Source organism: Sphingomonas sp. PWP1-2 (assembly GCF_049898305.1).
GTDB lineage: Bacteria > Pseudomonadota > Alphaproteobacteria > Sphingomonadales > Sphingomonadaceae > Sphingomonas > Sphingomonas glacialis.
Map to the genome: position 1 here is coordinate 1 of NZ_JAFCXM010000003.1, position 55037 is coordinate 55037.

A 55037-nucleotide genomic window follows, 5' to 3' on the forward strand; every position below is an offset into this window, starting at 1 on the left:
GGGCGGTCCCTCCCCCGCCCCCCGCCCGGCGGGGGGGGGGGGGGGGGGGGGGGGGGGGGGGCGCCCCCCCCGTGACTGCGGCCGTTGGTCTCGGTGAGACCCGGCCCCACCCCCAACCCCTCCCCTGAAGGGGAGGGGAGCAGCATCACTTAGTGCACGAACCGCGCGACCACGTCGCGATAGCTGCGCGACACCTTCACTTGCGCGTTCGACTGCAACACCAGGAAGCACTCCCCATTGGTGTGCGGCTTCACTTCCTTGACCAGGTCGAGGTTGACGATCGTCGAGCGATGCACCCGCTGGAACCGCCGCGGATCGAGCCGCTTCTCCAGATCCTTCATCGTCTCGCGCAGGATCAGCGTGTTGTCGCCGGTATAGATGCACATGTAATCGCCCGCGGCATCGATCCGCTCGATCGTGTCGACATCGACGCGGAAGATCTGCCCGCGATCCTTGATGTTGATCAGCTTCTCGAAGCGGTTGGCCGAAACCTGCTCGCCGCCCTCGGCAAGGTTCTCGACCGAATCGGGCGCGATCTCGGCGATCACTTCCTTCAAGCGGTCGACTTCCTCGACCCCGCGCTTCTCGGTCAGCCGCTGGCGCACCCGGTCGAGCGTGTCGGCGAGGCGCGATTCCTCGACCGGCTTCATCAAATAATCGACCGCGTCGGTCTCGAACGCCTTCAGCGCATGGTCGGAATAGGCGGTGACGAACACGAACAGCGGCGGCTCGACCTCCATCAGCCCCTGAACGACCGAGAAGCCGTCGAACCCCGGCATCTGGATGTCGAGGAAGACCAGATCTGGCTTGTGCGTCTTGATCGCACGGATCGCCTCGCGACCGTTCATGCAGGTGTCGACGATTTCCACGTCTTCGTGCGCGGCAAGGCGCAGCGCGAGCCCCTGGGTAGCTAGTTTTTCGTCATCGACGAGGATGGTGCGGATCGTCATGCAAACTCTTTCTTCGGTTCCTCGAGCTGGAACGGGATTTCAATCTCGACCCCGAAACCGCCCCCCGGGATCGATCGCGTCTCGAATTTGTGGTCCGGCCCGTAAGCCTGGGCCAGCCTCTCCCTGATATTGGCAAGGCCAACCCCGGTTGAAAGAGCCTGGCTTGGAGAAACGCTCTGCCGCGCCTTTGTTTCGTTCAAGCCGGGGCCGGTGTCGGATACGACGATCTGCACCCGATCCCCGGTGAGCCGCGCGGTAACCGCGATTTCGGCGCCATCTTCCTGCGGGGTCACCGCGTATTTGATCGCGTTTTCGACGAGCGGCTGGAGCAGCAGCGACGGCAGTCGCGCCTTGGCGACGCGCACATCGACGTCGAAGGTCGGTCGCAACCGCTCCTCGAAGCGCATCTTCTCGATCTCGAGATACAGTTTCAGCGTCTCGAACTCCTGCTGCACCGTGACGTGCGCGGTCGGCTCGTTGGCGAGCGTGTAGCGCAGGAACGACGACAGCCGCCCGAGCATCGCATTGGCGCGCTCGGTTTCCTTGAGCAGCACCAGCGTCGAGATCGAATTGAGCGTGTTGAACAGGAAATGCGGGTTGAGCTGATAGCGCAGCATCGCGAGCTGCGCCGCCGACGCGGTGTTCTCGAGCGTGGCGAGCTGGTCGATCTGATCCTCGACGATCAGGTAGAAATTGATCCCGAAATAGAGCGCGGTCCACCCCGCGAGCACGGTGAAGTTGAGGAAGATCGTGCCGAGCACCAGGCTGATGTTGAGCCCCGGGCTCTGCAGCTTGATGAACGAGAAGGAGAAGGCGTCGAGCACCGCGTAGAGCAAGGTCGCGGCGGCGAGCGTGATGATCGTCAGGATCGCCATCGCGAAGCGCGGCTGGCGGCGGTAATAATGGTACACCGTCGCGAGCAGCAGCGTGATGCTGTAGCCGACGATCGACTCGATCACGACAGGCACCACCACCGACACGTCGGCGGCATTCGACACGCTCGAGACGCCGCGGAGGATGAGGTAGCCGGTCCAGCCGGCCGCTTGCAGCGTCCAGAAGGCGCGGCCCTTATCCTCGAAGAAGGGCCGCGAGAAGATCGCGGGTCGGGTGAAAAGCGGCATCCGGCCGTCTTAGCCCGGCTGGGCGCGTTGCGCAAAGCACCCGTCACCCCGGGCTTGTCCCGGGGTCCACCGCGCCGCATATTCCGCGGGCTGTGTCCACGAGGCACGGTGGACCCCGGGACAAGCCCGGGGTGACGATAACACCGTGGAGAGCATCATGAACGACCAGCCCGACCGCGCGCAGTTCACCGCGATGGAGCACGGCACCCAGGCCGACTGGAGCCTGATCGCCGGCCATTTCGGCCAATTCGCCAGGACGCTCCCCAATCGCGTGCTGACACACCTCAAGCTGCTCGACGGCGACTATGGCGGCTTCCCGGTCGACCGGCTCGAACATTCGCTCCAGACCGCGACGCGCGCGCACCGCGACGGGCGTGACGAGGCCTATGTCGTGATGGCGTTGCTCCACGACATCGGCGACACGCTCGGCACCTACAACCATCCCGAGATCGGCGCTGCCATGCTGCGCCCGTTCGTGTCGGAGGAAGTCCACTGGATCGCCAACACCCACGGCGTGTTCCAGGGCTATTACTTCTTCCACTATATCGGCGGCGACCGCGACTTGCGCGAGCAATATCGCGGGCACCCGCATTTCGAGGCGTGCGCCGAATTCTGCGAGAAATACGATCAGGCGGCGTTCGACCCGACCTATGACAGCGCGCCTTTGTCGTTCTTCGAGCCGATGGTCGGCCGCGTCTTCGCGCGCCCGATCCAGTCGCTCTACGCCAAGGCCGCAGCGGAAGCGTGAGGCCCAAACGAAAACCGCCGCCCCCTTGCGGGGACGGCGGCCGTCGTGACGAACTGTAAGAAGGCTTAGAGCCCGATCACCAGCGAGCCGGTGATCGACCGCGGCGTGCCGATGACGGCATTGCCGATCGAGTAGCGGTTCGGCAGGCCGACAAAGCCGCCCGAGCCGCTCAGGCCGCCGATATAGACCTTGTCGAACAGGTTGCTGACGTTGACCTGGAAGAAGGTCTTGCGGTTGTTGCCGAGCAGCTGGCCGATGTTGATGCGAACGTCGAGGTCGACGATCGTGTAGCTCGGGATCTTCGCACCGTAGATCTGGTTCTGCGATGCCACTGGGCACAGCCCGCCCGAAACGGTGCCGGTGCAGGTGTAGACCGGCAGGTTCTCGTCGTTGACGAAGCGCGAACCGGTGTACTTGGCCTGCGCGCCGAGATCGAAGATCCCGACGGTGCCCTGCAGACGACCGCCGCCCATCCAGGTCGGCGCGCCGCCCTCGCGCTTGCCCGCCGTCTGGAAGTAGTTGATCGTCGTGCCGGTACGACCCGCTTCGAAATTGTCGCGGATCTTCGAGTGCAGGTACGAACCGAACAGATACGCGGTCAGGTTGCGGACCGGCGTGTACGACACCGAGCCGTCGAAGCCGTATTTGTCGACCGTGCCGAGGTTGCGCGACACGCTGGCGTCGCTCTCGACGTCATAGATGGTGACGGTACGGTTCTTGAACTTGGTGTACCAGCCAGCGATCTGCGCCTGGACCTTGCCCGTCGTGTAGCGTGCACCGAGTTCGTAGCTGTCGGTCGTCTCGGGCTTGGGCTTCGACTGCGGCGAACCGTCGGCATAATAGAACGAGCTGTAGAGGTTGTCCGTGCTCGGCACCGACAGACCCTGCGAGAAGCTCGCATACATGCTGATCGCGTTGGTGAAGTTGTAGGTCAGGCCGACATTGGGCAGCGCGCGGTTGTAGTTGCGGATGCGGTTCTGCGGCGGCGCGAAGCCGACGACGCACGCCGAGGTCAACACCGCGCACGACGTACCCGCGACGACCGGACGGTTGACGCCGTTCACCGTCGTCACGCCCGGCGCGAAGTAGGTGTATGGGTTCGCCGCGGCATAGGCCGCCGTCTGCGTCGGCGAGACGCACGACACGTTGGTGTTGGCAGCGACCGTGAAGCAGTTCTGCGTCAAGTCGCGGCGGAAGAACGTGCCACGCACGCCGAGCGTCGCGACGAGCTTGTCGTCGAAGAACTTGCCGCGATATTCGGCCGAGACCTGGTTGAGGATCGCGAGCGACTTGCGGTTGCGCTTCTCGATCAGCGCGCCGTTCGCGTCCTTGACGCCGTTATTGACCGGGAACACGTCGAGCGGGGTGCCGTCGGTGTTGAGGAAGCCGGCTTCGCCCGTCTGGCGATGGCGGCCATAGTCGCCGGTATAGGCGATGCGGACGCGGTTGTTCTCGTCGAACTCATAGGCGAGACCGGCGACGCCGACGAAGCGACGCGTCTGCGTCTGGCTCGGCGCGATTGCGAGAACGCTCGTGGTCGGGCTGATCACGCCGTCGCCGTTGAGATCGCGACCGGTGTAATAGCCAAAGCCGCCGGGCGCGCCGTTACCCGTGTTGCCCGTGGTGTTGATCACGCCGAGGACGCTGTTGGGGCCGCACGTGCGGACCGTCGCGCTGCCGAGATTGCCGCAACCTTCGAGCAGCGACACCGTGCCGCCGCCATTGGCCTTGACGTACTGGTAGCTGGCATCGAGCGTGAGCACGAGCTTCGGCGTGAGCGTGAAGCGCGAACCGAAGCGGACGTTGCCGGTGTTCGACGGGTTGAAGCGACGGTCGAACTCGGTGCCGCAGGCCGCGCCGGCGGTCGCGCCGGTCGGCGTCGGGCCACCGATGACGCACGGATAGTTGATGTTGTAGAAACGCTCTGCCCCGGTGAGGGGGGCGCGGTTCGAGGAGTTCGGACCGACGACGCGTGCGAAGGCGCCGTTGGTCAGATCGTTGCGCAGCGGCACCGAACCGAGGAAGTTGTTGCGGTTCTCGTTCCACTGGCCGGCGAGCGACAGGAAGTCGCCATTGTCGCCGAGATCCTTGAAGATGCGCGCGTTATACTGCTGCTTCTTCAGGCGCGAATAGTTGCTGAAGGGGTTGTCGGCGCTGATGCTCGACCCCGTGAAGAACGCGCGGACGCCGGTGTGCGCGATTTCGCCGGTGTCGACCGAGCCGTAGACGCGGAAGATCGAGCGGTTGAGCGGGTCGCCCTGGCCGAGATACGTGCCGTAGGTGCCGCTCATCATCGCGCTGAAGTCTTGCGTCGGCTTGCGCGTGCGGATGTTGACGGTGCCGCCGACGGCCGAAGCGGTCGGGCTGTCGACGTCGGTCGAGCCGAGGTTGACGCTGATCGAGTCGAGCGTCTCGGGATCCTGCTGCTGGTTCGAATAGATCGCGTAGTTGCCGGTGTCGTTGAGCGGGATACCGTCGAGCGTCTGCGAGATGCGCGAGCTGTCGAAGCCGCGGATCGTGAAGGTGCCGCCGGCGGCGCCGGTCGCGTCGTTGTTCTGGAAGCTGACGCCGGGGACCAGATTGATGATCTCGTTGACGGTCTGGCCCGGACGCTGGCGGCTGATCGTGTCGGCGCCGACGGTGATGCGCGTCTTGGGGACGTCGGGAACGGTGATGCCGCCCTTGCCGGTCTTCGTGCCGGTGACGACGATGTCGGTGCCCGCGTCAAAGTCGGTCGAACCCGACGACTGCGCGAAGGCTACGCCCGGAATCAGGAGCGCGGCAAACGCCACGCCAGTGAATAGCTTCGTGTTCATGCTCGTTCCCCACAGAATATCGTGATCGTCGGCGTTCGGCCTCTAGCCGTCACGCTCCGTCGACCGGAGCCCCTGCACGCGTTATATTTCTGTTCAATGACAAGTCATGCAGACTGTTCATCTTCGGTTAAAAACGGTTGGGAACCGTTGCATATTAGCATCACAGGGTAACCGACGGGGCGTCCGGGACTTAGCGGGCAGCGGCGACGATCTCGGCCCAACCTGCTTCGTCGATCACCGTAACTTTCAGATCCGCCGCCTTTTTCAGTTTCGATCCTGCGCCAGGCCCCGCGACGACGAGATCGGTCTTGGCCGAAACCGATCCTGCCACGCGCGCACCGAGCAGTTCGGCCTGCGCCTTGGCCTCGTCGCGACTCATCGTCTCGAGGCTGCCGGTGAACACCACGGTCTTGCCGCTGACCGGCGACTCGCGGGTCTGATGGACGACGTCGGTCGGCGTCACTTCGCGCAGCAGCGCCGCGACGACGTCGCGATTGTGCGGCTCGGCGAAGAACTCGATCAGCGCGTCGGCGACTTCGGGGCCGATCCCCGCGGTCTCGATCGCATCGGCGAGCACGCGCCCGCGACGCACGACGAACTTCGCCTCGGTCTCGCCGAGCGCGGGCACCGTCGCTTCGCGCACCGCAAGCACGCGCGCGATCATCTCGGCGAACGCCGCATAGCTGACATAGCGACGCGCGAGGTCACGCGCGGTGATCTCGCCGACATGGCGGATGCCGAGCGCGAACAGGAAGCGGTCGAGCCCGATCTGGCGCCGCAGATCGATCGCCGCGAGCAATTTGTCGACGACGAGCTCGGACATCCGCTCGCGCGTCACCAGCTGGGCGCGGTGTTCGTGGAGCCGGAAGATATCGGCGGGCGAGGCGATCAGCCCGTCGCGGAAGAATTCCTCGATCCGCACCAGCCCCAGCCCGCTAATGTCATAGGCGTGGCGCGAGACGAAATGGATCAGCCGCTCGACGCGCTGCGCCGGGCAGATCAGCCCGCCGGTGCAGCGCACGACGACCTCGCCTTCGCCGCGCTCGGCGAGCGAGCCGCATTCGGGGCAGGTCGTCGGGAAGGCGAAGGCGGGGCGGTCCTCATCGCACGTCAGCACCTCGACGATCTGCGGGATGACGTCGCCCGCGCGCTGAAGCACGACGCGGTCGCCGACGCGCGCGCCGAGCCGCTCGATCTCGTCGGCATTGTGCAGCGTGGCATTGGTGACGACGACGCCGCCGACCGTCACGGGCGCGAGCCGCGCGACCGGGGTCAGCGCGCCGGTGCGACCGACCTGGATGTCGATGGCTGTCAGGGTGGTCTCGGCGCGCTCGGCGGGGAATTTGTGCGCGATCGCCCAGCGCGGGGTGCGCCCGACGGTGCCGAGCCGCGCCTGCCAGTCGAGCCGGTCGAGCTTGTAGACGACGCCGTCGATGTCGAACGGAAGGTCGGCGCGCTGGTGCTCGATCGCGCGGTAGACGGCGAGCGCGGCGTCGGTCGTTGGTGCGTGCGCGAAACCGCTCGCGACCTGGAAGCCCCAGTCGCGCAAGGCGGCAACGTTGGCGCTTTGCGTCTCGCCGGGGAGCGCGCTGGTTTCGCCCCAGCCCCAGGCGAAGAAGCGCAGCGGTCGCGTCGCGGTGACCGCGGCGTCCTTCTGGCGGAGCGACCCGGCGGCGGCGTTGCGCGGGTTGGCGAACTGGCGCGCGTCCTTGCCGGCGGCTTCGGCCTCGGCGAGCAGCCGGGCGTTGAGGCCGGCGAAATCGGCCTTTGCCATATAGACCTCGCCGCGCACCTCGAAGATGTCGGGCGCGTCGGCGGGGAGGCTCTGCGGGATGTCGGGGATGTGCGCGACATTGGCGGTGACGTCCTCGCCGACCTGCCCGTCGCCGCGGGTCAATGCCTGGACGAGCCGACGCTGTTCGTAGCGCAGCGAGCAGGACAGGCCGTCGATCTTGGGCTCGGCGGTGAGCTCTATGGGCGCGTCGTCGGGCAGCGCGAGGAAGCGCCGCACGCGCGCGACGAATTCGGCGACGTCCTCGTCGGTAAAGGCATTGTCGAGGCTCGTCATCGCCCGCGCATGCGCGACCTTGGCGAGATGCGCGGCGGGCGCGGCGCCGACCTGGAGCGCGGGCGAATCGGCGCGGATGAGCTGCGGGAAGGCCGCCTCGAGCGCGGTGTTGCGCGCACGCAGCGCGTCGAAGTCGGCGTCGCTGATCTCGGGCGCGTCCTCGGTGTGATAGCGCGCGTTATGATAGGCGATCTGCTCCGCCAGCCGCGCGAGTTCGGCGGCGGCTTCGGTTTCGGTGGCGGGGAGGGGAGCGCTCATGCGCTTGGCGTTACCGGAGAGCGGGGGGCGGCATCAAGGCGTGGCGCGACGTAGAGAGAGCGAATGGCGGGAATTGGTGGGAACCTGCCGCTAGCGGCTTCGGAATATTCCGTTGATGACAAGGTTGATCATCCAACCGAAAGCCACGGCCGTCGCAGCGATGACAGCGAGGCCAGAGACGAGGGGCCAAAGTACGCCGGCGCAGTGAGCAGCTTCATCTGCACAAACAAGACTGCCACCCACGACGCTGATAGCAACCCACGCAAGCGCTAGCGGCCCCGCAATGAAGCAAGCGACTGCCACGCCCCAGCTCCTGCCTCTCTCATTGCGATAGCTCATGGTCAAAGAATGCAGCGGACGCTTAATGTCCGCAATTGGGCGAAAGCGGACAAGGCGCTGTCCTACACGTCGCGTTCATGATATGTACCGGAACGCTCTTTGAAATCGTCGGATCTGCCCAATTGCATTCATGCAAAAACGGAAACGATCGCCGCTGTATATACCGCGTCTTGGGGTCAATCGAGTCAAGCACGCGACACGCGCTTCCGCGGGTCGCGATGGCCGGACGGGGTCGCTAACGGCGGTCCGCCGCTAGGGGGTCACGACCTCGTCGTCATCCTCGGTCATCTCGGCGGCGAGCTTGGCTTCCTCGTTGGTCGATTTGCGCTCGGCGGTCTTTTCGGCGCGGGTCGCCATTTCGTCCCACGCCTTGGCGGCGCGCAGATGGCGCGTGCGGACGTTGTCGAGCGTGGCGGTGGCAGCTTCGGACTCGGCCTGGCGGGCGCGGTCGCGATAGAAGATGGCGGTGGTGTTCGTCGGAGGTCTCCTGAGCGAGGGAGGGGCCACATAAAAAGGGGTGCCGCCGGCTGGCGACACCCCCAAACGCGTCAGGCCTGGGCGAGACGGACGGCCGAGACCTTGCCGCGGCGATCCTCTTCCAGCTCGTACGAAACGCGCTGGTCGCGATCGAGCGTCGCCATGCCGGCGGCTTCGACCGCGCTGATATGGACGAACGCATCGCCGCCGCCGCCCTCAGGCGCAATGAAACCGTAACCCTTGTCGGCGTTGAAGAACTTAACGGTGCCGATAGCCATAGTGTATTCCTTAGTGCCGGATCGCCGCGCAGATCATGCGAAAGCGCCGGAGTGGGGCCGAGATCAAAGACGGATGCGACGTCCGGCCCCGGCCGGCGCATCCGATGACGGTGTCACCCGCGCGCGGTGGGTCCGCAGCGGGCTGAGTGACGAAAGGGGATGAACAGAGAAGCCAAAATGCGCGTCCGGTGCCAATCAAGCGGGAGCGCAGGGGGTCTCTCAGTCGCGAAAAAGCTTGTACGGACTCGCGCGATGCAAGGGCTATAGCAGGTCGTTACGCAAAAGTCGCGCGCTATACAGCACCGGACGGGCGCGCTAGCCTTTGCGCATCCGGGATGGGGTTTGCCGACATGATCTTGCCGCTGCTCGTTGCATTGCAGACCGCCGATTCCCCCGAGCCGCAACGCACGGCGCGCGCGAGCGTCGATCTCCCGGCGGCCTGGCATCCCGGCGGCTGTTCGAGCACCGAGCCGTCGCGCGACATCGTCGTCTGCGGCAAGCGCGACGCGGGCGAACAGTATCGCGTCCGGCCTCTGCCCGAGAAATATGCCGAGGTCGGCGGGCCCGGGATCGGGGTCGATCTCGGCAAGGGCGCGCGGGGGAACCTCCATACCGAGCCTGGCGCGACGATCGACGGCAAGCTCGCAAAGCGGATCCTGTTCACGGTGACGATGCCGTTTTGAGGGGAGCGTCCTCCTCGATAGCCGTCACCCCGGCCCTGTGCCGGGGTCCACCGTGCCGCGCATCCTGCCCACGCAGCACGCGTGGGACGGTGCGCCCCGGCACAAGGCCGGGGTGACGACGGGGGAGGGCTTCGAGGAGTTCCTCAGGCGGTCTCGATCAACCGCTCGGCCTGCGCGCGCGCCTCGGGCGTGATCGTCGCGCCAGACAGCATCCGCGCAATCTCCTCGCGGCGCTGCGCGATGTCGAGCGCGGTCACGCCGGTCCGCGTGACCGCGCCGTCGTGGCGCTTGGCGATCAGCAGATGATGCCCGCCGCGCGCCGCGACCTGCGGGCTGTGCGTGACGACGAGCAATTGCGTGGCATCGGCAAGCCGCGCGAGCCGCTCGCCGATCGCGCTCGCCACGGCACCGCCGACGCCGCGGTCGATCTCGTCGAAGATCATCGTCGCAGCGCCGCCCTGCTCGGCGAGCGCGACCTTCAGCGCGAGGATGAAGCGCGACAATTCGCCACCCGAGGCGATCTTGACGAGCGGTGCGAACGGCGCGCCGGGGTTGGTCGAGATCTCGAACTCGACACGGTCCTTGCCTGCCGCCGACCATGCTTCGGGCGGAGCGGGCGCAACAACGGTGCGGAAGCGCGCGGCATCGAGCTTGAGCGGGACGAGTTCGCCCTTCACCGCAGCATCGAGCTGGAGCGCGGCGGCGGTGCGCGCCTTGGTCAGCGCGGCGGCGGCGGTGTCATAGGCGGCGCGCGCCTTGGCCAGTTTCGCCTCGAGCGCGGCAAGCCCCTCTTCGCCGGCCTCGAGCGCCGCGAGCTTGGCTTCGAGCTCGCTCGCCAGACCCGCCAGCTCGTCGGGCTGGACGCGGTGCTTGCGCGCCATTGCGCGCAGCTCGAACAGCCGCGTCTCGTCATCCTCGAGGCTGGCGGGATCGAACCACAGATCGGTCTTCGCCTCGCGCAGCTTCTCCTCTGCGACCGCGCCCTCGATCACCGCGCGGTCGACCGCAGCGAGCGCGTCGGCAAGCGCGGCATGGTCCTCGGCGATGCGTTCGAGCACGCGCGCCGCCTGGCGGAGTTGGGCGAGCCCGCCATCCGATCCCTCGAGCCAATTCTCGATCGCAAGCAGATCCTCGGCGATCTTTTCCGAGCGCTGCATCGTCCGGCGGCGATCGGCGAGCGCTTCCTCCTCCCCCGGCTCGGGCGCGAGCGCGCGCAGTTCGCCGACGGCATGTTCGAGCCACTCGCGGTCGCGCGCCGCGGTGTCGATCGTCGCGCGCGCTTCGGCGAGCGCCGCCTCGGCATCGCGCAGCGCCTTGTAGCTGGCGGCGGTCGATCCCGCCGCAACGCGCCCGAACGCGTCGAGCAGCGCACGATGACCGCGCGCGTTGAGCAGCCCGCGATCGTCATGCTGCCCGTGGATCTCGACGAGATACGGCGCGAGTTCGCGCAGCAGCCCGGCAGACGCAGGCTGATCGTTGACGAAGGCGCGGCTGCCGCCATCGGCCTTGACGATGCGGCGGATCATCAGCGGCTCGCCGGGATCGAGCTCGAGCCCGTTTTCGGTAAGCAGCGCCACGACCGGGCCATCCGGCGCGGGGGTGTCGAAGGTCGCGGTGACGATCGCCTGCGCGGCACCTTGGCGAACGAGGCCGGCTTCGCCGCGCGCACCGAGCGCAAGCCCGAGCGCGTCGAGCAGGATCGACTTGCCCGCGCCCGTCTCGCCGGTCAGCACGCCGAGGCCCTGCCCGAACTGCAGGTCCAGCGCTTCGATCAGCACGACGTCGCGAATGGCCAGGGAGATCAGCATGGGGTCGCCTTGCCCTTTAGCCGAGTTGACCGCGTTCCGGTAACGTTCTTTTCAATCGAACCGGCGCCGGTGCGACTCAGTTGCCCGGATTGGGGTTGCCCGGGTTGGTCCCCGAGCCGCCGCCGATCGGGGCGGCTGCGCTGGTGTCGCGCTTGATGTCATTGCTCTTGCCCGGAATCGAATCGGCGACGCTGGTCCGGTCGGCAACGATCTGCTGCCCCGGCGCGAGCGCGGCGACGTTCACCGGGGGATGCTCGTTGCTGAGCTTGTAGGCGCGCTCGTACCACTGCGTGCCGGGATAATTGGCACCGAGCACGGCGGCGGACTTGCGCGCCTCGTCGGGAACGCCGAGCGCGAGATAGGTCTCGGTCAGCCGCATCAGCGCCTCGGGCGTGTGCGTCGTCGTCTGGTACTCCTCGACGACCTTGCGGAAGCGGCCGTTGGCAGCGAGCCACTGCCCACGCACTTCGTAGAAGCGCCCGATCTCCATTTCCTTGCCGGCGAGATGGTCGCGGACCAGATCGACCTTGAGCCGCGCATCGGCGGCGTAGCGCGTGTTGGGATAGCGGCGCATCAGCTCGCCGAGCGAATCGAGCGCCTGCTGCGTGATCTTCTGGTCGCGCGTGACGTCGCTGATCTGCTCGTAATAGCCGAGCGAGACGAGGTAATAGGCATAGGCGGCGTCGCGGTTGCCCGGATGCACCGTCAAAAAGCGCTGCGCCGACTGGATCGAGGCGGTGTAGTCATGCGCGAGATAGTAACTGAACGCGCTCATCAACTGCGCGCGGCGCGCCCATACCGAATAGGGGTGCTGGCGCTCGACTTCGTCGAACAGCGCGGCGGCGATCTTGTAATTGCGCTGGTCGAGCTGCTTGCGCGCTGCCGTGTAGAGCGTGCCGACGTCGCGCGCGACGTAGGGGATGTCGCCCTTGGTCCTGTTGCGCGCGCACCCCGTGGTGGTGAGCGCGGTCGCGGCGATCAGACCGATCGCGAGGCTGCGGAGAAAGGGCGAGCGGGGCAGGGGGGTGCGCATTGGTGCCAGCCTTAGCGCAACCGCCGACGCGCGAACAATCCTTTTAACACGCACGGATCGCTTGGACGCGACGATGCGTTGGCATATGAGGCACCGACAGGAGAATCATCACCGTGACTGCCACTTTGCTCGCCACCAAACGCGTCGAAAAGCCCTGGGGGCGTCATACCTTGTGGCCCGGTTTTGCCGATCCTGCGCCCGGTGGTGAAAAGGTCGGCGAAGTGTGGTTCCAGACGCCGCATGCGGGCGAGCCAGAATTGCTGATCAAATATCTGTTCACCAGCGAGAAATTGTCGGTGCAGGTGCATCCGGATGACGCTGCCGCGCAGGCCGCGGGCTATCCGCGCGGCAAGGACGAAGCGTGGCTGATCCTCGCCGCCGAACCCGATTCGACCATCGCGATCGGGACGCTCGAGCCGATGACGCACGAGCAGTTGCGCGCCGCCTCGCTCGACGGCTCGATCGAGCATCTGCTCGATTGGAAGCCGGTCAAGGCGGGCGACTTTTACTATAACGAGGCCGGCACGATCCACGCGATCGGCGCAGGGATCACCACGATCGAAGTCCAGCAGAACGTCGATCTGACCTATCGCCTGTACGATTATGGCAGCGACCGCGAACTGCATCTCGATGCCGGGGTCAAGGTGTCCGACCCGGTGCCGTTCGTGCCCCTGCCGACCCCGCCCTCCGACGGCAAGGACCACCAGATCCTGTCCGAAGGCCCCAAGTTCGTCACCGAGCGCTTTGCCGGCGGCCACCGCGTGATCGATCTGCCCGCTGGCGTTCCGGGCTGGTTCGTTCCCGTCGCGGGTTCCGGCACGGTCGACGGTGTCGCGTTCAAGGCGGGCGAGTGCCTGTTGCTCGAGGGCCGCTGCGAGATTTCGTCCGACGCCGAGAGCGATTTGCTGCTCGCCTATCCGGGCGATAAGCGCATCTGATCGATCGCGTCTCCCCTCGCGGACACGCGAGGGGAGAAGACCTTTACACTCTCGTGCTAGCGATGCGGCCATGCTCCGTGTCCTCACCCTCTCCACGCTGTTCCCCGATGCGTCGCGGCCGAACTTCGGCATTTTCGTCGAGCGGCAGACGTTGGGACTGGCGGCCCATCCGGACATCGATCTCAGGCTGGTCGCGCCGGTCGGGCTGCCGCCGTGGCCGCTGTCGCGCCATGCTCATTATGCTGCGCTATCCGCGCTTCCCGAGCGCGAGACGTGGAAGGGTCTCGCGACCTATCGCCCACGCTTTACGACGCTACCGGGGACGGCGGGGCGATTCCATGCACGCGCGCTGACCAAGCGGCTGATCCCTCTGCTCACCCAGATCCGCCGCGACTTCGCCTTCGACGTGATCGACGCCGAGTTCTTCTTTCCCGACGGTCCCGCCGCGGTGGCGCTCGGCCAGCATTTCGGTGTGCCGGTGTCGATCAAGGCACGCGGCGCCGATATCCACCATTGGGGCACCACACCCGCCACCAACGCGCAGGTCGTGACGGCCGGGCAAACGGCGAACGGCGTGCTGGCGGTATCGCAGGCGATGCGCGCCGACATGATCGCGCTTGGTATCCCGGCGGAGCGGATCCGCGTCCATCATACTGGCGTCGATCTCGACCGCTTCGCGCCGCACGACCGCAGCGTGGGCAAGGCAAGGTACGGCGTGACGGGACCATTGGTCGTCTCGGTCGGCGCCCTCATCCCGCGCAAGGGCCATGACGTCGTGATCGACGCGGTCGCGTCGCTTCCTGGCACCACGTTGCTGATCGCTGGCGAAGGTCCTGCGCGCGCCGCGCTCGAGTCGCAGATCGCTACGCGCGGCGTCGGCGACCGCGTGCGCCTGCTCGGCGCGATCCCGCATGGCGACTTGCCGGGGCTGTTGGCGGCGGCCGACCTGATGGCGCTTGCATCAGCGTCCGAGGGGCTGGCGAACGCTTGGGTCGAGGCGCTCGCATGCGGCACGCCAATCGTCATCACCGGCGCAGGCGGGGCGATGGAGGTGGTGACCGACGCCGCTTATGGCCGAATAGCCGACCGCACACCGCAGGCCTTTGCTGCAGCGATCGCAGCGCTGCTCGCCGATCCGCCGCCGCCCGCGGCAGTGCGAACCGGCGCAGCGCGCTTCACCTGGGCGGCGAACACCGCCGCCTTGGTCGATCACCTCAGCCAGTTGGTTTCACTGCGCCGCTGAAATCGCCTGCTTGCCCGCCCAGACCTTCGCCTGTGCATCGCTCAGTTCGACCAGATTGCCCATCACGACGGGCATGTCGACCAAGTGCAGTCCCCAATCCTTCAGCATGCGCGTGCCAACCACGACATCGCCGACGATCGTCTGCGTGCGTTTGTCGGTCGGCTTGGCGTTTACCGACACCGCCAGATAGGTGAACTTGCCGGTGCTGGTGCAGGCGGTGCTGATCAGCCCGGGAACCTTGACGAAGGGCGTGGTCACCGCCGCGGCGTCAGTCGTCCATGGGCCCATCGGCGCGCTCGCCATTCCTGCGCCACGCGCGCCGAGATAGGCGTCGCTCACCGCCGCGCCGCCGCCGAGTGCGGCCGGATTGACGCAGGCTGCGATCATCCCGGGCTGCGGCACGACGCCGAAGCGGCTGTTCTCGGGTGGGGGCGAATCGGCGCGGAAGCTGACATAGCTGACGACGCAGCCGACATCCTTGGCGGTATGGCAAAGCGGCGTCGCTTTGAGATCGCCGCCGACATCCTTGCCCGCGGGCACCGCGACATTGGTGCCCGGGATGAGCACCGAAATGATGAGCTTCTGCGTCGGCGTCCCCTCGATCGCATCGGCGACGAGCTGCTTGAGGATTCCCGAACCCTGGCTGTGGCCAATCAGCACGACACCGCGCCCATGATTGTCATAGGCGAGATATTCGTCCCACGCCGCCTTCACGTCGCGATACGCCATCGCGCGGTCGGCAACGACGGGCTTGCCCAGCAGCAGTGCCTGGAGGGCGGTGAGCGTGACCTGGCGGTAGAGCGGCGCGAAGACGCGGCAGTGCGCGGCGAAGCGTCCGGCTTGTGCTGCGGCGACGGTGTTCTCCTCGGGCCCGGCGATCATGTCGCTGTTCGGAGTGCGATCGAGCGAGACGGTCGGATAGACGTAGAAGCAGTCGAACTTGGGGTTGCTGGTCGGCGAAAACTTCTCGGTGCTACGCGAACCATCGGCCTTGATGATCGTCGCATCCTGGTTCGCATCGCACGGATCAACCTTGCCCGGCCGACATAGCCAGTTCTCGGGCTTGCCATAGTCCGGCGAAGCGGCGGAGGCGGCGGCGGGCTGCGTCTGCGCGGCAACGGCGCCCGGCGCGACAAACAGGCTCAAGCCCAGCACGATCGATTTCATGAAACGTCTCCCCCCAACATCTTTGGGCAGGAGGATAGCGCTGCAGCGCCAGCCTTCAAAGCGGATACAGCGCGCCCACGACCCAACGCGTCTCACCGCGCAATACTGCCCAGGCGCGCGCGGCGGCGCGGCTGTCCATCGCCTCGACGCCGATGCCGAGCGCTTCGCACCCCCGCACGAAGCTCGGGGGCGGGCGCTGCATCGTCGCGCCGGTTCCGAGCAGCAGGAATTCCGGGCGCGGATCGAGCGCAAGCAGCGCGCCGAGCGCTTCGACCGTCAATGCTTCGATCGGCGGCGGCGCCCATTCCTCCGACCCGTCGGGCCAGATCCGCAGCGCGCGGTACACGCCGATGAATTCGCCCGCCTCGACCTTGAAGCCACCGCGCGAAAAGGCGGTGATCACCGGCCCGACGCCGCGCTCGCGCTCGACTCGCATCAGCGTGCCTTGGGCGTTCCGGCAGTTACGGCGGGGACGTCGTCGACCCGCGGATCGGGACGCAGGCCGAGCGTGATCAGCAGCGACGACGACACGTAGATCGACGAATAGGTGCCGACGAAGATGCCGAGGATCATCGCCGCGGTGAAGCCGCGCAGCACGTGACCGCCGAAGATCAGCAGCGCGAACAGCGCCAGCAGGATCGTTAGCGAGGTCATCACGGTGCGGGGCAGCGTCTCGTTGACCGAGAGATCGACGATGCTCGACATGTCCATCTTGCGATAGCGGCGCATGTTCTCGCGGATGCGGTCGTCGATCACGATCTTGTCGTTGATCGAATAGCCGATGATCGTGAGCACTGCGGCGACGATGTTGAGGTCGAATTCGTACCAGGTCAGCGCGAAGAAGCCCAAGGTCATCAGCACGTCGTGAACGATTGCGACGACGGTCGAGACGCCGAACTGCCATTCGAAACGGAAGATGGCGAATAGGCCGATCCCGACGACGGCGAGAACGACCGCGAGGATGCCCTTCCAAATCAGTTCGCCGGAGACCTTGCCGCTCACCGCATCCTGTTTGGAGAATTTGGCGTCGGGGAAATCCTTGACGATTGCGGCCTGCACCGTCGCGACGACGCGATCGGTCGCGTCCTTGGCCTGGCTCTTGACCGGCGGGAGCTTGATCGAAATCGTCTTTCCGTCAGTGCCCACGACCTGCAAGCGGGCATCGCCGAGGTTGAGCCGATCGATGGTGGTGCGCAACTTGTCGACCGACGGCGGAGTGGTGAACTTCTCCTCGATCATCAGACCGCCGACGAAATCGACGCCGAGGTTGAGCCCGCGCGCGAAGACGAGGCCGATCGCGGCGAGCGACAGCAGGATGGTCAGCCCGAACGCCCATTTGCGGAGCGAGACGAACGGCAGGTTGGTGTTGTCGGGAACGAGTTTCAGCAGGCGCATGTCACATCCTCGTCATGCCGGCGAACGCTGGCATCTTTTTGGGCGAGGGCGATGCCTGCCGCAGGGAGACCCCAGCTTTCGCTGGGGTGACGGAAAAGGGGGGTCATATGTGGATCTCGGTCGGGCGGTTCTTGCGAATCCACAGCACGACCAGCATCCGCGTGAAGGTCACCGAGGTGAACACCGAGGTGATGATGCCGATCAGCAGCACGACCGCGAAACCCTTCACCGGGCCCGAGCCGAGCATCAGCATGATCAGCCCCGAAATCGCGTGCGTCGCGTTCGCCTCGAAGATCGTCCGGCTCGCTTCCTTGTAGCCCAGTTCGACCGACTGGATCACGCTGCGACCGCGGCGGCGTTCCTCGCGGATACGCTCGTTGATCAGCACGTTGGCGTCGACCGCGGTGCCGATCGTCAGCACGAACCCCGCGATCCCCGGCAGCGTCAGCGTACCGTTGAGCAGCGCGAGCACGCCCATGATGACGACGACGTTGATGACCACGGCATAGTCGGCATAGAAACCGAAGCGGCCATAGGTCGCGATCATGAACAGCACGACGAGGGCGACTGCGATGCCAGACGCAAGCAGGCCCGCATGGATCGAATCCGCGCCGAGATCGGGACCGACGGTGCGTTCCTCGACGACCTTGAGCGAGATCGGCAGCTTGCCCGAGCTCAGCGCGATCGAAAGGTTGTTCGCCGATTCGACCGTGAACGAGCCCTCGATATAGCCCGACCCGCCAAGAATTGGCGTGTTGATGCGCGGCGCCGAAATGACCTTGTCATCGACGATCACCGCGAAGCGCTTGCCAGTCTGGTCCTGCGTGATCCGCGCGAACTTCTTGCCGCCTTCGCTGTTGAAGCCGAAATTGACGATCGGTTCGTTGGTGTCCTGCTTGAAGCCCTGGCTTGCGGTCAGCAACTGGTCGCCGGTGAGGATCGCCTGGCGCTTGACCAGAATCTGCGCGCCGGGGCCGGCCTCGGAATAGGGGAGTGCCTGGCTGCCCGCGGGCACGATGCCGCCGGGCACATACGGCGTGTCGTCGACCATCTTGAATTCGAGCTTGGCGGTCTTGCCGAGCAGTTCGCGCAGCGCCTTGGGGTCCTTCAGACCCGGCACCTGGACGACGATACGGTCGTTGCCCTGGCGGACGATCGTCGGCTCCTTGGTGCCGAGTTTGTCGATGCGCGTGCGTACGACGTCAGTCGCGGTCGCCATCGCGGTGTTGATCGCCGCGGCGATGCCCGCCTGTGTCGGCGTCATCACGACGCGCGACGAGTCGACCACCTGCAAGTCCCAGTCGCGCTGGCCGGTGTATCCGACGCCGCCGGTGAGCTTGTTGAGCCGCTCGCGCGCGGCATCGAGCTGCGTCACGTCGCGCAGCAGGAAGCTGAGCTTGCCGCCGTCGGTCGCGATGTCGCCGATCGAGATCGGCGGGCCCTTCGCCATTTCGGTGACGATCTGCTCGCGCATCGCCTCGAGCCGGTTCTTGACCAGCTCGTCGGTGTCGGCCTCGATCAGCATGTAGCTGCCGCCGGCGAGATCGAGCCCGAGATTGACCTTGGGGTGCGGAAAGGCGCCCCATTTCGACGTGACCGAATCAGGCAGGAAACTCGGGATCGCCAGCGCCATCAGGCAGGCGAGGAACCCGAGGATCGAGACGACCTTCCAGCGCGGGAAATCGAGCATCGGATCAGTCGTTCGCGGGCTTGGAGCCGAGCGGCGTCACGTCGGCGAGCGTCGACTTGACGACCCGGATCTTGATCGAAGGGGCGATCTCGACCTCGACGAACGCGTCCTCGACCTTGGTCACTTTGCCGAGCACGCCACCGGCCGTGACGACCGAATCGCCCTTCTTGACCGCGCCGATCGTCGCTGCCTGGTCACGCGCGCGCTTTTGCTGCGGGCGCAGGATCAGGAAGTAGAAGACGACGAAGACGAGCAGCAACGGCGCGAACTGGATGATCATCGCGAGGAAACCATCGGGGCCTGCGGCAGTGGCGCCGGCGGTCTGGGCAAAGGCTGGGGTGGCGAACATGGGCTACCTTGGTAAGACTGGACCCGCCTGCGTTTCGACACGCGGGATCGCGCACCCTTTCGGGCACGCCACAAGCCCGCCGCGCTATCAGGTACGCTCCGCCCGCGCAACGCTAACTCGCCGACACCGCGTGCTCCGGCGGGCAGGAAAGGGCGACGTCAGGCCCGCGCGCCGATCCCACGCGACGGGTTGATCGCGCGGCGAAAGATCGTACCATTTCGGCTCTTCTTGTTGAGTAGCGAAGCCCGCGATGAAATCTCTCCTGACCTTAGCGCTCTTTCTGCTGGCGGTACCGAGCGTGGCCGCCGCCGAAAGCGGGCGCGAGACGCTGATCCAGACCGCCTTTGTCGTGCGCGACCGCGGCGCGGCGCTGTCGCAGCTCGCCAGCGTCGAGGCGGCGGCCGCGTCGGCGCTGGCCAAGACGCCGGGCGACAGCGAAGCGTTGCTGTCGCGCGCAATGGCGACGAGCTATCGCGCCAAGCTGACGCACAGCCGGACCGAAGCGCTCTCCGCCAAAACGCAATTCGAAGCGCTGGTGGCCAAGAACCCGCGCGATCCCGAAGCGCTCGCGGCGCTCGGCGCGTGGCATCTGAGCGCGGTCAAGGCGCTCGGTGCGATGGTCGCGCGCGGCGGGCTCGGCGCGCGCAAGGCGGTGGGGCTCGCGGTGATCGACCGCGCGCTCGCGGTGGGCGGCGACCGGGCGCTGTTCCCCGGGATCGCCGGGATGCTGCGGCTTGCGATCGATCCCGGCGATGCGCGCGGCATGGCGCTGATCGGGCAGGCGGTGCATGCCTCTGCCGCCACGACGATCGACCGCCTGATGCAACGCCGCGCGGCGCAGCTCGAACTGGTGCTCAAGGGCGGCGATGCCAAGCTGATCCAGGCGCTCGCCAATCGCTTGCTCCCGCTTGGCCAATTTGGTTGAGCCGTCCCGCCAATTTTGCGAAGTGGCTTGCATCCAGACGCAGGTCAGCCTAGACGCGCCTCCCTCGGTCGGGGCGTAGCGCAGCCTGGTAGCGCATCACACTGGGGGTGTGGGGGTCGCAGGTTCGAATCCTGTCGCCCCGACCAGAGATACATTGCCTTACGGGTCTGTAAGGCTGTGCCGCGATGAGAGTTTCCATCTCGGCAAGCTCCGTCTTTATCGCGGTCGCTCTGGCGCTGTGGCAGCTTGGCTCCCGCGGTCGGGCTATTGCGATTCGTCCATGCGCAGGACGACAAAGCTCCAACGAAGTCTTAATCATTGCGCGCGTAGCATAGCGTGTCTCTAGGTTGGGAAAGCTTGAATGCGCCGGAAACTTCAATTGTTCGCAACCGGGATCGCGCTCACGGTCGCTTTCCCCGTCGGAGCCGAACCGATCTCGAGCGAGCTTCGAATTACCGGTGTGGTTCCGACCATTTGCAACGTGAGTTTTCGCGCGGGCATGGCCACGTCTACCGGGTCCGCGATCGATCTGGGGACTATGTCCCGCTTCTGCAACGATTCGGCGGGCTACCGGGTGGTGCTACAGACGCCACATGGCTTGTCCAATGCGACCTTCGTCTATGGCTCGGTCCGCGTACCGCTATCGGCCGACGGCGAGACCGTCATCATCGACAGCAGCCAGCCTGAGCTCGGCGCCGAACCGGCGCGGATCGAAATCGACGGAAAGGCGGCCTTGCCCGACAATTTCAATCTCAGCGTCCGCGCGGAGCCGAAGGGCACCATCTACTAAGCGACGCGGATTACGGCGCCGTCGCTGTCGTCGCGGTGCAGGTCGATCCGGCATAGCCGTCGCTCGGGCGGAAGGTCAGCGTGATCGTGTCGCTATAGTCACCGGCCGGCTGGCTGGCGACCGCGGCCGGATCGAGCGCGACTTCGACGAGTTTGACGTCGCCCACTGGCATTTGCGTGACGGGGCAGGCGATCGTCGTTGCGCCGGCCACGGTGATCCCCGCATATTTGAGGCGATAGCCGATCGCGCCGGTCTGATCGCGGCCGCGGCGTAGACGCTGGCCGTTGTCCGTCGCGATGTCGACCGCATAGGGCAGCGTGCTGAGCGCGGTGACCGATGCGTTACGGACGAGCGCTGCACCGTTGCCCAATTCGCCAAACGCGATCTCGCCGCGCTGCTGGCCGGTCCCGCCGACATAGGCCGATACGATCCGCGGCACGGTGACCGCAAGTTCGGTCTGGCCATTATACTGTTCCTGCTGCGTGCCGAACAGGTCGCTGCCGGCATAGCATTGGTAGCGGACCACCAGCCGCTCGGCATAGCGACCGGCATAGGCCTGCTGCCCGCGCCCGATGCTGAGCCGGAAGACCGTCTCGCTCATATCGCGCGCGCGTGCGAAGCCGACGCGCGCCGAATTGAGATCGGTCACCGACTCGGCGGTCGTCACGAACACGCGCCGCCCGCGATCCTCGAGCCAGTCGATCGTGTAGAGATCGGGCCCGTCGGTTCCGAACTTCGGCGCGCCGTTGCGCCCGGTCGAATCGACCAGGAGGAAGCGAACCGAGCTGACATTCGGATCGGTGCGCAGCACGCGCAGCGTGAACACATCGACATATTCGGACGGGCTGAACGGGTTGTACGTCCGCTGGATCCCCTGGTTGAGGATCTCGAACTGCGCGCAATTGGTCGGGCCGGCCCAGGCCGCTACCGGGGTCGCCAGCATCGCCGCGGCGATAAGGATAGAAGCGCGCATCATTTCGTCTCCAGCTTCACATCGTTCAGGCGCACCACGCCGCTTGCATCCTTGGCGATCTCGATGATCGCGCTGCTCTTGGGCTCGGTCGGCATTTCGATCCGCCACTTGCCGGGGCGCAAGCCCGACAGGCCGAAGCGGCCTTCGCGATTGGTGAACACCGTCACCGGCTTGGCGCCGGGCTTGGCGAGCTCGAACGCTTCGCCCGCGAGCAGGCTGACCGGCGACCCGTCCTCGAGCTTGAAGGTGCCGATCGCGGTGATCGAATAATCGGATCCGACCGTGACGAGATACCCGGCCTTGTACGGCGGATAGACGCGAATGTTGCCTGCGCCCAGATCATAGCCCGCGGGCGCCTTGGGCGCGTCGAAGGTGACGACGCGGTCGGCAAAGGCCGACAGATCGTTTGCGACCGCGCCGCCGAGCAAGCCCGAGCGCGCGGTATAATGCCCGTCGGACGGATTGACGACGACTTGCGTGCCCTTCAGCGAGCGATGCGGCGTGACCAGCGCGAACCCGTCATAGACCGGCCGCGAGATCGCGAAATGGCCATCGGCGAACACCAGCGCGGTGCCGAGCCGTGCCGAGGTGCGCTGATCGGTGACCTTGAACCCGCCAGAATCGAAAGCCGTGGTGTGCGAGACCGCGAGCTCGGCGCGATTGGCGGTATAGCTGACGCCGCCGTCAAGGCCGAACGCGCCCTGGCCGTAATCGGCGTTGACCGCGAGCGAGGTGGCGCCGACGCCGGTGCCCGACGAGGTCTGATAGCCGATCCGGCCGCGTCCGCCGCGCGATTCATATTCGGCAGTGGCGCTGCTGCGCCCGCCCAGCCGCAAGGCGAGGCCGAGGCGCCCGCCATAGGACGAACCGCCGACGTTGCGATTGTCGTAAAGGCCCTGCGCCTGCAGGTTGAGTCGTTGCGACAGGCGGAAACCGTAGGTCAGCCGCGCCGATTGCTGGTCCGAAAAGCCGCTGCGCCCCTTCGAATAACGGCCGTCGACCGAAACGAACTGGAACTCGCCGATCGCCTGCGAATAGGTCGCGCCGGCCTCGAAGGCATAGCGATTGTCGGCCGCGATATCGTTCGGGGTCGCGAATTTGGGGCTGCGCGTCTCGAACGTCAGTGCAAACGCCTTGCCGCGCGACCCAGTGCCGCCGAACGTCCGCTGGATCGAGGCATTGAGCGCATAGCCCGTGCCGACGCCGCTGACACGCGAGGCGGCAAGATCGAATCCCACCGTCCCGAGCGGGCTCGCCCAGACGACCTCGACCCCCGCCGTCGCGCCGCGCTTCTGTGCCTGGAAATTGGCGCCGGCGGTGAGCGTGTCGGAGATGCCGCGCCGGATGAACCCGCTCGCGACGGGCTGATTGAAGCGGTAGTTGCGCCCGGTATTGGTCGTCGGCGCGAGCACACCGCCATAGACGCCGAACTCGGTGAGGCCCTTGGCGAGCAGCGTGCGGTCGAAGAACAGCGAGAATTCGAGCGTTTCCTGCCGCCCGCTGTCGTCGGTGATCTGCAACCGGACGTCGTTGAGGCCCTGCACGAACGGGAAATCGCGGACGTTGTAGGTGCCGGGCTCGAGCCGGATCTGCCGGATCTGCTGGCCGTTGATGAAGGCGACGACGTTCGACGGGCGCACGACGGTGAAGGTCTGGCTGCCCGTCGGCTGGACGTTGCGCTGCGGCTGCAGCACCGAGTAGGTGCGCGCGAACGACACGCCCGCCATTTGTGGCGCACCCGAGAAACCGCGCGTCACTGGCAGCAGATCGCCGACGGTTACCCGCGCGAGCAACCGATCATTGTCATAGACGAAGCGCGTGGCCTCGCGCTGGAAGAGCGTCGGTGAACCACGCTGGCCGATCTGCAGCGTGCCTTCGCCCTCGAGCACGACGCCGTGCGCGCGCAGCGCCCAATCGGTCGAGACGATCGGGCTCTGCAGGCCGCGGTTCGAACCCTGCCATTCATAATCGGCGCTCGTCCGCAAATTGACGTAGCCCGCGACTCCGGCGGGGCGGTCGACGTCGCCGACGACGTCCTGGCTCAACTGCGCGAGGCGGACGTCGCGCCGCGTCCGCGCAGTCGGCGGAATGACGATGACCAGCCCGATCGTCTGGGGATCGTAACTGATCAGATAGCCGAACGCCGAAAATTGCTCGACCGGCGTATCGCCCAACCCGCCGAGCCCGCTGGCCAATTTGTCATAGGCGAGTGGATCGATGACGGGCTTGACCGCCTTGAGCACTGCCGGCGCGTTGACCAGGACATGATCGTCGCGCGTCAGCGTGAACGGCACTTCGCCCAGCGCGAACGGCCCGTCGCGGAGCGGCGCGGTGAGCACGATGTCGCGTCCGGTCGGATTGAGCTTGGGGCCGGTGGCGTCGGCCGGCGCCGCTGGCGGGGGCGGCGCGGACCGCTGCGGTTGCGGCGCGTCGCCGAGGAACGCATTGCTGCCGCCCGACACCACTGGCGCACCTGCATCCGCGGCGAATTGCGGCAGCAGCGGTCTACGGTCGCGCCCGGGCGGTGGCGCGGTGGTCCCCTCGGCTCGGGCATCGCAGATCAGGTGGCAAAGTTGTGCGCGCGGCTCGGCGCGGTCCGGCCTCCACGGCACCGTTCGATCGACGAACAGGGTGGAGCGGGCCGCAGCCGGAGCTTCGGCGAGCAGCAACGCGCTGCTCGCCAACAGCGCTGCCATCACGCTAGCGCCGTGATTTGGACGTGTAGACTGCCTCAACTGACCCCCCGTCGAGCGGCAACTCTAAAGGAGTCTGCAGCTTCCGTACTTGCCCCGCCCCAACCAGACCGTATCCAAACTGCTGCTGGATTTCGGCGCTGTTCATCGACTTCTTGAAGACTTCCTTGCCTTGCCGGTCCTTCTGCAAGATTTTCAGCGTTCCTTCGGCCAGATAGCCATAGGTGTTCGACTGGTTCTGCAGGTTGAGCAGCAAGCGAACCTTGCCATCCACCCCTTTGACCGCTTCGGCCGACTTGACCTCGATCGCCGATTTCGCCCCCGGCGCGGCAACGCTAACGATCACCTGGAAATTGTAGAGGATCTGCACCGCCGACTGGCCGGCGGGCAGCTTCACGGGCAATTGCGCCACGGTCAGGAAGAAGTGCCGGCTGGTCTTGATGTCGGGATCGCCGATCCACTGAATGCGGAACGATTGTGATCGCCCCGGCGGCACGATCGCCTGCGGTGGGAAGATCAGCAGATCCTTCGCCTCCCGGGTCGAGGCGACGAGCGCCCCGTCCTTGAAATCGGCTTCGGTCGCACGCAGTTCGATCGGCAGCGGGGTCGTGAACGAATTCTCGACGGTCACAACCTGCGACGTACGGCTGCCGGTCGTCGACAGATCGACGATCACCGGCTGAACCGTCATCGCCACCGCCGCCGCCGCGAAGATCGCGACGCCGACGGCAAATATCAGCATCATGCGCAAGCGCGCCAGGTACGTCACGTAATGTCCCCCCCACCCATCCTGATCAGGATGTTGCTTCGACCCGTATCGTTACGGTGTCGTTGTAAATGCCCGCGACGAGCGGCGTGCCGCCGCCGGGAATGCGAATGCCGATCTGCGCGGTGCCGGTCGCAGCGTTGCCGACAAGCGTCTGCACCGTGCGTGCCGTGCTGGTATCGAACCCCGCGCTGGTCCCGGCCCATTCCAGCGACACGCTGAAATCGAGCCGGTTGCGCAAGGCGCCGGTCGGGCTGCTGCCCGCTTCGTTCACCAGCCCGCCATTGCGGCTTTCGATCTGGATGCGGTGCGCGGTGTTGCAGGTGATCGGCAACGCGATGCGAATGGCGGCGGGATTGGGCACGCCGGTGAGCGGATTGATGAACCCGGGGCCGCCCAGCGCGACGTCAAGACCGCCCGATTGCGCGACGGTGACGCGCGCATTGTCCTGCTCGGTCGCGCTCGGCGATCCGATGACGCAGCCGGGCGGCGCGGTACCCTCGACCACCAGATCGCGCGCGCCGGCATTGCCTTCGCCCGACAGCACGCCCGCCGAGCTGGTCTGCGCAAATGTCGCGCTCGGGAGCGCGATCGTAAGCGTCGCGAGCAGGAGCGCGATCCGCATCATTGCGCTCCCAGCGTGACGGTGAGGGTATCGGTGTAGTCGCCCGCGACGAGCGGCGCATTGGCCAGCGCGTTGGTCGCGCCGGGCAGGACGCGGAAATCGATCGTCATCGTCCCGGCCGCCGCCGTCGCCGAGCTGAAACCCGCCGATTTGGGTGCGCGCGTCGTCGCATCGGCGTCCAGGCGAACGCTGTTTTCCTGCCACGTGACATCGGCGAGATAGGGAACGGCATTGCCGAAGCCATTGGGCGTCGGCGTGCCGATCGTCTGGCGCCACAGCCCGTTGTTCCGCGACGCGACCGTCAGCGTGTAGGGATAGTTGCACGCGGCATCGAAGGCGAGTGATGCGCGCACCGGCCGGGTCGACAGGTTGGTCGGATCGGTCAGCGCTGCGATCCGCAGGATCCGTCCGGTCAGCGCGTTGACGTTGAGCGCCGCGCTGCCGGTGTCGAGCCGCGGGTCGCCGAGGATGCAAAGATCGGGCACGCTGCCGGTGACGGGGAGCGCCGACGTCGGTTGCGGTGCTGCAGGCGCGATCCGCGCAGTGGCCGGCATCGCGCATGTCATCAGCAGGAGCGCGGGTGCGAGGCGAACGGGCAGGGCGGTCATGGCAGCGGCCTCAAGGTCACGCGGATCGCGCCGAGATAGGCACGGCTCGCCAGCGGTCGCGTGGCGCTGCCCTCGCGCAGCCGGAAATCGCTGGCGGTGATAATGAGCGGGACGACGCGCGGATCGGGGGCGGTCTGCACCGCGTCGCGCTGGGTGGTCGCGCCGTCGGTACGATAGGTTGCTGCGGTATCGGTCCAGCCCGACGCTGTCGCAGTATAGTGGATGGCGTTCGTGAAGCCGCTGCGCAATTGCGCGGTCGCGCCTTGCGGGGTCAGTTCGATCGCGGAAATCTCGATTTCGGATGGGGCGTTGCACCAGGTGTCGCCGAGTTCTTTCTGCGGCGGCGCGAGATTGCGGCGCAGCAAGCCGGTCTGCGTATCGATCAGCACGCCCAGATCGAAGCTGCCGCGCGTATCGGTCGATCCGCCGATCTGGCACACGGGTGGCACGCCGCCGACGAAGCGGACGGTGACGCTATCGGGTCCGGTCGGGTCGGTCTGGGCATGGGCAGGCATCGCCGTCGCCAGCAGCGCCATTGCTCCAAGACAGAACCGGAAATCGCTCAACGCGGTACTTTCGACGGAAGGAAAAAGGCCGGGGCGGGAGAATCCCGCCCCGGCGGGTATTCTTACAGGCCAGGCGTCAGCGTCAGCGTGACGGTGCTGGTGTAATTGCCGGCGACCAGACGGGCGGTCGACGTGTCGTAGCTTGCGCGCGGCAGCGTGCCGGCACCGGCGACCGATGTTGCGGTCGAAGCATCACCGAAGTTCACGAAGGTCAGCGTCGCGCCCGCGCCGGTCGGGCCAAAGCGACCGACGGTTGGGCCGCCGGTGCCATCTTCGGTGGCTTCGATCAGATCGTCCGAGCGATCCGAGCGGCTCAGGCCGTCGATCTTGAGCGCCAGATCATAGACGATGTTCTGCGCGAAACCGCTGTCGGTCAGGCCGCCGGACGAGCCGTCCTTCTGCAGCGACGTGCGCGTCAGCACGACACCGTTGGCGCCGCCGGTGCACCAGGCCTTCATGTTGAGGCCGGTCAGTGCGTTGCCGATCGTCGTGCCGACATTGCCGCGCGCGCGGCCAGTGTCGTTGGTCAGATCGTAATTGGCGAGCGTGACGGTCTGGTCGTCGGCCGCGATGTTGCACTTGGCGGGGGTGTCGGCCTGAACCGTGACGGCGACGTCATGGTTGTTCGAGGACTCATCCGCGAAGGCGGGGGTGGCGATGACGGCCGTCGCGGCCGCGAGCAGATACAGGGTCTTCATGAGGATAGTCCTTTCAGAGAGAATTTACAGGTGGTTGTGGATCAGTTGCCGGGGGTGAGCGTCAGCGTGACGGTGCCCGTATAGGTGCCGGCGACCATGCGCGCCGCGTTGTTCTCGGAACCGTTGAACACGGCGCGGGTGACCTCAGCGCCGCCCTGGCCGTTGCTGACGGCGTCAACCGACGTGCCCGGTTCGGTGACGAAGCTGATCTTCGAACCCTGGCCGGTCGGACCGAAGGCGGGAACGGCGATGCCCGAGCCGGCGCCGATGCCAGGGCCGTTGGCCGGGCCATCGCTCGTGCCGTCGAAGAACGCTGCGCCATCGCGCGTCGCGCCATCGATCAGCACGTTGAGATCATAGACGATCGCCTGGTTGAAGCCGTTTACCGCGTTGCCGTTGCCCGTGATCAGCGCCGAGCGCGATACCGCCACGCCGTTGCGGGCGCCGTTGCACCAGGCCTTCAGGTTGAGGCCGCTGAGGGCGTTCGCCACCTTCTGGTCGACGTTGTTGCGAACGCGACCCTGATCGTTGGTCAGGTCATAGCCGGTCAGGATGATCGTCGAATCGTCGGCAGCGATGTTGCACTTGGCCGGCGTGCTGCCCTGGATGGTGATGGTCACGTCGTGATTGTTGCTGTCCTGCGCGAAGGCAGGCGTGGCGATCGCGGCGACGGCCGCGGTCGCGAGAATCGTGATGGTCTTCATGTCGTAGGTCTCCCACCTGGTTGCTGCGCTCGACTATCGTTCCGATCGCAGCCGCGCGGTGCGACCTTGATTGGACTCCTGTTGGACGGAGCGCGCGTCCAACGTTGGAATGGCGGGATCACCAGCGCAGGGGCGCGGCGCATCATGTGCGCGGCCCGACGACGATGGTGAGCGTATCCTGATAAGTGCCCGCGGCGCGGCGGATGCCGTCGTCGCCGCCGCGCCAGCCGACGATCACGCGGCCGTTGCGGCGGATCGCGGTGCGGCGGCCCGACGACAGGCCCTGGCCGGCGACGGTGCCGTAGAACGGACAGGCGCTGCCGGCCGCGACGAGGTCGGCGGCATCGCAGGGCCGCGTCGCGATCGGCGCATCGTCGGTTTCGAGCGCCAGCGCGACCGAATAGGCCTTGCGGTTCGAAAAGCCCGTTTCGGTCCGGCCGACAGGGCCCGCGCGCGTCGGATCGTCGAGCACCATCGCCCCGTTGCTCGAGCTCACCGCGATCGCGAAGGGCGTGTTGCAATCGAGCTGAAAATCGAAGCCGAGGGTCTGCGCGGTTTCGAGGTCGGGCAAGGCGGCGCTCGCCAGTGTTGCGGGACCGCGGGCAATGCCGCACCGCTCGGCGATCGTCGCGGTAACGTCGATCGCGATATGGTCGGCGTCGGCGGCAAAGGCGGTCGACGGCGCCACGAGCGCGATCGCCAATGCCCATGCCTTTCCACGACCGTATGCCATCGGTTTGCAAGCCCCCGTTGCCAGCCCCGGGATCCGCCTCGACTCGACGAGGTCAGTTCCGAGCTGGTAAAGAAAGCGTTAAGGGCGGGACCGATCCGGCCGCATCACCACCATTGATTAGAGACTTATTTAAAACGGGATATTAACCTTACATGCTGGGCTCCGCCGCGGCATCTGTCCCTTATTGACACGTTAAGAACATCATAGCGCGAGCGGAACCGGATGGCCGAGCGCGCAGAGGGGAGGGGCGGGGCGCAATGTCGATCGAGTCGCGGACGATCGACGTGGCAATCGTCGGCGGGGGATTACACGGAAGTCTGGTCGCCCTGGCACTGGCGCGCTGGCGGCCCGAGGCGCGGGTCCTCCTCATCGAAGCGTGCGATCGCTTCGGCGGTGGCCCGATCGCGCCGTTCCGGCTGCGCGACGTAGGGACGGCGATGTCGCTGGTAATCGAGCCCCTGATCGTCGGGGAATGGCCGCGCTACTATGTCGAGCTGGGCGACGAGACGCACAGCGTGGCCGACGCGCTTGGTTTGATCGACCCGGCACAACTCCATGCCGAAGTGTGTGCCCACCTTGGCTCGGCGCGATGCTGGCGCAACGTCTCGGCGATTCCTCGCGGCGACCAGATCATCGCGACGCCGCGCGGCGAAATTCGGGCCGGCCTCGTGCTCGATCTCCGACCACCGCCGCTCACGGCGGGGCCAGCGATCCTGGCCACCATGATCGATTATCGCAGTCCCGATCCGCTCGGGCTTCGCTACCCTATTCTGCTCGACTCGGTGCTCGCGGGGCGGACCGGGGCGGCAGTCTGGCAGTATTTCCCGATCGGACGGCACGGCGTGATGGCGCGCGCCTTACGCTTCGATGCGACACCGCTTACTTTGCCGGTGCGCTTTGCGGTCACGACCCTGCGGGCGCCGCGCGAGATTGCGCTGTCCTTTGCCGCCGATCCGCGCTGGTCATCGCTTCCGCCGCATCCGCTGCTGCCGTCGGCGATGGGATCGGCGGCGGCGCTGGCCCAGGCCGTCATCGCGCTCCCCGAATGGACGCCGGCAGCCTATGCCGCGGCCCGCACACGCGCGGCCGCCAAGATTGCGCCCGCAGTCGCCGCGCGCGCCGCGTTGTTCGCCACGCTGCGCGATGAACCCGATCGTCGCTGCACGGTCCTCGCCGAGATGGCGATGGATATGACGGTGTGACGGCCGGACCGGTTCAAGCGGGCATGCGCGCGACTGGCGCAGCGGCGCTCTGCAGCGCTGGCCTGAGCGTCGGCAACGGCAGCCAGTGCGTGGGCACAACCGCGCGGCAGAGATCGTCGCTCCACCAGCATGCGGGTTGACCAGAACTTTCAGCGAGCCACTGGCAGCGACCGATCAACGTGAGGCGATCACCGTCTGCAACCGCGAAGAGAATCTCGCTGCCGTCGGTCTGCGCAGAAGAAATGACACGCCAATATTGCATAGGAGGATTCTGCAGCGCCACTATTCTGTCGAAACCGAATGCTATCCCAGCGCGGCGCGCGTATCAATATGCGTCACCAATATTGGTGATGACCGGGGCACCGCGCGGGTGATCGCAGGTCACAGCACATAGGCCATGACCTTGTGGAACAGTCCTTCGCGCGACGAGAAATCGAGCTTTGCGTAGATCGACCTGATTTGGGTACGCACTGTATCGAGCGAGACCCCGTGACATTCGGCGATGCCGTCGGCGACGCTGCCATTCAGCAACTTTAGCAGCACCGCATGTTCGGCCTTGGTGAGATCGAACACCCGGCTGAGATTGGCAAAGCGCGGCGTTTCGGTGCGCCAGAAGGTGACGGCGATGAGCGGTCGATCGAGATCGCTGATCCGGCGGATCTGCATCACGATATGATTGTCGTCTGCGCTGAGCAATTCCCAGCAGCGCGTCGTATCGGTACTGGCGCCGATCGCATCGACCAACTGCGCGTGTTGCGCGCTATCGACCGCGCCCAGCGCGGCCTTGCGCACTTCGAGATCGCGACGCTGCGCCAGGAACGAGTCCGCGGCTTCGTTAGCCCAGACGAGCCGCAGGTTGCGATCGACCAGCACACGCGGCACGGGATCGGTCATCAGCCAGTGGCACAGGCTGCCGTCATGCGACGCGGGTGCCTCGGCCGCGTGGCTCCGCGCGAAAATAGGAGGTGCGCTCTGCAAAGGTATGGAACGCTCGACTACCATGCACAGCGCCGTCCCAACCCCGTGCATCGGCTCGACGCACACGGTTTTTGCGCAAAAGTCTGTAGAGCTCGCGCGCGCTTGTTCGACGCCCGCTCGAAACGGCCCATCGTTACTATCCCCGTCCTTGTTACCCGCGGTTGCTCCATTTTATTGTTAATGGTTGCTTAACCGCGGCAATTACGTCGCATGTGTAACGATAGAATGACAAGAGCAAAATAGTTGAAGAACCGTACCGAGTCAGGACGCCAGATCGCGAGCCGTTTGCGCGCCGACGAGACCGCGATATTCGCGCGGCGTCATGCCGAAGCGCGTACGGAAACTGCGGCTCAAGTGCGAAGCGTCGCTAAACCCCAGCCGGTGCGCAATGGCGCCGATCGTTTCGCCGCGGTCGACTTCGGCGATTGCGGTCCGCGCCCGCTCCAGGCGCTGCGAGACGATATAGGCATGCAGGCCACCCGTCTCGGCGAACGCGGCGAATAGCCGCGTACGCGGCACGCCAAGCACCTCTGACAAATTGGCCGCGGTGATATTGCCGGCTCCCAGTCGCCGTTCGATCTCTTCCTTGGCGCGCGACAGCAGAGCCTGTTCGGGCGACGTCCTCGGCGTTTCGCCCGGCGCGACGTCGCCAACCAATATCTCGATCAAATCGAGGAAGACGCGACCGAGCGCGGGCGCCAGCGCGGCGCTCAGCCGCGGGAGCGATCGACGCACCTGCGCGGCGTGCGCGAACAGCATGTCGCTTTTCGGTGGGGAAACGACAAGACCGTGCAGCGCGCTGAGCGGCCCGAAACGCGCGTGGGCGACGGCGCGCGGGATGATGACGGCATAGGTCTTGCTGGCGGTAGAGACGTGCAGCGACGGCAGACCGAGATCGTGGAAATGCAGCGATCCAGCGGGTTCGTAGAAGGCTTGCCCGTTCATATCCCCCTGCGCCAGCCCTTCGATCATCAGATTGATGATGATGGGATCGAAATCCGACTCACGAATGTCTTCCTTGCGGCGTTCCCAGCGCTGTCCGGTGATCTCCGTATAGACGAACGTCACCTCGCCCAGTTGGGATGCTTCCCAGCATGTGTTGAATGGCTCGGTAGGTTCGGTACGGTAGACGGCTCTCTCGCGGGGCCAATTGCGCATGCGCCAAGCCCGATAGCGGTCCTCCGCAGGCAAACCCTCGGTTGAATAATAGTCGATTGGAATCGTGGTCGCCGCCGCTTCATTCTGCTCGTTGCGGCAAGCGCTCATGGGCGACACGGAGTCGATAGCGGCAGGTGGAATTCTTCGCGTTATCGAACCATCAACCGCCATCGGCGCATCCTGTCGCGCGTACTTTGTTCGGTCAATGTCGTTTTAACCATCGTCCGCTCCAGAGTATGGGAGAAGTGCAAAGGGGCTGTGTGCCGAACGCCTTGACGCGGTCCTTCCGCCGTCTGAGAGCCGCGCGATGACTTTTCCTCCATCGTCTGTCCTGCTGCCCGACCGGACGGGGCTGCCCGACGAGATCGCCTATCTGCGTGCGGCCTATCCCGCGGCGAAGTGGCAGAGCCATCGCAACTACGGTGAGCTGACCGCGTTCTGGCTGCACGTCCATGCCAGCCTGCGCGAACAGGCGGCGCGACTCGACGACTTGACCGCCAGTTTTCGCGAGGGCCGCATCGCGGTCGGTGCGTTTCAGTCTGCGCTCGTTCCGGGGCTCAATCACTTCCTGCACCAGTTGAGCGGGCATCACGGAATCGAAGACCAGGCCTATTTCCCCAAATTCCGCGCGCTCGATCCGCGCATGGCGGCGGGGTTCGATCTGCTCGAGAGCGACCATGGGATCATCCATCTCGGGCTCGAGGCGACGGTCGACGCTGCACGCACGATGCTGCGCGCATTCGGCATGCCGGGCGATTCTCGCCCCGCAGTCGATGCGTATGCCGGCACGAGCCACATCCTGTTCGCGCAACTCGTCCGGCATCTTGCCGACGAGGAAGAAATCGTCATTCCCGCGATGCTCGAACACGGCGAACGCCGCGTCAGCTGAGCTGTGGCGATAGCGGTTCCTTAACCGCGCGATGGCTATCCCGCGAAATGACCGAGATGGATCACGCCTTCAGTGCCGTCGCCGGAAACGACGAAGCGCGCCGCCTTGCAATGCTCGATGGCCTGGACATTCTCGACACGCCCCCCGAGGCGGAATTCGAAACGATCATCGCCTGTGCGCAGCGATTGCTCGGCACCAAGATCGCCTTGCTGTCGCTGGTCGGCGAGGATCGCCAATGGTTCAAGGCGAAGCGCGGGCTCGATGCGAGCGAGACGCCGCGCACGCACTCGTTCTGCGCGCATGCGATCCGCGACGACGGGTTGCTGGTCGTGCCAGATGCGACGCGCGATCCGCGCTTTGCCGACAATCCGCTGGTGCTTGGAGCGCCGCACATCCGCTTCTATGCCGGCGTGCCGATCCGCGCGACCGATCCCGCGATGCCCGAGCGCAGCTATCCGATGGGCACGGTGTGCGTCATCGATGATCAGCCACGCACGCTCAGCCCCGACGAAGCGACTGTGCTGTGCGAGCTCGGGCATCTGGCCGAATCGCTGCTTTCCGCGCGTGCGCTCGCCGCGCGCGCGAGCATCCTCGCGCAGGAGCGCGGCGCGGCGATGCAGCGGCTCGACATCACGCATCGCCAGTTCCGACAGGCTGAGCGGATGGCCAATATCGGATCGTGGCGGCTGACGCTCGACGACAATCGCACCGAATGGTCCGATCAAATCTATGCGATCCACGGCATGGCGCTGGGGGTGAAGCCCGGTCTCGAAGAGGCGCTCGCTTTCTATCCGCCAGCGGCGCGGAGCCAGGTGGTCGATGCGCTGGGGCGCACGATCGAGACCGGCGTTCCCTTTTCGGTCGAGACCGATTTCGTGACCGCGCAGGGCGCCATTCGCCGGATCTGCTCGATGGGCGAGCTCGAATTGCGCGACGGCAAGGCAGTCGCGGTGATCGGCGTGATGCAGGACATCACGATTCGCTATCGGATGGAGCAGTAATTGCGCCACAGCGCGCGGCGCGACGATCTCACCGGCCTCGCCAATCGCGCCTATTTCAACGAGATGCTCGACGAGGCGCTGGCGACGGCGCGGCGGCAGGACACGCGGCTCGCGCTCGCGCTGATCGACCTCGACCATTTCAAGACGATCAATGACACGCAGGGGCATCTCGCGGGCGATGCGGTGTTACGGCAAGTCGCGACGTGCCTCGGTGTCGATTACCTCTCGGGCACGTTCGCGGCACGGCTCGGCGGTGACGAGTTCGTCCTGCTGATCACGCGCGACACCGCATTGCAGGATCTCACCGGGCTGCTCGACCGGCTGGCGCGCGATCTGCGCCGGCTCGGCGGCACGGGCGAGGACGGGATGACGGTGTCGGCGACAATCGGCGCGGCATGGCTCGACCGCGAGGTGCGCGACCGCAGCGACTTGCTCCACCACGCCGATATCGCGCTGTACGAAGCCAAGCGCGCACGCCGCGGGACGGTGAGCGTCTATCGGAGCTCCGCGGGATAGCCGCGCACGTGCGGCAAAGGGATGGTGGCAGGACGGGGCAATCGCCTAAGGGAGGATTACACCGCGCCGCCAGGAGAGTTTCGATGAACGCCAGTTGCTGTGCCGCACGGCTCGCGCCACAGGGCTGAGCCGTGGCAAAGAAGCGCTACCTCACCGCGACGTTGCCCGACGGCTATGTCAAGACGATCGGGCCGACGAGCACGGCGTTCACGCATTATTGGCGGATCGTCGCGCTGCTCGCCAACGGCAAGAGCGAGGTGTTCTGGGGCCATACCAAGTCGCTTGCCGAGGCCAGGCGCAAGAAGTCGGCGCTCGCGGAGGCGGCGGCGCAGCGCGGCTGGAAAAGCCATGTCTTCGAGATCGCCGAACTGGTCGAAACCCAGCCCTGACGCGCGACCCGCGTTATGCCTCGGGCGGGGTGCGCCAGCGGCGCGCCAGCGCGCGCGGTACGGTCGCGATCATCAGCAGCGCCGACAGCACCAGCGCGGTGCCGATCACCTTAGGAAAGGTCGCGTGCGAGCGTGCGATCAGGATCAGCCCGAGGATCGCGCCCGCTGCACCCGCCAGCCGCGTGCCGGTGATCAGGAAATAGCGATTGCGCGCGGTGGTGTCGGTGTCGGTCATGCGATCGGTTCCTGCATCAGGCGCGGCAACGCGGGCACGACGTCGGCAACGGCATGTGCGCCGGCAGCCGTCAGCTCGCCGACCGGATGATAGCCCCAGGCCACGCCGAGCGCGCGCACACCGGCGGCGCGCGCCATCAGCATGTCGAAGCTCGTATCGCCGATCATTACCGTCGTCGCCGGGACCGCGCCGGCATCGGCCATCGCGGTCGCGATCATCGAGGGGTGCGGCTTCGAGGGATGGCGATCGGCGGTCTGCAGCGTGACGAAGCGCGCGGCGATGCCGTGGTGGGCGAGGATATGCGCGAGGCCCCGGTCGGACTTGCCCGTCGCGACGCCGAGCACCCAGCCGTCGGCGGCGAGGCTGTCGAGCACGTCGACGATCCCCTCATACAGCGGCTCCTCGGCCATCGCGCCCGAGGTCCGCAGCCGGAAGAAGGCGTCCTTGTAATCCTGCGCGAGGCTGCGGTGCAGTGCGTCGTCGCCCGTCGGCAGCAGCATCCGCATCGCCTCGACCAGGCTCAGCCCGACGATCCGGCGAATCGCCGCGCGCGGTGGCGCCTCGATTCGCGCGATCGAAAACGCTTCTTCGACCGAGCGACAGATATTGTCCTGGCTGTCGACCAGCGTGCCGTCGCAATCGAACAGCGCGAGGCGGTTGGGGGTAGAGGTCTGCATCGTGCTCATGCGTTGCGCATCCAATAAGCGATCCCGCGCCGTCCGGCCGCCTCGACGCCGTCCGCCGCCGAGAGGCGCGCCGCGTCGGGCTTGTTCTGCCCGAGCTTGCGCGTGCCGCGCCAGCCTTGCACCTCGAGCGTGAAGCCGACGATCCCGCGCGTCATCTGGTCGAACACGGAAGGGGTCATCTTCGCGCGCGTCCAGGCGGGCTTGGGGGCAAGCCGTGCTTCCTGTTCGGCCGAGAGCTGGTCGAGCTGGCTGACCAGCCCCGCCTGATCGAGCCGGCGCATCCGACCCTCGAGCCCGACCGCGACGTAGTTCCACGTCGGTACTTGCTCGTTGCCGAGATCGTACCAGTCGGGGCTGATATAGCCGTCGGGCCCTTGCGCGACGAACAGAGCGGTCGCGCCATCGAGATGCTTGGTGATGCCGTTGCCGCGCGAGACGTGCAGCGCGAGCGTGGTCTCATCGCGCCACACCACCGGCAGATGCACCACGCGTGGCCCGTCGGGCGTGGCGGCGAACAGCGTGCCGAATCCGAGCTCGCGCACCAGATCGCGCATCTCCGCGCGGTCTTCCCAGCGAAAGGTCGAATCGGGATGCATCAGCCGCGCGCGACGCTCAGGTCGCTGCGCCGCGCCGGCGGCGTTCGCCCTTGCGGTCCTTGCGCATCGTCTTGTTGTGCTGGCGCGCCTGCTGCTTCTTGACCGCGCGGCTCGGGGGTGGCGGCTCCTCGAGCGGCATCGTGTTGCCGAGCATCTCGTCGAAACCGAGTTGCTTGAGGCTCTCGGCGAAATGCGTCGGCAGCTCGGCCTGGACGTCGATCTGCCCGCCATCGGGGTGATCGATCCGGATGCGGCGCGAATGCAGATGCATTTTGCGCGAAATGTTGCCGGTAAGGAACGCGGCCTGACCGCCATACTTCCCGTCGCCGACGATCGGATGGCCGATCGCCGCCAGATGGACGCGCAGCTGGTGCGTGCGGCCGGTATAGGGGATCAGCTCGACCCAGGCGGTCGTGGTGCCCGCCATCTCGATCACGCGGTAGCGCGTGCGGGCAGGGCTGCCCTCCTTCTCGTCGACATGCATCTTCTCGCCGCCCGAGCCGGGCTGCTTGCCGATCGGCAGTTCGATCGTGCCGTCCTCGATCGAGGGAACGCCGACGACCAGCGCCCAATAGGTCTTCCGCGCGGTGCGCGACGAGAAGGACTTCGACAGGAAGCCCGCCGCGCGCGCGGTGCGCGCGATGACGAGCGCGCCCGACGTGTCCTTGTCGAGCCGGTGGACGAGCTTGGGACGGCCCTCGAGATCGTCCTGCAGCGCGTCGAGCAGGCCGTCGACATGCTCGATCGTCTTGGTCCCGCCCTGCGTGGCGAGGCCGGGCGGCTTGTTGAGCACGATCACCTGCGCGTCGCGGTGGATCACCATTTCGCGCGCGAAGGTCATCTCGTCGTCGCTAAGCGGTGGGCGCTCGCGCTTGACGGGGGCATCGACGCGGACCGGCTCTGCCGGCGGCACGCGGATCGACTGGCCGGCGACGATGTGATCGCCGGGCTTGGCGCGCGCGCCGTCGACGCGCAGCTGGCCGGTGCGCGCCCATTTGGCGACGGTCGTGAAGCTGGTGTCGGGCAGATGCCGCTTGAACCAGCGATCGAGCCGGATGCCATCATCGTCGGCGCCGACGTTGAACTGGCGGACGTCCGACGTCGCCTTGCTCGGCTTGGGCGTGTCGATGCTCATGCCGCCACCCGCGTGAGCGAGAGGCCGAGGAACAGCGCGACGATCGCGCCGACGACCGAGAGCAGCGTATAGCCGAGCGCGGTCGCGAGATCGCCGCGTTCGATCAGCGACACGACGTCGAGCGAGAAGGACGAGAAGGTGGTGAAGCCGCCGAGCACGCCGACGCCGAGCAACAAGCGCCAGTTCTCGCCCGCGCTGTGGCGGGCGAGGATGCCGACGAGCAGCCCCATCGCGAATCCGCCGACCAGATTCACGGTCAGCGTGCCAAAGGGATAATCGGGGCCGAAGCGCGCGAGCGTGGCGCGGCCGACGAGGAAACGCGCAGCGGAACCGAGCGCGCCGCCCGCCATGACGAGGATGAGATGATACATGCTGCGTGCGTTAGCGCGAATTGCGCACAATGAGAACCTCGCGCGCAACGGTGGCGGTTTTGCCTGGCCTTCGGCGTCAGCAGCGCGGGCCGCTAGCGTCCGTTATTGGCCACCATATCGACATCGGTCCCGCCATCGCGGCGGCTGGTGAGGAAGAGCACATACGCCCCGCCATCGCGCTGCCGCGTCCCACCAAGCGTGTGCTCGGCGCCGTCGGACTGATGATCGGCACTGAAACCGGCATTGGTGACGCGGGTATAGTACCAGTCGATCACCGTCTTGAGCGAGGCGTTCGTCGCAAAGCTGACCGCGCGCAGATGGCACGCTGCGGTATCGGCGCCAGCCGCCTCGACGACGCGTGCGCCGGGATAGAGCGGCACGTCGCCGGGCACACGGTCGGCCCAGGCCGCCGAATAGCGCATCGACCCGGCGCATGCGCTGGTGCGCTTATCGGTTTGATTCGCGGCCAATGCGCCGAGCGTGAGCGAATTGCGCGCCGCCTGGCAGTTCGGGCAGTCCTTCGACGCCGGCGCGGGGGCTTGCTTGGCGCGCTGGCTGACCGCGCTGCCTTGGGTGCCAGCCGCGCCACCGGCGGTCTGGGCGATCGTGACGGGCGGCACGCCGCCCGAATAGGGTTGCGCCGGGGGCCGGACGGTGTTCGCGTTCGATTGCTGCGCGAGCGACGGGTCGACCATGATCTGATCGTGCAGCGCCGACGTCATCGCCGGGTCGCTGCTATTGGGCGCGCCGGTGCCGGCATCGACCAATTCGTTGTCGAGCGTGTCGAGATCGCGCTCGCCATCGCGCTTGCCGCACGCCATCAACGCCAGCGGCAGCACCAGAACGCTCAAAAAGACCCGCTTACGACTCATCGACGTGACGCTCCACACCCACTGCACCCTTTGGACCGGCGGCAGTTAATAATTGATTGGGCATAGCATACCCGTTTGCGGCGCGCTTGCGCACGCGGCTTATCTTGGTTCATGGTCCGGATATGGGACTCATCGTCAATCTGATTTCGATCTTGGCCGGACTCGTCGCCTTGCCGGTGGCGCTGGTCGGCCTGGTGCCGTTCTTCGGCCTCGCCAATTATCTGGCGATCCCGATCGCCATTGTCGGCGCGGCGCTCGGGATGCTGTCGGGCTATCGCTCGGGCCGCAATTTCAACCTGTTCGTGCTGATCGTCGCGGTGATCCGTCTCGTCCTTGGCGGCGGCGTGATCTGACAGCAAAAGGCCCGACGTTTTCGCGCCGGGCCCTGTGTTTAAGTAGGTGTCGCGCTTAGCGGCACTGCACCTGGCCGCGATCGACCGACTGGCCGAGCAGCGCGCCTGCGCCGCCACCGATCAACGTACCCAGCGTGCGCGATCCACCGCTCGCGAGCGAGTTGCCGAGCAGGCCGCCGGCGAGACCGCCGATGATCAGGCCGGTCGTGCCGTCGCTGCGGCGGCAGTAATAGCGGTTGTCGCCACCGCGATAGATGCGGTCGTTGCGACCGAGCCGGCGCGGCTGATAATAGCTGCCGTCGCGATAGTAACGGTCGGCCAGATAGGTCCGCTGGCCTGGCTCATAGCGATTATAGTCATAGCTGCGATACTGCTGCCAATTGCGCTGGCGCGCATCCTGGCGGCGGTCCTGACGCCAATCCTGGCGTGCGTCCTGGCGATAGTCGCGGCGGTCATCGCGGCGGTCGGCCCGGTCGTCACGGCGATCGTCGCGGCGGTCGGCGCGGTCATCGCGGCGCTGGTCCTGGCGGTCGCCGCGATAGTCTTGCGCGGTCGCGGGGATCGCCGAAAGCGAGGTCGCGGCCATTACGGCGGCGAGAAGAAACTTGCGCATGTCGAATGCTCCTTGAGACAATCCGTGCTGGATTGCAGGTAGAACCGTCGGCATGCCCGGAGGTTGCGTGAACGGGAAACTACGGCCCGTTCACGCCCCCGCAAGAGATCAGGCGTTGAGACTGTGCGTCAGCGTGACTTCGGCGTTGAGCACTTTCGAAACCGGGCAATTCTGCTTTGCATCGAGCGCGATCGTCTCGAACTGCTCGGGCGAAATACCCGCGACGCTCGCCTTGAGATCGAGCGCCGATTTGGTGATGGTAAAGCCGTCGCCGTCCTTGTCGATCGTGACCTTCGCGGTCGTCTCGAGCTTGCCGTCGGTGAACCCGGCACCGGCGAGCGCGAAGCTCAGCGCCATCGTGAAGCAGCTCGCATGCGCGGCGGCGATCAGTTCCTCGGGGTTGGTGCCCGCGCCCTCTTCGAAGCGGCTGTTGAAGCCGTACTGCGTGTCGGACAGCACGCCCGATTGCGTCGAGACATGGCCTTTGCCGTCCTTGCCAAGGCCATCATAGCTGGCCGATCCGCTGCGAGTCGTCATGGGGTGTTCTCCAAAAGATAAGGCGCGGACCGTTGCCGATCCGCGCCTATGGTATACGCCGTACGATACAGGTTAGTTGCAGCGGCGGTCCGCAGTGCTGGCGCGATCGAGCGCGCGGCCACCGAAGGCGCCGGCAACGCCGCCGAGCACCGTGCCGAGCGTCTTGTCGCCGCGCCCCGCGATCGAATTGCCGAGCAGCGCGCCGCCGACGCCGCCGACCAGCAGGCCGGTCGTGCCGTCCGAGTGGCGGCAATAGCGACGACCGTCGCGGCCCTCATAGACGCGCGGCTGATAGTGATGGCGGTGGTCCCGCGCTTCGGCGTGCGTCGCGGGGGCGACCATCGTTGCGGGGATAGTGACGGCTGCCGCGCTGAGTGCGAGGATCAAGGTGCGCATTGGTAAAACTCCCGTGGAAGGCATTTTGCTCTGGATGAAGTCCAAAGCGGTAACGATGGGCGTTTTAGTCAGGTTGCATGAACCTGAAACAACCTCGCGTTCAGAAAGTCGAAGCGCGGCGATAAAGCCAAGAATGACGAGGCGGATCTGTTCACGCTTTCCGCACTATTCACAGCGCGGCGATAGCATTTGCGGCCTTGGTGCAACTCGCAAGTCGTGAGGGCATCTCGACTGTCGGCGAGCGACGGCGCGACCGGAAACAGGAGCGGCATCAGGCGCTTATGTCGCGACGTCAGCCTAGGTGCCTGCGGGAAACCAGGCCGGTGTCGCGACGAAGGCATCGGGCGGAAGGGCAGGCGCGTCCCCAAGGGTTTACGGCCGCGAGAAAAGATCTCGCAAGCGTGGCGTGCGATTCAGCTTGAGCGCCGTGCTGGCCACCGGGATGTCGGGCGCCACGGTTCGCACGAGCCGACCCGCGCCTGGCGACCGAACGCAAGACCTGGCGTCGCTTGGCGGCGCAGGGGGCGCGAGCCGCCGAAACCGGATGGCGCGGGTAGGGTTGCCAGCAACCCACCGAGCGGATCGAGGTCCGGCGACAGGGGTCGGCAGCACAGCCGGCCCCTTTTTGTCGAAGATCCGCGACGCAGAGACGCCGGCTCAGCGGGGCTCGGCCGCCAGAATCTCTCTCGCGCGCGCGCAGTCGGCATCCATCTGCGTCGTCAGCGCCTCGAGCGTGTCGAACTTCGCCTCGGGGCGCAGATACTCGATCAGCTCGACTTCGATCTGCTGGCCATACAGGTCTTCGGAAAAATCGAAGAAATACGGCTCGAGCAATTCCTTCGGCGGATCGAAGCTCGGCCGGATCCCGAGGTTCGCCGCACCGTCGAGCACACGCCCATCGGCGAGCCGCCCGCGCACTGCATAAATACCGTACGCCGGCCGGAGATATTTCCCCATGTCGAGATTGGCGGTGGGATAGCCGATCGTCCGACCGAGCTTGTCACCATGCTGTACCGTTCCCGCGACCGTGAAGGGGCGCGTCAGCAGCTTGGCCGCGCCGCGCGGATCCCCCGCCTTGAGCAAGTCGCGGATCCGGCTCGACGAGACGGCGACATCGTCGAGCGTCACTGCGCCGACCGTCTCGACCGCAAAGCCGTGCTCGATGCCAAGCGTGGCGAGCACCGCGACATTGCCGCTCTTGGCCTTGCCGAAGGTGAAATCGGCGCCGGTCACCACGCCGCCGACCCCGAGCTTGTCGATCAGCCGATCGGTGACGAATTCGCGCGCGGTCAACGCGGCGAGCGCTGCGTCGAACTGGAAGACGACCATCGCATCGGCACCCGCCGCGGCGAACAACCGCTCGCGCTGGTCGAGTGTGGTCAGGCGGAAGGGGGCGTTGTCGGGCTGGAAATGCCGTACGGGATGCGGATCGAACGTCGCGACCAGCGCGGGCCGCCCCTCGGCACGCGCGCGCGCGACGGCAAGCCCGACCACAGCCTGATGCCCCAGGTGAAATCCATCGAAATTCCCGAGCGCGACGATGCCAGCGCGCATCGCCGCCGGAACCGTCGAGCCGCCGTCGAGCCGCTTCATGGCGTCGGCTATACGGTCGGCTTCGCGCGCGCGCTAGAGGGCGGGCGCGATCCCGGCGCGGAGCACGCGCAGCACATTGCCGCCCATCACCTTGGCCACATCGGCGTCGCTGAAACCGCGGTCGATCAGCGCTTGCGTGACGGCGGCAAGCTGGCTCGCATCGAACCCCGTCGTCACCGCGCCGTCGAAGTCGGAACCGAGCCCGACATGGTCGATCCCGGCCACGTCGCGGACATGCGCGATCGCGGCAGCGGCCGCCGCGGGTTTGGTCGAGCAGATCGCGGCATCCCAATAGCCGATGCCGATCACCCCGCCGGTGCGCGCGATCCCGCGAATCTCGTCGTCGGTCAGGTTGCGGTTGACCTTGCAGGTCGCCTGCACCCCGCCATGGCTCGCGACGATCGGGCGGCGCGCCATGCCGATCACCTCGGCGATCGTCGCGTGGCTCGAATGTGCGACATCGACGATCATGCCGATCGCTTCCATCCGCCGCACCACCTGCCGTCCGAGCGGGGTAAGCCCGCGCTTCGCCTCGCCGTGCATCGAACCCGAGACTTCGGTGTCGAAGAAATGCGCAAGCCCCGCCATGCGGAACCCGGCGGCGTAGAGCGTCTCGAGATTGGCGAGCTTGCCCTCGAGATCCTGCAATCCTTCGATCGACAGTATGCCGCCGACGACCTTCTGCCCGCGCGCACGGTCGGCGAGGAGGCGATCGAGCTCGGCGGGAGTGCGGATCACGCGCAGCTGGCCGTTCGAGGCGGCGGCATAGCGATCGAGCTTCTGCGCATGCCACAGCGAGCGCTCGAGCAGCGAGCTCCAGGTGCGCGGCGGCTGGAGATCGGCGATCGCGAGTGCGGTGATATTGTCGCTGTCGGCGCGGTTCGAATCGTAATTCTGGCCCTTCGGCGTCTTGGTCACCGACGAGAAGATCTGCAGCGCATAATTGCCCGCGAGCAAACGCGGCAGGTCGATCTGTCCACGGTCGGCGCGGGCGAGCAGGCTGCGCTGCCACAGCAGCGTATCGGCGTGCATGTCGGCGATCTGCAGCGTGGCATGCAGCGCGCTAGCACGCGGGCTGATGGTAAGCGCGACGGGTTCGACTTTGTTCATCGACCGCTCGACGATCGCGGGGGCGAGCGCGAAGAAGGCGATCAGGCCGAGCACGATGAGCACCGCTACCCCAGCCAGCACCTTGCGCATCTCGCTCTCCCCGTCGTGCCGGCTTTCTCGGGCAGGGTCTGCCGCGTCCGGTCAGCGCGGGGTATGCGGGATCGTCGGCGCGGCGACAAGCCGCTGGCGGTCACCCCCTGCTGAGCGTCACGAAGGTATAGGCTGGACGCGCGCCGTCGGCCGGATGCTGCTCGCGAGCCCGCTCGTGCCAGCCGTCGAACGGGGGAACGACGGCATCGCCGGCCGGCCTCACATGCACCTCGGTCAGCTCGATGACCTCGGCGCGGGGCAGCAGCAGCGCGAAGATCTCGGCACCGCCAATCACTGCAATATCGCCATCGCCCGCCAGCGCGAGCGCGGCGTCGACCGAATGCGCCACCTCTGCGCCAGCCGCAGCCCAAAGCGGGTCGCGCGTCAGCACGATATGGCGGCGGCCGGGCAGGGGCGACGGGAAGCTCTCGAAGGTCTTGCGCCCCATCACCATCGGCTTGCCCATCGTCAGCGCCTTGAAGCGCTTAAGGTCGGCAGGAAGGTGCCACGGCAGTTTGCCGTCGACACCGATGACGCCATTGTCGGCGCGCGCGAGGTACAGCGTGATCATGCCGCCGTCATGCCCGCACGCGCTGCGATTGGCGAGAGGGCTCAGTCTGGTGCGTGATCCTTGACCCACGTCTTGGGGTCTTTGTCGACCGCCTTGACGCCGGTGAGATGCTCGGCCTCGAAGGTCGCGAATTTGACGCCGAGATCGTGGCGCTCCTGCAGCGTCGCATTGAGGCGGAAGTCGGTCAGGCCCTGGCGTTCTTCCTCCGCCATATGATCGCTGTTAGCCTTGTTGCATTCGCCCAGCGCTTCGAACCACGCCGTGCTGCCGACCTTTTCCTTGTCGACCGCAGCGGCGGTGTCGCGGATGTCGTTATGATCCTCGATCGCGTCCTCGGTCTCCTCGGCGGCCGAATCGGCATCGTTGCCGCCTTCGCCGATCTGCATGAGGCGCGGGTAGAAAAAGCGCTCCTCGGCCTCGGCATGCGAATCGAGCAATGCGTGGAGGCGGTTCCACAGCGCCGACAGCGCGGTCGTGTCCTTGGGATCGATCTGTTCGATCTGCGCGAACAGCGCGCGCTGCTGGCCGTGTTCGTCGAGGATGAGTTGCGTGATGTCCATGATCGGCCCCTGCGTGAATTTCAGGAGCTAAGCGCGCATCGCGCCGCGCGGTTCCGTGTCAGACCGCGACGGGTGCCTTGATGTGCGGTTGCGCAACATAATCCTGCAGCGCGAAATCCTCATAGGCATAGCCGTCGATCGCGTCCGCCTTGCGCAGGATCTCGAGCCGCGGCGGTGATCCCGGCGTGCGCGACAGCTGTTCGCGTGCCTGGTCGAGATGGTTCGAATACAGGTGGCAATCGCCGCCGGTCCAGATGAACTCGCCCGGCTCGAGCCCGCATTGCTGCGCGAGCAGCATCGTCAGCAGCGCATAGCTCGCGATGTTGAAGGGCACGCCGAGAAAGATGTCGGCGCTGCGCTGGTAGAGCTGGAGCGAGAGCTTGCCGGTCGCGACATGCGTCTGGAACAAGCAATGGCACGGCGCGAGCGCCATCGCGTGGAGATCGCCCGGGTTCCACGCGCTGACGATCTGGCGGCGCGAGGCGGGTTTGGTCTTGATCTGCTCGATCAGCTCGGCGATCTGGTCGATGGGGCGGCCGTCCGCCGTTTCCCAGTCGCGCCATTGCTTGCCGTACACCGGGCCGAGATCGCCCTTCTCGTCGGCCCATTCGTCCCAGATGCTGACTTTCCGCTCGCGCAGCCACTCGACATTGGTGTCGCCGCGCAGGAACCACAGCAATTCGATCACGATCGAGCGCAGATGCAGCTTCTTGGTGGTCAGCAGCGGGAAGCCAGCGGCCAGATCAAAACGCATCTGGTGGCCGAAGACGGAGAGCGTCCCCGTGCCGGTGCGATCCATCTGGGGGGTGCCGTGGTCGAGCACGCGGCGCATCAGGTCGAGATAGGCTTGCATGGCCGGGGGTCTAGCGCGCCCGTGCCGCGACGCCAACCGTTGCCGTTTCGGAGACGCTTTGTGTGGCGCCGTGCTGAGCCGCTGCGCAGAGCGGGGCATGGGGACGGGGCTTTTCGAGGAGCGCGCGAATCGCGGCGCTTGCGCGGCGCTCGATCTGCCCGACGCCGTCCTCGCGCGCTTCCTGCCGATCGCGACCGCCGCGCAGGAGGTCGCGGCGTTCGGCTATTTCGATCCGGAATGGCGGCTTCTCGCGATGCGACACCTTCCGCCGCGCCAGGTCGATGCGGTGACGATCCCGTTTCGCACGATCGTCGCCGATGCGCTCGCGTCCGACTGCGCGCTGGTGGTGATGGCGCACAACCATCCGAGCGGCGATCCGACGCCGAGCGCCGCCGATTACAGGCTCACGCGCCGGATCGCGCAGGCGTTGCAGTTCATCGACGTGGCGCTGTTCGATCATCTCGTGATCGCAGCGCACGGCTATCGCAGTTTTCGCGCGCGCGGGCTGCTATGAGCGCGCGTGGAGCCGGCACGCCTTGATCGCGCTCGGCTCTGGGCTCGGGCCCGTCGCGCGGAAGGCGGCGAGATAGCCGCCCGCCGACGGCATGTCATAGGTCGCGACTTCGCTATAGCCGACCGCGGCGAACTCGCATTTGAGCAAGGCGGGCGGGGTGCCGTGATTCTGCGTCGGGCGATCGGCGTCGACGACGATCGCGAGGCCACCGGGCTTGAGCGACGGGCGCATCCGCCACAGGAATTCGTAGGGCTGCTCGATCTCGTGATACATATGGACCATCAGGATCCGATCGAAGCTGGCGGCCGGCAGCCGCGGATCGTTCGGCGCTCCGAGCCGGACGCTCACGCTTTCGAGATGTTCGCGCGCCACCCGCAGCGCGAGCGCATCGCGGACGTCAGCGACGATGTCCTCGGCGAGCACACGGCCTTCCTTGCCGACGCGGTTGGCGAGCCGGATCGTGTAATAGCCCTCGCCCGCGCCGATATCGGCGACGGTCATGCCGGGCTTGATCCCGGCCTTGGCCATCACTTCGCCCGCTTCATTGAGCCGATCGCGATCCTCTTCGGTCGACCAGCGCGCCGAGACGATCGCCGCGACCGGGCGATCGGCGGCTGGGAAGGGGCCGACCTTCGGGCTGCGATCAGGGACGGTCGCCGAACCGCCGTCGCACGCGGCGAGGGCAAGAAGCGCCGCGCCTACCAGGGCGGCCTTCCCCCGTCTCGCCGGGGACGAAGAGACGAGGGAAGCGCGCATTATTCGACGTCCTCGACCTCGACCGTCTCCCCGGTCACGCGCTGCGAGAGGGCGGCGGCCATAAACGCTTCGAGATCGCCGTCGAGCACGTCGGACGGGCTCGACGAGGTCACGCCGGTGCGCAGATCCTTCACCATCTGATATGGCTGGAGCACGTAGGAGCGGATCTGGTGGCCCCAGCCGATGTCGGTCTTGCCGGCATTCTCGGCATTGGCCGCGGCTTCGCGGATCGCCAGCTCGCGTTCGTAGAGTCGCGCGCGGAGCTGGTTATACGCCTCGGCCTTGTTCTTGTGCTGGCTGCGCTGGTTCTGGCACTGCACGACGATGCCGGTCGGGATGTGCGTGATGCGCACCGCCGAATCGGTCGTGTTGATGTGCTGCCCGCCCGCGCCCGATGCGCGATAGGTGTCGATGCGCAGGTCGCTCTCGTTATATTCGACCTCGATATTGTCGTCGACGACCGGATAGACCCACACGCTCGCGAACGAGGTGTGGCGGCGCGCGGCGCTGTCGTACGGGCTGATGCGGACGAGGCGGTGGACGCCGCTTTCGGTCTTGGCATAGCCATAGGCGTTCTCGCCCTTGAGCAGCAGCGTCGCCGACTTGATCCCGGCCTGTTCGCCCGAATGCTGGTCGATCAGCTCGACCTTAAGGCCGTGACGCTCGCCCCAGCGCGAATACATCCGGCTGAGCATGCCCGCCCAATCCTGACTCTCGGTCCCGCCGGCGCCGGCATTGACCTCGATATAGGTGTCGTTGCCGTCGGCCTCGCCCGCGAGCAGCGCCTTGACCTTGTCCTTGTCGGCGCGCGCGGCGAGATCGGCGAGCGCGGAGACGCCCTCGGCCTCCATCTCGGTATCGCCTTCGGCCTCGGCCATCTCGATCAGCTCGGCGGTGTCGTTGAGCTCGCTCTCGATCGCGCGCGTCGCGGTGATCGCTTCTTCGAGCCGGCGACGCTCGCGCATCACGGCCTGCGCGGCCTTCGGATCGTTCCACAGCGCCTGGTCCTCGACGCGCGCGTTGAGCTCGTCGAGTCGGCGCAGCGCGCGGTCCCAGTCGAGGAAGCGGCGGAGCAGCGCGAGCGCGTCCTTGATCGAATCGATATGAGCCTGCGCTTCAGCGCGCATGGGGTTACTCCAGACTTGAATTCGTCGCCCCGGCGAAGGCCGGGGCCGCTATATAGGATGCGAGACGCCAATTGTCCCGCGACAACCGGGCGGCCCCGGCCCCCTGTGAGATTGGCGCCGGGGCAACGACCGTCGCTAGTAGATGCCACCCTGCTTTTGCAAGAAGTCGCTGTCCTTGCGGGCCTCGCTCTGCGCCTGCGTCGCCGCGCGTGCGCGTGCCGCAGAGGCCGCAGCGGCAGCGGTGGCTGCGGCAGCGGGATCGGGCACGATCGTACCGCGATGGACCACGCGACGCGGCTCGCTCTCGGGCTTGAACGCTTCCCAGATCACCGATGCCTTGGGGTCGTCGCTCGGCCAGGCGCCGAACACCGGCTTGCCGCTCTGCCGGTCGATGCGGACCATGCGGATCCCGGCGGGCGCGCGGAACGGGAGCTTGTCCATCCCCTCATAGGCTTTCACCGCGAACGCCTTGAAGATCGGCGCGGCGAGCGTGCCGCCCTGCGCGCCGCCGCCGAGCGAATGCGGCGTGTCATAGCCGATATACAGCCCGCCGATCATCTGCGGCGTGCCGCCGATGAACCACACGTCGGTCGGCCCGGTGTTGGTCCCGGTCTTGCCGAAGATCGGCCGGTCGAGATCGCGCAATACGGTCGCGGTGCCGCGCTGGATCACACCCTCGGCGATGTGGATCATCTGGTACGCGCTCATCGCATCGACGATCTGCTTGCCGCCCGCGACCGGTCGCGGCATCGGCCGGCCGTTCCAGTCGGGCGCGTTGCAGCGGTCGCACGCATGCCAATTTTCGGGCCAGACCACCTTGCCGTGGCGATCCTGGACGAAATCGATCAGCGACGAGGGGTGCGAACGCCCTTGGTTGGCGAGGATCGCATAGGCGTTGACCATCCGCGACACCGTCGTCTCCCCAGCACCCAGCGCGAAGGAGAGGTAGGGCGGGTATTTGCCGACGCCGATGCGGTCCATCAGCGACACGACATGCGGCATGCCGGTGGTGGCGGCGGCGCGCACCGTCATCAAATTGCGTGACTGCTCGACGCCCCAGCGCATCGTATGCGCGCCCGATCCGCCGACGCCGCCGAAATTCTTGAAGCATTTTTGGCCCAACCGCGCGCCCTGATAGACGCAGAACGGACCATCGACGATGATCGAGGCCGGCGTCATCCCACCCTCGAGTGCTGCGGCATAGACGATCGGTTTGATCGTCGACCCCGGCTGACGCATCGCCTGAGTCGCGCGGTTGAACGCCTGGACGCGGAAGTCGAACCCGCCCTGCATCGCGAGCACGCGGCCGGTCTGCGGCTGCTCGACGACGAACGCGCCGGAGATCTTGGGCACCGAGCGCAAGGCGAATTCGCTCCCGCTGGGCGCGACCGCGATGATGTCGCCGGTTACCATCTTGGCAAATGCGGTTCCGCCGCCGCCCCGCACCGGCATTTGCGCGGCGAAGCGCGGCAGCGTTCCGGTGCTGCCGTCGGAGAAGCCGAGCTGCGCCGCGCTGGCATCACGCGCGATCACGATCGCGGCGCGCCAGTCATCATAGTCGAGCCCGATATTGGTGTTGAGCAACGCGCCCTGCCACCTGTCGTCGGTGATTTCGGCATGCCCGATCGGCCCGGACCAGCCGCGCCCCTGGTCGAAGCGCAGCAGCCCCTGGCGCAACGCGGTCTGCGCGTACTCCTGCATCTTCTCGTCGAGCGAGGTCCGCACCCACAGCCCGCCCGAATAGACGCTGTACGGCCCGGCGCGCTCGTCCTCGCCGAACTTGTCGATCAACTGGCGGCGCACTTCCTCGACGAAATAGCCCGATCCCGCGGTCTCGGTCTTGGGTGTCTGGCGCGGCACGGTGCCGAGCGGCTCGGCGCGCGCCTGGTCGTGCTGCGCCTGGGTGATGAAGCCGTTCTTGAGCATCTCGCGCAGCACATACGCGCGGCGGCCGAGCGCGCGGTCGGCGTGGCGAACGGGATCGTAGTTCGACGGGCCCTTGGGCAGGATCGCGAGATACGCCATCTGCGCGAGATCGAGCTGCGTCAGATCCTTGCCGAAATAGGCATAGCTTGCCGCCTCGACGCCGAATGCGTTCCGGCCGAGCGCGATCTGGTTGAGGTAGAGCTCGAGGATCTGCGGCTTGGTCAGCGTATCCTCGATCCGGTAGGCGAGGATCGCCTCCTTGATCTTGCGCGCATAGCTCGTCTCGTTGCCGATCAGCAGGTTCTTGGCGACTTGCTGCGTGATCGTCGAGGCGCCGGCGGGGCGCTTGCCGCTGGTCAGATTGTTGACCGCCGCACTCGCAATGCCGAGATAGTCGACGCCGTGATGCTCGAAGAAGTTCTTGTCCTCGGCGGCGAGGAAGGCGCGCACCAGCAGCGTCGGATATTCGTCGTAGCTCAGCTCGACGCGGCGCTCGCGCGCATACGCGTGGATTGGCATGCCATCGACGTCGCGCACATTGGTCGGCAACGGCGGCTCATAAGTGCGCAACTTGTCGACCGAGGGGAGCCCTGCGGCAAACGCGAAATAGAACACCGTCGCGGCGAGCACACCGAGCACGCCGAGCGCGGCGAGCGTCTTGACCCACCAGCGCCCCCAGACACGCTGGACCACGCCGGCGAACCCATCGATCTCGCGACGGATACGGAAATTCACGCTGTTTTCGGGTTCGGCCATATCGGGGTGAGGCTCTAGCAAGATTCGCGAGGCTTGCCAGCCTTGTCCCTCTCCACTTGGGGAAGGAGGAGCGAAGCGACGGGACATTGCGGGCGATGGTGACGGGCGCTGCCCTCACCCTCCCACTCGACTGCGTCGAGCAGGCCCCTCCCGCTCCCGTTGGGAGAGGAGGTTAGTCTCTGGACGCCATCCGCCGCGCGAAGTGGACCTGGACCGCGCGTTCGATGCTTTGCGCGATCTTGTGGCGGCCCTCGGCGCTGTCGATGAAGTCGGCGTCGTGCGGGTTCGAGATATAGCCCGTCTCGAACAGGATCGAGGGCATGTCGGGCGCCTTCAGCACCATCAGCGAGGCCATGCGGTGGAAGTTGGCCTTGACCGGGATCAGCGGCTGCGCCTCGCGGCCGAGCAGCCGCGCGAAGCTCGCCGAGGCGTTCATCGTCTCGCGCTGCGTCAGGTCGATCAGGATCGACGAGATGTCGGCCGACGTCGAGGCGAGGTTCACGCCCGAGATGATGTCGGCCTTGTTCTCGCGCGCCGCGAGCTTGGCCGATTCCTTGTCGGAGGCGACTTCGGACAGCGTGTAAACCGACGCTCCGCTCGCATTGCCCGAACCGACGCTGTCGCAATGGATCGAGATGAACAGGTCGCCGCGCAGCCGTCGCGCGATGCCGAAGCGTTCCTGCAGCACGAGGAAGCGATCGTCGTCGCGCGTCAGCGCCACCCGCACGCGGCCCGAGCGGAGCAATTCATCGCGGATCGCCTTGGCGATCTTGAGCGTCACGTCCTTCTCGCGCCGCCCGTCGAGCGGCGAGATTGCGCCCGGATCGACGCCGCCATGCCCGGCATCGATCACCACCAGCGGGCGGCTGTCGTCGTCGCCATAGATCCGCGGCAGGCCTGCGCTGCGCCGCGCGGGCGGGATCGGCACGGTGACCTGGTAGCCGCTCGTATCGACCGCCTGCGCCAGCCCCATCGTGAAGGGCGGCAGGAAGTGCATCCGGCGCTCGCTTGCGGCGCGGGCAAAGGTCGTGTCGTCGACGGTACGCAATTCGAGCGTCAGCACGCGCCCGTCGCGGCCGAACTGGCCTTCGGTGATCAGCGTCGGCCGCGCGAGATCGAACACGATGCGCACGCCGTCGGGACCGCGTGGCGCGAGCCGCATCGCCGAGATCGCGCCGCCACTCGTCAGCGCGCCGCCCGGCCGCGCGCCCTTGAGGTCGAGCGCGATGCGCTGCGGCTGCGCAAGGATGAAGCTCGACGCATCGGCGATCGGCTGGTCGAAGCGCAGCACGATCCGGTCGTGCTTCACTTCGACGCGTTCGATCGACGCCGCCCAGCCGGGAGCACCGGCAAACCAGCAGGCCAGCAATGCGAGGAGGAACGACACCGTCTTGTAATGCAGCCGGATCGCAGGGGCGGTAAAGCGAAAAGGCGTTGGCTGCCCGGTGCAGGCACGACAATCGGCGGGAGCGGGGGATGCGGTCATGCAGCTTGGGTAGAGGGCGAGGTCGCAAGACCGCCTTGCCGGGTGCGGTTAATGCTGGGGTAGGCATAGATTTGCCGGTGCCCGGCAAAAAGCTGCCAGTTGCTGCGCACGACAGGGGATGCTACGCAATAGACAGTACCCCGTCCTCTGCCTGGTTCAGGCAGCGTTCAGGGCCACTTGGCCGCCCCACAATCCTTTGGCGCGGCCCATCCAGGTTGACGTTCGCATGCTGCATTTATCCCGTCCCTCGCTCCGCCCGGCTTTCGCCGGCGGAATCGCGAGCGCGCGGGGTGCTCCAGGCCGGAAGGCGGAGCGTGCAGCGCGAGCAGAGGCAGTTTTCGTAACAACCCAGGGCGGCGAACCAGGCGACCTTTTTGCCGGGACCAGCCCTTTCATTGATCGCGCGCGACCAGCGCCACGGCGCTCAGCGCCCTTGGACCCTGTGTCGCGCGACCGGAGAATATTACATGACCACGCGTATGCTGATCGACGCACGGCACCGGGAGGAAACCCGCGTTGCTGTCGTCAAGGGAAACCGAATCGAAGAGTTTGATTTCGAGAGTGCCGAGCGCAAGCAGCTCAAAGGGAATATCTATCTTGCCAAGGTGACGCGCGTCGAGCCGTCGCTGCAGGCAGCCTTCATCGATTACGGCGGCAACCGCCACGGGTTCCTCGCCTTCAGCGAGATCCACCCCGATTATTACCAGATCCCCAAGGAAGATCGCGACGCGCTCCTGCGCGAAGAGGCCGAGCATGCCGCTGAAGAAGCTGCACTGCGCGCCCAGCAGGACGCCGAGGACGATCTCCACGACGACGAGCATGAAGACGACGGCTTCGAGCGCGATTCGGACGTAGACGAAACGTCGGTCGAGCGTTTCGACGACGCCGATGAGCTTGGGGGCGGGCACGAGCCCGACACCGAAGTCGTCGCCGAGGGCGAAGCGCGCGGTGGCGAAGGCCGTGGCCGTCGCCGCAAGCGTTCGGCATCGGACGATGCCGCCGACGATCTGCAGCAGCGCCGCACGTCGCTGCGCCATCGCTACAAGATCCAGGACGTCATCCGGCGCCGCCAAGTGCTGCTCGTCCAGGTCGTGAAGGAAGAGCGCGGCAACAAGGGCGCCGCGCTGACGACCTATCTGTCGCTCGCCGGCCGCTATTGCGTGCTGATGCCCAACACGTCGCATGGCGGCGGGATCAGCCGCAAGATTTCGAACGCGGGCGATCGCAAGCGTCTGAAGTCGATCATGGCCGACATGAAGCTGCCCCCGTCGATGGGCTGCATCGTGCGCACCGCCGGCCTCCAGCGCACGCGCCAGGAGATCAAGCGCGACTTCGATTATCTCGCCCGGCTGTGGGACGGGATCCGCGAGACCACGCTCACCTCGTCGGCGCCTGCGTTGGTCTATGGCGACAGCGACCTGATGAAGCGCGCGATCCGCGACATCTACAACAAGGAGATCGACGAGGTCATCGTCGAGGGCACCGAGGGCTATCAGCACGCCCGGGAGTTCATGAAGCTCCTGATGCCGAGCCATGCGCGCAAGGTGAAGCATTACAGCGACCCCGTGCCGCTGTTCCAGCGCGCCGGCGTCGAGGAGCAGCTTTCGGCGATGTACCACCCGGTGGTGCAGCTCAAGTCGGGCGGCTATCTCGTCATCAACCCGACCGAAGCGCTGGTGTCGATCGACATCAACTCGGGCCGTTCGACGCGCGAGCATTCGATCGAGCAGACCGCGACCGCGACCAACCTCGAGGCTGCCGCCGAAATCGCCCGCCAGCTGCGCTTGCGCGACATGGCTGGGCTCGTCGTCATCGACTTTATCGACATGGACAACGGGTCCAACGTCCGGAAGGTCGAGAAGGCGATGAAGGAAGCGCTCAAGAACGATCGTGCGCGCATCCAGATCGGTCGCATCTCGTCGTTCGGGCTGATGGAAATGAGCCGCCAGCGCTTGCGCACCGGCGTGCTCGAAGCCTCGACCCGGCCGTGCCCGCATTGCGAAGGGACGGGCTTCGTTCGCACCGCGTCGTCGTCGGGCATCGCTGCATTGCGCATGCTCGAGGATGAGGCCGCGCAGGGTCGCGGGTCGCAGCTGTTGCTGCGCGCCAGCCAGGAAGCGGCGTTCTACCTGCTCAACCGCAAGCGCGGCGAGCTGGCCGAGATCGAGGAGCGCTACGGTGTGATGATCGAGATTGCGCCCGACGGCGAGCAGGAAGGCGCGCGCGTCTCGGTCGAGGTCTCGGGTCCGCCGCCGGCCTACACGCCGCGGTTCGACGCGCCGATCGAGGAAGTCGAAGACGATTTCGTCGAGGAAGAGATCGAAGA

56 protein-coding genes and 1 tRNA gene (1 of these 57 running past the window's edge) are annotated in these 55037 nt (G+C 66.4%); 15 read left to right on the forward strand and 42 right to left on the reverse strand.

Annotated features, from left to right (window positions below):
* Positions 1-149 precede the first annotated feature (149 nt).
* Together ACP7C5_RS08470 and ACP7C5_RS08475 are read right to left on the reverse strand one after the other, a co-directional pair.
* Positions 150-950, reverse strand: coding sequence for a LytR/AlgR family response regulator transcription factor (locus ACP7C5_RS08470; RefSeq protein WP_010185313.1), 801 nt, complete (start codon positions 948-950; stop codon positions 150-152).
* The gene (locus ACP7C5_RS08475) at positions 947-2071 is read right to left on the reverse strand and encodes a sensor histidine kinase (RefSeq protein WP_426263915.1); all 1125 of its coding nucleotides are present in this window, start codon (positions 2069-2071) and stop codon (positions 947-949) included. Before ACP7C5_RS08475 ends, ACP7C5_RS08470 begins: the two co-directional genes overlap by 4 nt.
* Before the next feature lie 157 nt (positions 2072-2228).
* On the opposite strand from ACP7C5_RS08475, the gene ACP7C5_RS08480 reads away from it, so the two are divergent.
* Entirely contained in the window at positions 2229-2819 is a 591-nt protein-coding gene (locus tag ACP7C5_RS08480; RefSeq protein ID WP_189675968.1) for an HD domain-containing protein, read from the forward strand.
* A gap of 65 nt (positions 2820-2884) precedes the next feature.
* Here the strand turns inward: ACP7C5_RS08480 and ACP7C5_RS08485 are convergent, their stop codons facing one another.
* The 4 genes from ACP7C5_RS08485 to ACP7C5_RS08500 form a co-directional block, all read right to left on the reverse strand.
* Positions 2885-5635, reverse strand: coding sequence for a TonB-dependent receptor (locus ACP7C5_RS08485; RefSeq protein ID WP_322162334.1), 2751 nt, complete (start codon positions 5633-5635; stop codon positions 2885-2887).
* A 190-nt stretch (positions 5636-5825) separates the two neighbouring features.
* Positions 5826-7961, reverse strand: a complete 2136-nt coding sequence (gene ligA, locus ACP7C5_RS08490) for an NAD-dependent DNA ligase LigA (protein ID WP_426263916.1) — start codon at positions 7959-7961, stop codon at positions 5826-5828.
* A gap of 591 nt (positions 7962-8552) precedes the next feature.
* Positions 8553-8807 (reverse strand): hypothetical protein, encoded by a 255-nt coding sequence (locus ACP7C5_RS08495; RefSeq protein WP_240698987.1) that lies wholly within the window; start codon positions 8805-8807, stop codon positions 8553-8555.
* Between the two features lie 41 nt (positions 8808-8848).
* The gene (locus tag ACP7C5_RS08500) at positions 8849-9055 is read right to left on the reverse strand and encodes a cold-shock protein (protein WP_010185321.1); all 207 of its coding nucleotides are present in this window, start codon (positions 9053-9055) and stop codon (positions 8849-8851) included.
* Between the two features lie 350 nt (positions 9056-9405).
* Here ACP7C5_RS08500 and ACP7C5_RS08505 point away from each other — a divergent pair, with 350 nt between their 5' ends.
* A complete protein-coding gene (locus ACP7C5_RS08505) occupies positions 9406-9738 on the forward strand; it encodes a hypothetical protein (RefSeq protein WP_426263917.1) in 333 nt (110 codons plus the stop codon).
* A gap of 143 nt (positions 9739-9881) precedes the next feature.
* On the opposite strand, the gene recN is transcribed toward ACP7C5_RS08505, so the two are convergent.
* Complete coding sequence (gene recN / locus ACP7C5_RS08510; RefSeq protein ID WP_426263918.1) at positions 9882-11546, reverse strand: DNA repair protein RecN; 1665 nt, start codon at positions 11544-11546, stop codon at positions 9882-9884.
* A gap of 76 nt (positions 11547-11622) precedes the next feature.
* Complete coding sequence (locus ACP7C5_RS08515; protein WP_133186104.1) at positions 11623-12579, reverse strand: outer membrane protein assembly factor BamD; 957 nt, start codon at positions 12577-12579, stop codon at positions 11623-11625.
* 113 nt (positions 12580-12692) lie between these two features.
* Here ACP7C5_RS08515 and ACP7C5_RS08520 point away from each other — a divergent pair, with 113 nt between their 5' ends.
* Together ACP7C5_RS08520 and ACP7C5_RS08525 are read left to right on the forward strand one after the other, a co-directional pair.
* On the forward strand, positions 12693-13517 hold the full coding sequence (locus ACP7C5_RS08520; protein ID WP_322162345.1) for a class I mannose-6-phosphate isomerase: 825 nt from the start codon (positions 12693-12695) through the stop codon (positions 13515-13517).
* A 70-nt stretch (positions 13518-13587) separates the two neighbouring features.
* Entirely contained in the window at positions 13588-14760 is a 1173-nt protein-coding gene (locus tag ACP7C5_RS08525) for a glycosyltransferase (RefSeq protein ID WP_426263919.1), read from the forward strand.
* On the opposite strand, the gene ACP7C5_RS08530 is transcribed toward ACP7C5_RS08525, so the two are convergent.
* The 5 genes from ACP7C5_RS08530 to yajC form a co-directional block, all read right to left on the reverse strand.
* Positions 14746-15927: a DUF3089 domain-containing protein gene (locus tag ACP7C5_RS08530; protein WP_426263920.1), complete on the reverse strand. Its 1182-nt coding sequence runs from the start codon at positions 15925-15927 to the stop codon at positions 14746-14748. The genes ACP7C5_RS08525 and ACP7C5_RS08530 overlap by 15 nt on opposite strands.
* A gap of 55 nt (positions 15928-15982) precedes the next feature.
* Positions 15983-16363 (reverse strand): Mth938-like domain-containing protein, encoded by a 381-nt coding sequence (locus ACP7C5_RS08535; protein ID WP_426263921.1) that lies wholly within the window; start codon positions 16361-16363, stop codon positions 15983-15985.
* A complete protein-coding gene (secF, locus tag ACP7C5_RS08540; protein WP_189675959.1) occupies positions 16363-17322 on the reverse strand; it encodes a protein translocase subunit SecF in 960 nt (319 codons plus the stop codon). Before secF ends, ACP7C5_RS08535 begins: the two co-directional genes overlap by 1 nt.
* A 103-nt stretch (positions 17323-17425) precedes the next feature.
* Entirely contained in the window at positions 17426-19012 is a 1587-nt protein-coding gene (gene secD, locus ACP7C5_RS08545) for a protein translocase subunit SecD (RefSeq protein WP_426263922.1), read from the reverse strand.
* Positions 19013-19016: 4 nt separating this feature from the next.
* A complete protein-coding gene (yajC, locus tag ACP7C5_RS08550; RefSeq protein WP_133186118.1) occupies positions 19017-19361 on the reverse strand; it encodes a preprotein translocase subunit YajC in 345 nt (114 codons plus the stop codon).
* Positions 19362-19611: 250 nt separating this feature from the next.
* Between yajC and ACP7C5_RS08555 the strand changes: the two genes are divergently transcribed.
* The 3 genes from ACP7C5_RS08555 (at position 19612) to ACP7C5_RS08565 (ending at position 21076) form a co-directional block, all read left to right on the forward strand.
* Positions 19612-20286 carry a hypothetical protein gene (locus ACP7C5_RS08555; protein WP_426263923.1) on the forward strand — a complete coding sequence of 225 codons (675 nt, stop codon included), beginning with the start codon at positions 19612-19614 and terminating at the stop codon, positions 20284-20286.
* A gap of 69 nt (positions 20287-20355) precedes the next feature.
* Positions 20356-20432 (forward strand) — tRNA-Pro (locus ACP7C5_RS08560).
* 215 nt (positions 20433-20647) lie between these two features.
* Positions 20648-21076, forward strand: a complete 429-nt coding sequence (locus ACP7C5_RS08565; RefSeq protein WP_189675956.1) for a hypothetical protein — start codon at positions 20648-20650, stop codon at positions 21074-21076.
* Positions 21077-21086: 10 nt separating this feature from the next.
* Here ACP7C5_RS08565 and ACP7C5_RS08570 read toward each other — a convergent pair whose 3' ends face one another.
* From ACP7C5_RS08570 to ACP7C5_RS08610, 9 genes are all read right to left on the reverse strand, one after another.
* Positions 21087-22052 carry a hypothetical protein gene (locus tag ACP7C5_RS08570; RefSeq protein ID WP_426263924.1) on the reverse strand — a complete coding sequence of 322 codons (966 nt, stop codon included), beginning with the start codon at positions 22050-22052 and terminating at the stop codon, positions 21087-21089.
* The gene (locus ACP7C5_RS08575) at positions 22049-24745 is read right to left on the reverse strand and encodes a fimbria/pilus outer membrane usher protein (RefSeq protein WP_426263925.1); all 2697 of its coding nucleotides are present in this window, start codon (positions 24743-24745) and stop codon (positions 22049-22051) included. The genes ACP7C5_RS08570 and ACP7C5_RS08575 overlap by 4 nt, the downstream gene beginning before the upstream one ends.
* A 4-nt stretch (positions 24746-24749) precedes the next feature.
* Complete coding sequence (locus tag ACP7C5_RS08580) at positions 24750-25487, reverse strand: fimbria/pilus periplasmic chaperone (protein WP_165954422.1); 738 nt, start codon at positions 25485-25487, stop codon at positions 24750-24752.
* Positions 25488-25536: 49 nt separating this feature from the next.
* Positions 25537-26133 (reverse strand): hypothetical protein, encoded by a 597-nt coding sequence (locus ACP7C5_RS08585; RefSeq protein WP_426263926.1) that lies wholly within the window; start codon positions 26131-26133, stop codon positions 25537-25539.
* A complete protein-coding gene (locus ACP7C5_RS08590; protein ID WP_426263927.1) occupies positions 26133-26741 on the reverse strand; it encodes a hypothetical protein in 609 nt (202 codons plus the stop codon). Before ACP7C5_RS08590 ends, ACP7C5_RS08585 begins: the two co-directional genes overlap by 1 nt.
* Positions 26738-27256 (reverse strand): hypothetical protein, encoded by a 519-nt coding sequence (locus ACP7C5_RS08595; protein ID WP_426263928.1) that lies wholly within the window; start codon positions 27254-27256, stop codon positions 26738-26740. The genes ACP7C5_RS08590 and ACP7C5_RS08595 overlap by 4 nt, the downstream gene beginning before the upstream one ends.
* A 113-nt stretch (positions 27257-27369) precedes the next feature.
* Positions 27370-28005 (reverse strand): hypothetical protein, encoded by a 636-nt coding sequence (locus ACP7C5_RS08600; protein WP_354289072.1) that lies wholly within the window; start codon positions 28003-28005, stop codon positions 27370-27372.
* Positions 28006-28046: 41 nt separating this feature from the next.
* Complete coding sequence (locus tag ACP7C5_RS08605) at positions 28047-28709, reverse strand: hypothetical protein (protein ID WP_426263929.1); 663 nt, start codon at positions 28707-28709, stop codon at positions 28047-28049.
* Between the two features lie 142 nt (positions 28710-28851).
* Entirely contained in the window at positions 28852-29412 is a 561-nt protein-coding gene (locus tag ACP7C5_RS08610; RefSeq protein ID WP_189675949.1) for a hypothetical protein, read from the reverse strand.
* 287 nt (positions 29413-29699) lie between these two features.
* Between ACP7C5_RS08610 and ACP7C5_RS08615 the strand changes: the two genes are divergently transcribed.
* A complete protein-coding gene (locus ACP7C5_RS08615; RefSeq protein WP_426263930.1) occupies positions 29700-30644 on the forward strand; it encodes a lycopene cyclase family protein in 945 nt (314 codons plus the stop codon).
* A 381-nt stretch (positions 30645-31025) separates the two neighbouring features.
* Here the strand turns inward: ACP7C5_RS08615 and ACP7C5_RS08620 are convergent, their stop codons facing one another.
* Together ACP7C5_RS08620 and ACP7C5_RS08625 are read right to left on the reverse strand one after the other, a co-directional pair.
* Complete coding sequence (locus tag ACP7C5_RS08620; protein WP_426263931.1) at positions 31026-31646, reverse strand: helix-turn-helix transcriptional regulator; 621 nt, start codon at positions 31644-31646, stop codon at positions 31026-31028.
* Positions 31647-31883: 237 nt separating this feature from the next.
* The gene (locus ACP7C5_RS08625) at positions 31884-32951 is read right to left on the reverse strand and encodes a helix-turn-helix domain-containing protein (RefSeq protein ID WP_426263932.1); all 1068 of its coding nucleotides are present in this window, start codon (positions 32949-32951) and stop codon (positions 31884-31886) included.
* Positions 32952-33087: 136 nt separating this feature from the next.
* Here ACP7C5_RS08625 and ACP7C5_RS08630 point away from each other — a divergent pair, with 136 nt between their 5' ends.
* From ACP7C5_RS08630 to ACP7C5_RS08645, 4 genes are all read left to right on the forward strand, one after another.
* On the forward strand, positions 33088-33669 hold the full coding sequence (locus tag ACP7C5_RS08630; protein WP_426263933.1) for a hemerythrin domain-containing protein: 582 nt from the start codon (positions 33088-33090) through the stop codon (positions 33667-33669).
* 47 nt (positions 33670-33716) lie between these two features.
* Positions 33717-34670, forward strand: coding sequence for a GAF domain-containing protein (locus ACP7C5_RS08635; RefSeq protein WP_426263934.1), 954 nt, complete (start codon positions 33717-33719; stop codon positions 34668-34670).
* The gene (locus tag ACP7C5_RS08640; protein WP_426263935.1) at positions 34671-35186 is read left to right on the forward strand and encodes a GGDEF domain-containing protein; all 516 of its coding nucleotides are present in this window, start codon (positions 34671-34673) and stop codon (positions 35184-35186) included. It abuts the gene before it with no gap.
* A 131-nt stretch (positions 35187-35317) separates the two neighbouring features.
* Complete coding sequence (locus ACP7C5_RS08645; RefSeq protein WP_189675943.1) at positions 35318-35575, forward strand: hypothetical protein; 258 nt, start codon at positions 35318-35320, stop codon at positions 35573-35575.
* Positions 35576-35588: 13 nt separating this feature from the next.
* On the opposite strand, the gene ACP7C5_RS08650 is transcribed toward ACP7C5_RS08645, so the two are convergent.
* The 6 genes from ACP7C5_RS08650 to ACP7C5_RS08675 all read right to left on the reverse strand — a co-directional run bounded on the left by ACP7C5_RS08650 (position 35589) and on the right by ACP7C5_RS08675 (position 39470).
* Positions 35589-35810: a hypothetical protein gene (locus ACP7C5_RS08650; protein WP_426263936.1), complete on the reverse strand. Its 222-nt coding sequence runs from the start codon at positions 35808-35810 to the stop codon at positions 35589-35591.
* A complete protein-coding gene (locus ACP7C5_RS08655; protein ID WP_240698989.1) occupies positions 35807-36496 on the reverse strand; it encodes an HAD-IA family hydrolase in 690 nt (229 codons plus the stop codon). Before ACP7C5_RS08655 ends, ACP7C5_RS08650 begins: the two co-directional genes overlap by 4 nt.
* Positions 36493-37092, reverse strand: a complete 600-nt coding sequence (locus ACP7C5_RS08660) for an FMN-binding negative transcriptional regulator (RefSeq protein WP_426263937.1) — start codon at positions 37090-37092, stop codon at positions 36493-36495. Before ACP7C5_RS08660 ends, ACP7C5_RS08655 begins: the two co-directional genes overlap by 4 nt.
* 16 nt (positions 37093-37108) lie before the next feature.
* Positions 37109-38227 (reverse strand): RluA family pseudouridine synthase, encoded by a 1119-nt coding sequence (locus ACP7C5_RS08665; RefSeq protein WP_189675939.1) that lies wholly within the window; start codon positions 38225-38227, stop codon positions 37109-37111.
* On the reverse strand, positions 38224-38598 hold the full coding sequence (crcB, locus tag ACP7C5_RS08670) for a fluoride efflux transporter CrcB (RefSeq protein WP_133186161.1): 375 nt from the start codon (positions 38596-38598) through the stop codon (positions 38224-38226). Before crcB ends, ACP7C5_RS08665 begins: the two co-directional genes overlap by 4 nt.
* A 92-nt stretch (positions 38599-38690) precedes the next feature.
* The gene (locus ACP7C5_RS08675) at positions 38691-39470 is read right to left on the reverse strand and encodes a hypothetical protein (RefSeq protein WP_189675938.1); all 780 of its coding nucleotides are present in this window, start codon (positions 39468-39470) and stop codon (positions 38691-38693) included.
* 122 nt (positions 39471-39592) lie between these two features.
* Between ACP7C5_RS08675 and ACP7C5_RS08680 the strand changes: the two genes are divergently transcribed.
* Complete coding sequence (locus tag ACP7C5_RS08680) at positions 39593-39823, forward strand: hypothetical protein (protein WP_133186165.1); 231 nt, start codon at positions 39593-39595, stop codon at positions 39821-39823.
* Positions 39824-39878: 55 nt separating this feature from the next.
* On the opposite strand, the gene ACP7C5_RS08685 is transcribed toward ACP7C5_RS08680, so the two are convergent.
* The 8 genes from ACP7C5_RS08685 to ACP7C5_RS08720 all read right to left on the reverse strand — a co-directional run bounded on the left by ACP7C5_RS08685 (position 39879) and on the right by ACP7C5_RS08720 (position 46146).
* Positions 39879-40436: a glycine zipper 2TM domain-containing protein gene (locus ACP7C5_RS08685; RefSeq protein ID WP_426263938.1), complete on the reverse strand. Its 558-nt coding sequence runs from the start codon at positions 40434-40436 to the stop codon at positions 39879-39881.
* 108 nt (positions 40437-40544) lie between these two features.
* On the reverse strand, positions 40545-40973 hold the full coding sequence (locus tag ACP7C5_RS08690; RefSeq protein WP_354289094.1) for an OsmC family protein: 429 nt from the start codon (positions 40971-40973) through the stop codon (positions 40545-40547).
* Between the two features lie 72 nt (positions 40974-41045).
* Positions 41046-41369 (reverse strand): glycine zipper 2TM domain-containing protein, encoded by a 324-nt coding sequence (locus ACP7C5_RS08695; RefSeq protein ID WP_133186171.1) that lies wholly within the window; start codon positions 41367-41369, stop codon positions 41046-41048.
* A 657-nt stretch (positions 41370-42026) separates the two neighbouring features.
* The gene (locus tag ACP7C5_RS08700) at positions 42027-42962 is read right to left on the reverse strand and encodes a bifunctional riboflavin kinase/FAD synthetase (RefSeq protein WP_426263939.1); all 936 of its coding nucleotides are present in this window, start codon (positions 42960-42962) and stop codon (positions 42027-42029) included.
* Positions 42963-42995: 33 nt separating this feature from the next.
* A complete protein-coding gene (locus tag ACP7C5_RS08705; protein WP_426263940.1) occupies positions 42996-44162 on the reverse strand; it encodes a dipeptidase in 1167 nt (388 codons plus the stop codon).
* Positions 44163-44262: 100 nt separating this feature from the next.
* Positions 44263-44733, reverse strand: a complete 471-nt coding sequence (locus ACP7C5_RS08710; protein WP_426263941.1) for a dihydrofolate reductase — start codon at positions 44731-44733, stop codon at positions 44263-44265.
* A gap of 41 nt (positions 44734-44774) precedes the next feature.
* Positions 44775-45293: a hemerythrin domain-containing protein gene (locus ACP7C5_RS08715; RefSeq protein ID WP_189675932.1), complete on the reverse strand. Its 519-nt coding sequence runs from the start codon at positions 45291-45293 to the stop codon at positions 44775-44777.
* A gap of 58 nt (positions 45294-45351) precedes the next feature.
* Positions 45352-46146, reverse strand: a complete 795-nt coding sequence (locus ACP7C5_RS08720) for a thymidylate synthase (RefSeq protein ID WP_426263942.1) — start codon at positions 46144-46146, stop codon at positions 45352-45354.
* Between the two features lie 97 nt (positions 46147-46243).
* On the opposite strand from ACP7C5_RS08720, the gene ACP7C5_RS08725 reads away from it, so the two are divergent.
* Positions 46244-46660, forward strand: a complete 417-nt coding sequence (locus tag ACP7C5_RS08725; RefSeq protein ID WP_133186183.1) for a JAB domain-containing protein — start codon at positions 46244-46246, stop codon at positions 46658-46660.
* Here the strand turns inward: ACP7C5_RS08725 and ACP7C5_RS08730 are convergent.
* The 4 genes from ACP7C5_RS08730 to ACP7C5_RS08745 all read right to left on the reverse strand — a co-directional run bounded on the left by ACP7C5_RS08730 (position 46655) and on the right by ACP7C5_RS08745 (position 52612).
* Positions 46655-47416 (reverse strand): class I SAM-dependent methyltransferase, encoded by a 762-nt coding sequence (locus tag ACP7C5_RS08730; protein WP_426263943.1) that lies wholly within the window; start codon positions 47414-47416, stop codon positions 46655-46657. The genes ACP7C5_RS08725 and ACP7C5_RS08730 overlap by 6 nt on opposite strands.
* Complete coding sequence (gene prfB, locus ACP7C5_RS08735; protein ID WP_140850239.1) at positions 47416-48543, reverse strand: peptide chain release factor 2; 1128 nt, start codon at positions 48541-48543, stop codon at positions 47416-47418. Before prfB ends, ACP7C5_RS08730 begins: the two co-directional genes overlap by 1 nt.
* Positions 48544-48678: 135 nt before the next feature.
* On the reverse strand, positions 48679-51225 hold the full coding sequence (locus ACP7C5_RS08740; protein WP_426263944.1) for a penicillin-binding protein 1A: 2547 nt from the start codon (positions 51223-51225) through the stop codon (positions 48679-48681).
* Positions 51226-51397: 172 nt separating this feature from the next.
* Positions 51398-52612: an N-acetylmuramoyl-L-alanine amidase gene (locus ACP7C5_RS08745; RefSeq protein ID WP_426264267.1), complete on the reverse strand. Its 1215-nt coding sequence runs from the start codon at positions 52610-52612 to the stop codon at positions 51398-51400.
* A gap of 566 nt (positions 52613-53178) precedes the next feature.
* Here ACP7C5_RS08745 and ACP7C5_RS08750 point away from each other — a divergent pair.
* Positions 53179-55037: the 5' portion of an Rne/Rng family ribonuclease gene (locus tag ACP7C5_RS08750; RefSeq protein WP_426263945.1), read on the forward strand. The gene runs 997 nt beyond the window's last position; the window shows 1859 of its 2856 coding nt (coding positions 1-1859); it begins with the start codon at positions 53179-53181; its stop codon lies beyond the right edge, outside the window.

Bases quoted from the DNA above. Each gene is read 5' to 3' on its own strand.
- ACP7C5_RS08660 (WP_426263937.1), bottom strand. From the start codon at position 37,092: ATGCATCCCGATTCGACCTTTCGCTGGGAAGACCGCGCGGAGATGCGC.
- ACP7C5_RS08665 (WP_189675939.1), bottom strand. From the start codon at position 38,227: ATGAGCATCGACACGCCCAAGCCGAGCAAGGCGACGTCGGACGTCCGC.
- ACP7C5_RS08615 (WP_426263930.1), top strand. From the start codon at position 29,700: ATGTCGATCGAGTCGCGGACGATCGACGTGGCAATCGTCGGCGGGGGA.
- ACP7C5_RS08680 (WP_133186165.1), top strand. From the start codon at position 39,593: ATGGGACTCATCGTCAATCTGATTTCGATCTTGGCCGGACTCGTCGCC.
- ACP7C5_RS08655 (WP_240698989.1), bottom strand. From the start codon at position 36,496: ATGAGCACGATGCAGACCTCTACCCCCAACCGCCTCGCGCTGTTCGAT.
- ACP7C5_RS08525 (WP_426263919.1), top strand. From the start codon at position 13,588: ATGCTCCGTGTCCTCACCCTCTCCACGCTGTTCCCCGATGCGTCGCGG.
- ACP7C5_RS08595 (WP_426263928.1), bottom strand. From the start codon at position 27,256: ATGCCTGCCCATGCCCAGACCGACCCGACCGGACCCGATAGCGTCACC.
- ACP7C5_RS08700 (WP_426263939.1), bottom strand. From the start codon at position 42,962: ATGAAGCGGCTCGACGGCGGCTCGACGGTTCCGGCGGCGATGCGCGCT.
- ACP7C5_RS08635 (WP_426263934.1), top strand. From the start codon at position 33,717: ATGACCGAGATGGATCACGCCTTCAGTGCCGTCGCCGGAAACGACGAA.
- ACP7C5_RS08500 (WP_010185321.1), bottom strand. From the start codon at position 9,055: ATGGCTATCGGCACCGTTAAGTTCTTCAACGCCGACAAGGGTTACGGT.
- crcB (WP_133186161.1), bottom strand. From the start codon at position 38,598: ATGTATCATCTCATCCTCGTCATGGCGGGCGGCGCGCTCGGTTCCGCT.
- ACP7C5_RS08690 (WP_354289094.1), bottom strand. From the start codon at position 40,973: ATGACGACTCGCAGCGGATCGGCCAGCTATGATGGCCTTGGCAAGGAC.
- ACP7C5_RS08565 (WP_189675956.1), top strand. From the start codon at position 20,648: ATGCGCCGGAAACTTCAATTGTTCGCAACCGGGATCGCGCTCACGGTC.
- recN (WP_426263918.1), bottom strand. From the start codon at position 11,546: ATGCTGATCTCCCTGGCCATTCGCGACGTCGTGCTGATCGAAGCGCTG.
- ACP7C5_RS08620 (WP_426263931.1), bottom strand. From the start codon at position 31,646: ATGGTAGTCGAGCGTTCCATACCTTTGCAGAGCGCACCTCCTATTTTC.
- ACP7C5_RS08650 (WP_426263936.1), bottom strand. From the start codon at position 35,810: ATGACCGACACCGACACCACCGCGCGCAATCGCTATTTCCTGATCACC.
- prfB (WP_140850239.1), bottom strand. From the start codon at position 48,543: ATGCGCGCTGAAGCGCAGGCTCATATCGATTCGATCAAGGACGCGCTC.
- yajC (WP_133186118.1), bottom strand. From the start codon at position 19,361: ATGTTCGCCACCCCAGCCTTTGCCCAGACCGCCGGCGCCACTGCCGCA.
- ACP7C5_RS08625 (WP_426263932.1), bottom strand. From the start codon at position 32,951: ATGGCGGTTGATGGTTCGATAACGCGAAGAATTCCACCTGCCGCTATC.
- ACP7C5_RS08720 (WP_426263942.1), bottom strand. From the start codon at position 46,146: ATGCAAGCCTATCTCGACCTGATGCGCCGCGTGCTCGACCACGGCACC.
- ACP7C5_RS08730 (WP_426263943.1), bottom strand. From the start codon at position 47,416: ATGCGCGCTTCCCTCGTCTCTTCGTCCCCGGCGAGACGGGGGAAGGCC.
- ACP7C5_RS08580 (WP_165954422.1), bottom strand. From the start codon at position 25,487: ATGATGCTGATATTTGCCGTCGGCGTCGCGATCTTCGCGGCGGCGGCG.
- secF (WP_189675959.1), bottom strand. From the start codon at position 17,322: ATGCGCCTGCTGAAACTCGTTCCCGACAACACCAACCTGCCGTTCGTC.
- ACP7C5_RS08585 (WP_426263926.1), bottom strand. From the start codon at position 26,133: ATGCGGATCGCGCTCCTGCTCGCGACGCTTACGATCGCGCTCCCGAGC.
- ACP7C5_RS08505 (WP_426263917.1), top strand. From the start codon at position 9,406: ATGATCTTGCCGCTGCTCGTTGCATTGCAGACCGCCGATTCCCCCGAG.
- ACP7C5_RS08675 (WP_189675938.1), bottom strand. From the start codon at position 39,470: ATGAGTCGTAAGCGGGTCTTTTTGAGCGTTCTGGTGCTGCCGCTGGCG.
- ACP7C5_RS08590 (WP_426263927.1), bottom strand. From the start codon at position 26,741: ATGACCGCCCTGCCCGTTCGCCTCGCACCCGCGCTCCTGCTGATGACA.
- ACP7C5_RS08470 (WP_010185313.1), bottom strand. From the start codon at position 950: ATGACGATCCGCACCATCCTCGTCGATGACGAAAAACTAGCTACCCAG.
- ACP7C5_RS08530 (WP_426263920.1), bottom strand. From the start codon at position 15,927: ATGAAATCGATCGTGCTGGGCTTGAGCCTGTTTGTCGCGCCGGGCGCC.
- ACP7C5_RS08725 (WP_133186183.1), top strand. From the start codon at position 46,244: ATGGGGACGGGGCTTTTCGAGGAGCGCGCGAATCGCGGCGCTTGCGCG.
- ACP7C5_RS08605 (WP_426263929.1), bottom strand. From the start codon at position 28,709: ATGAAGACCATCACGATTCTCGCGACCGCGGCCGTCGCCGCGATCGCC.
- ACP7C5_RS08575 (WP_426263925.1), bottom strand. From the start codon at position 24,745: ATGGCAGCGCTGTTGGCGAGCAGCGCGTTGCTGCTCGCCGAAGCTCCG.
- ACP7C5_RS08715 (WP_189675932.1), bottom strand. From the start codon at position 45,293: ATGGACATCACGCAACTCATCCTCGACGAACACGGCCAGCAGCGCGCG.
- ACP7C5_RS08705 (WP_426263940.1), bottom strand. From the start codon at position 44,162: ATGCGCAAGGTGCTGGCTGGGGTAGCGGTGCTCATCGTGCTCGGCCTG.
- ACP7C5_RS08480 (WP_189675968.1), top strand. From the start codon at position 2,229: ATGAACGACCAGCCCGACCGCGCGCAGTTCACCGCGATGGAGCACGGC.
- ACP7C5_RS08630 (WP_426263933.1), top strand. From the start codon at position 33,088: ATGACTTTTCCTCCATCGTCTGTCCTGCTGCCCGACCGGACGGGGCTG.
- ACP7C5_RS08555 (WP_426263923.1), top strand. From the start codon at position 19,612: ATGAAATCTCTCCTGACCTTAGCGCTCTTTCTGCTGGCGGTACCGAGC.
- ACP7C5_RS08685 (WP_426263938.1), bottom strand. From the start codon at position 40,436: ATGCGCAAGTTTCTTCTCGCCGCCGTAATGGCCGCGACCTCGCTTTCG.
- ACP7C5_RS08740 (WP_426263944.1), bottom strand. From the start codon at position 51,225: ATGGCCGAACCCGAAAACAGCGTGAATTTCCGTATCCGTCGCGAGATC.
- ACP7C5_RS08535 (WP_426263921.1), bottom strand. From the start codon at position 16,363: ATGCGAGTCGAGCGCGAGCGCGGCGTCGGGCCGGTGATCACCGCCTTT.
- ACP7C5_RS08570 (WP_426263924.1), bottom strand. From the start codon at position 22,052: ATGATGCGCGCTTCTATCCTTATCGCCGCGGCGATGCTGGCGACCCCG.
- ACP7C5_RS08695 (WP_133186171.1), bottom strand. From the start codon at position 41,369: ATGCGCACCTTGATCCTCGCACTCAGCGCGGCAGCCGTCACTATCCCC.
- ligA (WP_426263916.1), bottom strand. From the start codon at position 7,961: ATGAGCGCTCCCCTCCCCGCCACCGAAACCGAAGCCGCCGCCGAACTC.
- ACP7C5_RS08485 (WP_322162334.1), bottom strand. From the start codon at position 5,635: ATGAACACGAAGCTATTCACTGGCGTGGCGTTTGCCGCGCTCCTGATT.
- ACP7C5_RS08515 (WP_133186104.1), bottom strand. From the start codon at position 12,579: ATGCGCACCCCCCTGCCCCGCTCGCCCTTTCTCCGCAGCCTCGCGATC.
- secD (WP_426263922.1), bottom strand. From the start codon at position 19,012: ATGCTCGATTTCCCGCGCTGGAAGGTCGTCTCGATCCTCGGGTTCCTC.
- ACP7C5_RS08710 (WP_426263941.1), bottom strand. From the start codon at position 44,733: ATGATCACGCTGTACCTCGCGCGCGCCGACAATGGCGTCATCGGTGTC.
- ACP7C5_RS08600 (WP_354289072.1), bottom strand. From the start codon at position 28,005: ATGAAGACCCTGTATCTGCTCGCGGCCGCGACGGCCGTCATCGCCACC.
- ACP7C5_RS08475 (WP_426263915.1), bottom strand. From the start codon at position 2,071: ATGCCGCTTTTCACCCGACCCGCGATCTTCTCGCGGCCCTTCTTCGAG.